76 protein-coding genes and 1 pseudogene (1 of these 77 cut by a window edge) are annotated in these 53290 nt (G+C 52.3%); 54 read left to right on the top strand and 23 right to left on the bottom strand.

The genetic code is table 11. The features are described from left to right. Positions 1–176, top strand: the final stretch of a protein-coding gene (gene tdk, locus C3451_RS08660; protein WP_032622434.1) for a thymidine kinase. The gene continues 439 nt to the left of window position 1, outside the view; the window shows 176 of its 615 coding nt (coding positions 440–615); its start codon lies beyond the left edge, outside the window; it ends in the stop codon at positions 174–176. Between the two features lie 69 nt (positions 177–245). Here tdk and adhE read toward each other — a convergent pair whose 3' ends face one another. Continuing rightward, the gene (adhE, locus tag C3451_RS08655; RefSeq protein ID WP_045622008.1) at positions 246–2927 is read right to left on the bottom strand and encodes a bifunctional acetaldehyde-CoA/alcohol dehydrogenase; all 2682 of its coding nucleotides are present in this window, start codon (positions 2925–2927) and stop codon (positions 246–248) included. A gap of 480 nt (positions 2928–3407) precedes the next feature. Here adhE and C3451_RS08650 point away from each other — a divergent pair, with 480 nt between their 5' ends. From C3451_RS08650 to C3451_RS08620, 7 genes are all read left to right on the top strand, one after another. Then, positions 3408–4055: a YchE family NAAT transporter gene (locus C3451_RS08650; protein ID WP_017384236.1), complete on the top strand. Its 648-nt coding sequence runs from the start codon at positions 3408–3410 to the stop codon at positions 4053–4055. Positions 4056–4824: 769 nt separating this feature from the next. Next, entirely contained in the window at positions 4825–6456 is a 1632-nt protein-coding gene (gene oppA, locus C3451_RS08645) for an oligopeptide ABC transporter substrate-binding protein OppA (RefSeq protein ID WP_023300277.1), read from the top strand. Between the two features lie 82 nt (positions 6457–6538). Further along, positions 6539–7459, top strand: coding sequence for an oligopeptide ABC transporter permease OppB (gene oppB, locus C3451_RS08640; RefSeq protein WP_003856738.1), 921 nt, complete (start codon positions 6539–6541; stop codon positions 7457–7459). A 12-nt stretch (positions 7460–7471) separates the two neighbouring features. Next, positions 7472–8380 (top strand): oligopeptide ABC transporter permease OppC, encoded by a 909-nt coding sequence (gene oppC, locus C3451_RS08635; RefSeq protein WP_015570372.1) that lies wholly within the window; start codon positions 7472–7474, stop codon positions 8378–8380. An 11-nt stretch (positions 8381–8391) separates the two neighbouring features. After that, a complete protein-coding gene (locus tag C3451_RS08630) occupies positions 8392–9405 on the top strand; it encodes an ABC transporter ATP-binding protein (protein ID WP_017384234.1) in 1014 nt (337 codons plus the stop codon). Beyond that, the gene (gene oppF / locus C3451_RS08625) at positions 9402–10406 is read left to right on the top strand and encodes a murein tripeptide/oligopeptide ABC transporter ATP-binding protein OppF (protein ID WP_022648351.1); all 1005 of its coding nucleotides are present in this window, start codon (positions 9402–9404) and stop codon (positions 10404–10406) included. The genes C3451_RS08630 and oppF overlap by 4 nt, the downstream gene beginning before the upstream one ends. A 46-nt stretch (positions 10407–10452) precedes the next feature. Beyond that, positions 10453–11289, top strand: coding sequence for an ion transporter (locus tag C3451_RS08620; RefSeq protein ID WP_003856745.1), 837 nt, complete (start codon positions 10453–10455; stop codon positions 11287–11289). A 31-nt stretch (positions 11290–11320) separates the two neighbouring features. Here C3451_RS08620 and C3451_RS08615 read toward each other — a convergent pair whose 3' ends face one another. Continuing rightward, positions 11321–11650 carry an HI1450 family dsDNA-mimic protein gene (locus C3451_RS08615; RefSeq protein WP_006810881.1) on the bottom strand — a complete coding sequence of 110 codons (330 nt, stop codon included), beginning with the start codon at positions 11648–11650 and terminating at the stop codon, positions 11321–11323. A gap of 33 nt (positions 11651–11683) precedes the next feature. After that, entirely contained in the window at positions 11684–13144 is a 1461-nt protein-coding gene (gene cls, locus C3451_RS08610) for a cardiolipin synthase (RefSeq protein WP_022648349.1), read from the bottom strand. A 143-nt stretch (positions 13145–13287) separates the two neighbouring features. Between cls and C3451_RS08605 the strand changes: the two genes are divergently transcribed. From C3451_RS08605 to leuE, 3 genes are all read left to right on the top strand, one after another. Further along, positions 13288–13461 carry a YciY family protein gene (locus C3451_RS08605; protein ID WP_017384232.1) on the top strand — a complete coding sequence of 58 codons (174 nt, stop codon included), beginning with the start codon at positions 13288–13290 and terminating at the stop codon, positions 13459–13461. Between the two features lie 258 nt (positions 13462–13719). Continuing rightward, positions 13720–14130 (top strand): Exc2 family lipoprotein, encoded by a 411-nt coding sequence (locus tag C3451_RS08600; RefSeq protein ID WP_045622005.1) that lies wholly within the window; start codon positions 13720–13722, stop codon positions 14128–14130. A gap of 67 nt (positions 14131–14197) precedes the next feature. Then, on the top strand, positions 14198–14833 hold the full coding sequence (gene leuE / locus C3451_RS08595; RefSeq protein WP_006810877.1) for a leucine efflux protein LeuE: 636 nt from the start codon (positions 14198–14200) through the stop codon (positions 14831–14833). A gap of 33 nt (positions 14834–14866) precedes the next feature. Here the strand turns inward: leuE and C3451_RS08590 are convergent, their stop codons facing one another. Then, positions 14867–15163 carry a YciI family protein gene (locus tag C3451_RS08590; protein WP_003856755.1) on the bottom strand — a complete coding sequence of 99 codons (297 nt, stop codon included), beginning with the start codon at positions 15161–15163 and terminating at the stop codon, positions 14867–14869. Positions 15164–15384: 221 nt separating this feature from the next. Here C3451_RS08590 and tonB point away from each other — a divergent pair, with 221 nt between their 5' ends. Next, positions 15385–16104, top strand: coding sequence for a TonB system transport protein TonB (gene tonB / locus C3451_RS08585; RefSeq protein WP_045622004.1), 720 nt, complete (start codon positions 15385–15387; stop codon positions 16102–16104). Between the two features lie 38 nt (positions 16105–16142). Here the strand turns inward: tonB and yciA are convergent, their stop codons facing one another. Both yciA and C3451_RS08575 read right to left on the bottom strand, forming a co-directional pair. After that, complete coding sequence (gene yciA / locus C3451_RS08580) at positions 16143–16538, bottom strand: acyl-CoA thioester hydrolase YciA (RefSeq protein WP_022648341.1); 396 nt, start codon at positions 16536–16538, stop codon at positions 16143–16145. A gap of 98 nt (positions 16539–16636) precedes the next feature. Continuing rightward, positions 16637–18823, bottom strand: a complete 2187-nt coding sequence (locus C3451_RS08575) for a TonB-dependent siderophore receptor (RefSeq protein ID WP_045622002.1) — start codon at positions 18821–18823, stop codon at positions 16637–16639. Between the two features lie 378 nt (positions 18824–19201). On the opposite strand from C3451_RS08575, the gene C3451_RS08570 reads away from it, so the two are divergent. Beyond that, positions 19202–20383, top strand: a complete 1182-nt coding sequence (locus tag C3451_RS08570) for a site-specific integrase (protein WP_045622028.1) — start codon at positions 19202–19204, stop codon at positions 20381–20383. On the opposite strand, the gene C3451_RS08565 is transcribed toward C3451_RS08570, so the two are convergent. From C3451_RS08565 to C3451_RS08505, 14 genes are all read right to left on the bottom strand, one after another. Next, a complete protein-coding gene (locus tag C3451_RS08565; protein ID WP_063850831.1) occupies positions 20364–20579 on the bottom strand; it encodes a hypothetical protein in 216 nt (71 codons plus the stop codon). The genes C3451_RS08570 and C3451_RS08565 overlap by 20 nt on opposite strands. Positions 20580–20715: 136 nt before the next feature. Beyond that, positions 20716–21063, bottom strand: a complete 348-nt coding sequence (locus C3451_RS08560) for a hypothetical protein (RefSeq protein WP_045622001.1) — start codon at positions 21061–21063, stop codon at positions 20716–20718. A gap of 10 nt (positions 21064–21073) precedes the next feature. Next, positions 21074–21313: a DUF4222 domain-containing protein gene (locus C3451_RS08555; RefSeq protein ID WP_045621999.1), complete on the bottom strand. Its 240-nt coding sequence runs from the start codon at positions 21311–21313 to the stop codon at positions 21074–21076. Beyond that, positions 21276–21788, bottom strand: coding sequence for a class I SAM-dependent methyltransferase (locus tag C3451_RS08550; RefSeq protein WP_063139219.1), 513 nt, complete (start codon positions 21786–21788; stop codon positions 21276–21278). Before C3451_RS08550 ends, C3451_RS08555 begins: the two co-directional genes overlap by 38 nt. Next, positions 21788–22006, bottom strand: a complete 219-nt coding sequence (locus tag C3451_RS08545) for a TraR/DksA family transcriptional regulator (protein ID WP_045621995.1) — start codon at positions 22004–22006, stop codon at positions 21788–21790. The genes C3451_RS08550 and C3451_RS08545 overlap by 1 nt, the downstream gene beginning before the upstream one ends. 91 nt (positions 22007–22097) lie before the next feature. Next, positions 22098–22709: a hypothetical protein gene (locus C3451_RS08540; RefSeq protein WP_045621994.1), complete on the bottom strand. Its 612-nt coding sequence runs from the start codon at positions 22707–22709 to the stop codon at positions 22098–22100. Then, on the bottom strand, positions 22706–22900 hold the full coding sequence (locus tag C3451_RS24510; protein WP_063139220.1) for a hypothetical protein: 195 nt from the start codon (positions 22898–22900) through the stop codon (positions 22706–22708). The genes C3451_RS08540 and C3451_RS24510 overlap by 4 nt, the downstream gene beginning before the upstream one ends. Positions 22901–22919: 19 nt before the next feature. Further along, the gene (locus C3451_RS08530; RefSeq protein ID WP_045621991.1) at positions 22920–23471 is read right to left on the bottom strand and encodes a phage N-6-adenine-methyltransferase; all 552 of its coding nucleotides are present in this window, start codon (positions 23469–23471) and stop codon (positions 22920–22922) included. After that, positions 23468–23635 (bottom strand): hypothetical protein, encoded by a 168-nt coding sequence (locus tag C3451_RS24315; RefSeq protein ID WP_165729879.1) that lies wholly within the window; start codon positions 23633–23635, stop codon positions 23468–23470. Before C3451_RS24315 ends, C3451_RS08530 begins: the two co-directional genes overlap by 4 nt. Next, complete coding sequence (locus tag C3451_RS08525; protein WP_063139221.1) at positions 23632–24060, bottom strand: hypothetical protein; 429 nt, start codon at positions 24058–24060, stop codon at positions 23632–23634. The genes C3451_RS24315 and C3451_RS08525 overlap by 4 nt, the downstream gene beginning before the upstream one ends. Continuing rightward, positions 24057–24674, bottom strand: coding sequence for a lambda exonuclease family protein (locus C3451_RS08520; protein ID WP_045621988.1), 618 nt, complete (start codon positions 24672–24674; stop codon positions 24057–24059). Before C3451_RS08520 ends, C3451_RS08525 begins: the two co-directional genes overlap by 4 nt. After that, positions 24671–25417: a phage recombination protein Bet gene (gene bet / locus C3451_RS08515; RefSeq protein WP_032647505.1), complete on the bottom strand. Its 747-nt coding sequence runs from the start codon at positions 25415–25417 to the stop codon at positions 24671–24673. The genes C3451_RS08520 and bet overlap by 4 nt, the downstream gene beginning before the upstream one ends. A gap of 18 nt (positions 25418–25435) precedes the next feature. Continuing rightward, on the bottom strand, positions 25436–25720 hold the full coding sequence (gamL, locus tag C3451_RS08510) for a host nuclease inhibitor GamL (protein ID WP_045346704.1): 285 nt from the start codon (positions 25718–25720) through the stop codon (positions 25436–25438). A 71-nt stretch (positions 25721–25791) separates the two neighbouring features. Then, positions 25792–25989, bottom strand: coding sequence for a DUF1482 family protein (locus C3451_RS08505; protein ID WP_045621987.1), 198 nt, complete (start codon positions 25987–25989; stop codon positions 25792–25794). Between the two features lie 404 nt (positions 25990–26393). On the opposite strand from C3451_RS08505, the gene C3451_RS08500 reads away from it, so the two are divergent. Continuing rightward, positions 26394–26603 (top strand): hypothetical protein, encoded by a 210-nt coding sequence (locus tag C3451_RS08500; RefSeq protein WP_023303584.1) that lies wholly within the window; start codon positions 26394–26396, stop codon positions 26601–26603. Here the strand turns inward: C3451_RS08500 and C3451_RS08495 are convergent. Further along, the gene (locus C3451_RS08495) at positions 26590–26910 is read right to left on the bottom strand and encodes a hypothetical protein (RefSeq protein WP_045621986.1); all 321 of its coding nucleotides are present in this window, start codon (positions 26908–26910) and stop codon (positions 26590–26592) included. The genes C3451_RS08500 and C3451_RS08495 overlap by 14 nt on opposite strands. A 299-nt stretch (positions 26911–27209) precedes the next feature. Between C3451_RS08495 and C3451_RS08490 the strand changes: the two genes are divergently transcribed. Then, the gene (locus C3451_RS08490; protein WP_045621984.1) at positions 27210–27407 is read left to right on the top strand and encodes a hypothetical protein; all 198 of its coding nucleotides are present in this window, start codon (positions 27210–27212) and stop codon (positions 27405–27407) included. Positions 27408–27445: 38 nt separating this feature from the next. Here C3451_RS08490 and C3451_RS08485 read toward each other — a convergent pair whose 3' ends face one another. Together C3451_RS08485 and C3451_RS08480 are read right to left on the bottom strand one after the other, a co-directional pair. Further along, positions 27446–27853: a hypothetical protein gene (locus C3451_RS08485; RefSeq protein ID WP_045621983.1), complete on the bottom strand. Its 408-nt coding sequence runs from the start codon at positions 27851–27853 to the stop codon at positions 27446–27448. Between the two features lie 240 nt (positions 27854–28093). Then, positions 28094–28804: a helix-turn-helix transcriptional regulator gene (locus tag C3451_RS08480; protein WP_045622027.1), complete on the bottom strand. Its 711-nt coding sequence runs from the start codon at positions 28802–28804 to the stop codon at positions 28094–28096. Between the two features lie 117 nt (positions 28805–28921). Here C3451_RS08480 and C3451_RS08475 point away from each other — a divergent pair, with 117 nt between their 5' ends. The 39 genes and pseudogenes from C3451_RS08475 to C3451_RS08280 form a co-directional block, all read left to right on the top strand. After that, positions 28922–29143: a helix-turn-helix domain-containing protein gene (locus C3451_RS08475; RefSeq protein ID WP_000608751.1), complete on the top strand. Its 222-nt coding sequence runs from the start codon at positions 28922–28924 to the stop codon at positions 29141–29143. A gap of 30 nt (positions 29144–29173) precedes the next feature. Beyond that, the gene (locus tag C3451_RS08470) at positions 29174–29716 is read left to right on the top strand and encodes a toxin YdaT domain-containing protein (RefSeq protein WP_045621982.1); all 543 of its coding nucleotides are present in this window, start codon (positions 29174–29176) and stop codon (positions 29714–29716) included. Between the two features lie 85 nt (positions 29717–29801). After that, entirely contained in the window at positions 29802–29969 is a 168-nt protein-coding gene (locus C3451_RS24310; protein ID WP_013095956.1) for a hypothetical protein, read from the top strand. After that, the gene (locus tag C3451_RS08465; protein ID WP_045343396.1) at positions 29956–31041 is read left to right on the top strand and encodes a replication protein; all 1086 of its coding nucleotides are present in this window, start codon (positions 29956–29958) and stop codon (positions 31039–31041) included. The genes C3451_RS24310 and C3451_RS08465 overlap by 14 nt, the downstream gene beginning before the upstream one ends. Then, complete coding sequence (locus C3451_RS08460; protein WP_045621981.1) at positions 31038–32411, top strand: replicative DNA helicase; 1374 nt, start codon at positions 31038–31040, stop codon at positions 32409–32411. Before C3451_RS08465 ends, C3451_RS08460 begins: the two co-directional genes overlap by 4 nt. A gap of 4 nt (positions 32412–32415) precedes the next feature. Beyond that, positions 32416–32715, top strand: coding sequence for a hypothetical protein (locus C3451_RS08455; protein ID WP_045622025.1), 300 nt, complete (start codon positions 32416–32418; stop codon positions 32713–32715). Then, on the top strand, positions 32712–33008 hold the full coding sequence (locus C3451_RS08450) for a DUF4406 domain-containing protein (RefSeq protein ID WP_023303592.1): 297 nt from the start codon (positions 32712–32714) through the stop codon (positions 33006–33008). The genes C3451_RS08455 and C3451_RS08450 overlap by 4 nt, the downstream gene beginning before the upstream one ends. Further along, positions 33005–33367: a hypothetical protein gene (locus C3451_RS08445; protein WP_052952373.1), complete on the top strand. Its 363-nt coding sequence runs from the start codon at positions 33005–33007 to the stop codon at positions 33365–33367. The genes C3451_RS08450 and C3451_RS08445 overlap by 4 nt, the downstream gene beginning before the upstream one ends. Beyond that, on the top strand, positions 33364–33780 hold the full coding sequence (locus C3451_RS08440) for an ead/Ea22-like family protein (protein ID WP_045621980.1): 417 nt from the start codon (positions 33364–33366) through the stop codon (positions 33778–33780). The genes C3451_RS08445 and C3451_RS08440 overlap by 4 nt, the downstream gene beginning before the upstream one ends. A 4-nt stretch (positions 33781–33784) precedes the next feature. Then, entirely contained in the window at positions 33785–34465 is a 681-nt protein-coding gene (locus C3451_RS08435; protein ID WP_052952372.1) for a hypothetical protein, read from the top strand. Continuing rightward, a complete protein-coding gene (locus C3451_RS08430; protein ID WP_124304287.1) occupies positions 34462–34704 on the top strand; it encodes a hypothetical protein in 243 nt (80 codons plus the stop codon). Before C3451_RS08435 ends, C3451_RS08430 begins: the two co-directional genes overlap by 4 nt. A 253-nt stretch (positions 34705–34957) precedes the next feature. After that, positions 34958–35407 (top strand): recombination protein NinB, encoded by a 450-nt coding sequence (locus tag C3451_RS08425; protein ID WP_017383065.1) that lies wholly within the window; start codon positions 34958–34960, stop codon positions 35405–35407. Beyond that, positions 35400–35570, top strand: coding sequence for a NinE family protein (locus C3451_RS08420; protein ID WP_045354778.1), 171 nt, complete (start codon positions 35400–35402; stop codon positions 35568–35570). The genes C3451_RS08425 and C3451_RS08420 overlap by 8 nt, the downstream gene beginning before the upstream one ends. Continuing rightward, on the top strand, positions 35563–36210 hold the full coding sequence (locus C3451_RS08415; protein ID WP_045621978.1) for a recombination protein NinG: 648 nt from the start codon (positions 35563–35565) through the stop codon (positions 36208–36210). The genes C3451_RS08420 and C3451_RS08415 overlap by 8 nt, the downstream gene beginning before the upstream one ends. Continuing rightward, complete coding sequence (locus tag C3451_RS08410) at positions 36207–36848, top strand: HNH endonuclease signature motif containing protein (protein ID WP_045621977.1); 642 nt, start codon at positions 36207–36209, stop codon at positions 36846–36848. Before C3451_RS08415 ends, C3451_RS08410 begins: the two co-directional genes overlap by 4 nt. Continuing rightward, positions 36845–36961 (top strand): hypothetical protein, encoded by a 117-nt coding sequence (locus C3451_RS24505; RefSeq protein ID WP_015705894.1) that lies wholly within the window; start codon positions 36845–36847, stop codon positions 36959–36961. The genes C3451_RS08410 and C3451_RS24505 overlap by 4 nt, the downstream gene beginning before the upstream one ends. Then, entirely contained in the window at positions 36958–37647 is a 690-nt protein-coding gene (locus C3451_RS08400; protein ID WP_045621976.1) for a bacteriophage antitermination protein Q, read from the top strand. Before C3451_RS24505 ends, C3451_RS08400 begins: the two co-directional genes overlap by 4 nt. Before the next feature lie 440 nt (positions 37648–38087). After that, complete coding sequence (locus C3451_RS08395; protein WP_017383027.1) at positions 38088–38408, top strand: hypothetical protein; 321 nt, start codon at positions 38088–38090, stop codon at positions 38406–38408. Positions 38409–38463: 55 nt separating this feature from the next. Then, positions 38464–38916, top strand: coding sequence for a lysozyme (locus C3451_RS08390; RefSeq protein ID WP_223862215.1), 453 nt, complete (start codon positions 38464–38466; stop codon positions 38914–38916). Beyond that, the gene (locus C3451_RS08385) at positions 38913–39374 is read left to right on the top strand and encodes a lysis protein (RefSeq protein WP_063153561.1); all 462 of its coding nucleotides are present in this window, start codon (positions 38913–38915) and stop codon (positions 39372–39374) included. Before C3451_RS08390 ends, C3451_RS08385 begins: the two co-directional genes overlap by 4 nt. 43 nt (positions 39375–39417) lie before the next feature. Further along, positions 39418–39657 (top strand): hypothetical protein, encoded by a 240-nt coding sequence (locus C3451_RS08380; RefSeq protein ID WP_045621975.1) that lies wholly within the window; start codon positions 39418–39420, stop codon positions 39655–39657. A gap of 558 nt (positions 39658–40215) precedes the next feature. Beyond that, positions 40216–40422 carry a hypothetical protein gene (locus tag C3451_RS08375; protein ID WP_045621973.1) on the top strand — a complete coding sequence of 69 codons (207 nt, stop codon included), beginning with the start codon at positions 40216–40218 and terminating at the stop codon, positions 40420–40422. A gap of 3 nt (positions 40423–40425) precedes the next feature. Next, entirely contained in the window at positions 40426–40941 is a 516-nt protein-coding gene (locus C3451_RS08370) for a hypothetical protein (protein WP_045621971.1), read from the top strand. Then, a complete protein-coding gene (locus C3451_RS08365) occupies positions 40941–42416 on the top strand; it encodes a terminase (RefSeq protein WP_045621970.1) in 1476 nt (491 codons plus the stop codon). The genes C3451_RS08370 and C3451_RS08365 overlap by 1 nt, the downstream gene beginning before the upstream one ends. Positions 42417–42444: 28 nt before the next feature. Then, on the top strand, positions 42445–43902 hold the full coding sequence (locus C3451_RS08360; RefSeq protein ID WP_045621969.1) for a phage portal protein: 1458 nt from the start codon (positions 42445–42447) through the stop codon (positions 43900–43902). Further along, a complete protein-coding gene (locus C3451_RS08355) occupies positions 43829–44830 on the top strand; it encodes a phage minor head protein (protein WP_045621968.1) in 1002 nt (333 codons plus the stop codon). Before C3451_RS08360 ends, C3451_RS08355 begins: the two co-directional genes overlap by 74 nt. 49 nt (positions 44831–44879) lie before the next feature. Beyond that, entirely contained in the window at positions 44880–45083 is a 204-nt protein-coding gene (locus C3451_RS08350) for a hypothetical protein (RefSeq protein WP_045621967.1), read from the top strand. 71 nt (positions 45084–45154) lie between these two features. Beyond that, positions 45155–46525 (top strand): hypothetical protein, encoded by a 1371-nt coding sequence (locus C3451_RS08345; RefSeq protein WP_063139422.1) that lies wholly within the window; start codon positions 45155–45157, stop codon positions 46523–46525. Continuing rightward, entirely contained in the window at positions 46525–46986 is a 462-nt protein-coding gene (locus C3451_RS08340; protein WP_023294167.1) for a hypothetical protein, read from the top strand. The genes C3451_RS08345 and C3451_RS08340 overlap by 1 nt, the downstream gene beginning before the upstream one ends. Then, positions 46983–48044: a major capsid protein gene (locus C3451_RS08335; RefSeq protein WP_223862210.1), complete on the top strand. Its 1062-nt coding sequence runs from the start codon at positions 46983–46985 to the stop codon at positions 48042–48044. Before C3451_RS08340 ends, C3451_RS08335 begins: the two co-directional genes overlap by 4 nt. 32 nt (positions 48045–48076) lie before the next feature. Beyond that, positions 48077–48373: a hypothetical protein gene (locus tag C3451_RS08330; protein WP_063844570.1), complete on the top strand. Its 297-nt coding sequence runs from the start codon at positions 48077–48079 to the stop codon at positions 48371–48373. Positions 48374–48375: 2 nt separating this feature from the next. Further along, positions 48376–48756 carry a hypothetical protein gene (locus C3451_RS08325; protein WP_045623593.1) on the top strand — a complete coding sequence of 127 codons (381 nt, stop codon included), beginning with the start codon at positions 48376–48378 and terminating at the stop codon, positions 48754–48756. Then, on the top strand, positions 48756–48929 hold the full coding sequence (locus C3451_RS08320) for a hypothetical protein (protein ID WP_063844569.1): 174 nt from the start codon (positions 48756–48758) through the stop codon (positions 48927–48929). Before C3451_RS08325 ends, C3451_RS08320 begins: the two co-directional genes overlap by 1 nt. Continuing rightward, positions 48929–49279 carry a hypothetical protein gene (locus C3451_RS08315; RefSeq protein ID WP_045623579.1) on the top strand — a complete coding sequence of 117 codons (351 nt, stop codon included), beginning with the start codon at positions 48929–48931 and terminating at the stop codon, positions 49277–49279. The genes C3451_RS08320 and C3451_RS08315 overlap by 1 nt, the downstream gene beginning before the upstream one ends. 166 nt (positions 49280–49445) lie before the next feature. Next, a complete protein-coding gene (locus C3451_RS08310; protein WP_045623581.1) occupies positions 49446–49814 on the top strand; it encodes a hypothetical protein in 369 nt (122 codons plus the stop codon). After that, complete coding sequence (locus C3451_RS08305) at positions 49811–50200, top strand: hypothetical protein (protein ID WP_045623583.1); 390 nt, start codon at positions 49811–49813, stop codon at positions 50198–50200. The genes C3451_RS08310 and C3451_RS08305 overlap by 4 nt, the downstream gene beginning before the upstream one ends. A 57-nt stretch (positions 50201–50257) precedes the next feature. After that, positions 50258–50998, top strand: coding sequence for an Ig-like domain-containing protein (locus tag C3451_RS08300; protein ID WP_045623585.1), 741 nt, complete (start codon positions 50258–50260; stop codon positions 50996–50998). A 59-nt stretch (positions 50999–51057) separates the two neighbouring features. Continuing rightward, the gene (locus C3451_RS08295) at positions 51058–51732 is read left to right on the top strand and encodes a DUF6246 family protein (RefSeq protein WP_045623587.1); all 675 of its coding nucleotides are present in this window, start codon (positions 51058–51060) and stop codon (positions 51730–51732) included. Between the two features lie 838 nt (positions 51733–52570). Continuing rightward, a pseudogene (locus tag C3451_RS08280) lies at positions 52571–53164 on the top strand (tape measure protein); the annotation flags it as partial. Positions 53165–53290 lie beyond the last annotated feature (126 nt).

Raw genomic sequence — 53290 nt, 5'->3', positions numbered from 1 at the left:
GTGGCCGCAAGGCAAGTATGGTTCTTCGCCTGGACCAGTCGGGTAAGCCTTATGCTGATGGCGAGCAGGTGGTGATAGGGGGCAATGAACGTTATGTCTCGGTCTGCCGCAAGCATTATAAAGAGGCGCTGGCTGTAGGCTCGCTGACGGCGTTACAGGGCGACAATCGCAAATAAAAAAAATGTCTTACGGATCCTCAGATATAAAAAAACCCGCCAGCGGCGGGTTTTTTTTCACACTGTCAATCAAGCATTTTTCTTCGCTTTCTTGTCAGCCTTTACAACTGCGGGGATGTCAACTTTTACGGCAGCGACATCGCTTTCAGTGAAGTTACGACCGTAATAGGTATCCAGCAGGATCTGTTTCAGTTCGGAAATCAGTGGGTAGCGCGGGTTAGCACCAGTACACTGGTCATCGAATGCATCTTCAGACAGCTTATCTACGTGAGCGAGGAAGTCAGCTTCCTGAACGCCTGCTTCGCGGATAGATTTAGGAATACCCAGTTCAGCCTTCAGGCTTTCCAGCCATGCCAGCAGTTTCTCGATCTTCGCTGCAGTACGGTCGCCCGGTGCGCTCAGACCCAGGTGGTCTGCGATTTCAGCGTAGCGACGACGAGCTTGCGGACGGTCGTACTGGCTGAATGCAGTCTGCTTGGTTGGGTTGTCGTTGGCGTTATAGCGGATAACGTTGCTGATCAACAGGGCGTTCGCCAGACCGTGAGGAATGTGGAACTGTGAACCCAGCTTGTGCGCCATGGAGTGACAGACACCCAGGAAGGCGTTAGCAAATGCAATGCCCGCGATGGTTGCCGCACTGTGTACACGTTCACGAGCTACAGGGTTTTTCGAACCTTCGTTGTAAGAAGCTGGCAAGTTTTCTTTCAGCAGTTTCAGTGCCTGTAAAGCCTGACCGTCAGAGAACTCAGAAGCCAGTACGGAAACGTAAGCTTCCAGGGCGTGAGTTACCGCATCCAGACCACCGAACGCACACAGTGATTTCGGCATTTCCATGACCAGGTTGGCGTCAACGATAGCCATATCTGGCGTCAGTGCGTAGTCAGCCAGCGGATATTTCTGACCCGTTGCGTCATCAGTCACAACAGCAAATGGCGTCACTTCTGAACCGGTACCGGAAGTGGTGGTGACGGCGATCATTTTCGCTTTCACGCCCATTTTCGGGAACTTGTAGATACGTTTACGGATATCCATAAAGCGCAGCGCCAGTTCTTCGAAGTGGGTTTCCGGATGCTCGTACATGACCCACATAATTTTCGCGGCGTCCATTGGGGAACCGCCACCCAGTGCGATGATCACATCAGGTTTGAAGGAGTTAGCCAGTTCAGCGCCTTTACGTACAACGCTCAGGGTTGGGTCAGCTTCAACTTCAAAGAAGACTTCAGTTTCGACGCCAGACGCTTTCAGAACAGAGGTGATTTGGTCTGCATAGCCATTGTTGAACAGGAAACGGTCAGTCACGATGAGCGCACGTTTGTGGCCATCAGTAATCACTTCGTCCAGCGCGATTGGCAGAGAGCCGCGGCGGAAGTAGATAGATTTCGGAAGTTTGTGCCACAACATGTTTTCAGCTCGCTTAGCAACGGTTTTCTTGTTGATCAGGTGTTTTGGACCAACGTTTTCAGAGATGGAGTTACCACCCCAGGAACCACAACCCAGAGTCAGGGAAGGTGCGAGTTTGAAGTTATACAGGTCACCGATACCACCCTGAGAAGCAGGGGTGTTGATCAGAATACGTGCCGTCTTCATCTTCTGACCGAAGTAAGCAACACGCTCTGGCTGGTTATCCTGGTCGGTGTACAGGCAAGAGGTGTGGCCGATACCGCCCATCGCCACCAGCTTCTCTGCTTTTTCTACCGCGTCATCGAAATCTTTCGCACGGTACATTGCCAGTGTCGGGGATAGTTTTTCGTGAGCAAACGGCTCACTTTCATCAACGACGTTCACTTCACCAATCAGAATCTTGGTGGTAGCAGGGACGCTAAAGCCGGCGAGTTCAGCGATTTTATACGCTGGCTGACCTACGATAGCTGCGTTCAGTGCACCATTTTTCAGAATCACGTCCTGAACGGCTTTCAGTTCTTTACCTTGCAACAGGTAGCCGCCGTGGCTGGCGAAACGTTCACGAACGGCGTCGTATACCGAATCAACCACGACAACTGACTGTTCAGATGCACAGATAACGCCGTTATCGAAGGTTTTTGACATCAGCACAGAGGCAACTGCACGCTTGATATCTGCCGTTTCGTCGATCACAACAGGGGTATTACCTGCGCCTACGCCGATGGCTGGTTTACCGGAGCTGTATGCTGCTTTAACCATACCAGGACCGCCGGTCGCCAGGATTAGGTTAATGTCCGGGTGATGCATCAGGGCGTTGGACAGTTCAACAGAAGGCTGGTCGATCCAACCGATCAGATCTTTTGGCGCACCCGCAGCAATGGCAGCCTGAAGCACGATATCCGCTGCTTTGTTGGTGGCGTCTTTCGCACGTGGATGCGGGGAGAAAATGATTGCGTTACGTGTTTTCAGACTGATAAGAGATTTGAAGATGGCGGTAGAGGTTGGGTTAGTGGTTGGAACGATACCGCAAATAATGCCGATGGGTTCAGCGATAGTGATGGTGCCAAAAGTGTCGTCTTCTGACAGCACACCGCAGGTTTTCTCATCTTTATAGGCGTTGTAGATATACTCTGAAGCAAAGTGGTTTTTGATCACTTTATCTTCAACGATACCCATACCGGATTCGGCAACGGCCATTTTAGCGAGAGGGATTCGAGCATCTGCAGCAGCCAGAGCGGCCGCGCGGAAGATTTTATCAACCTGTTCTTGGGTGAAATTGGCATATTCACGCTGGGCTTTTTTCACGCGCTCGACGAGGGCGTTCAGTTCAGCGATATTGGTAACAGCCATAATGCTCTCCTGATAATGTTTAAACTCTTTTAGTAAACCAGCGCTCGATACGTCTGACAGTATAGTCAGAGCCGATCCCACTTGCGTAACACACAGTAAAACAAAGGATTACTCACTGCTTCCGCTCACTAACTTACTAAAAGAGCCTTACCTTAGCATCATACCTTTTTGATAGGTGATCTCCCTGGCGGCGTAACCAAGATTACTCACTTCTGAGTACGAAAATTATGATCAAGATCAATTTTGTCCTAAGCTGATACCTTTCAGCAGGGTTATTTTGTGCTAATTATTCCAGTGTTAAATAATTAAGTAACTATTGGAAGTGGCGCTATCATTGATTATACAAATGTTTAACATCATGAATTGATAACGTTTTAGAACAGATTTCTGGTGAAGTGTGCGGCTAAAAAGCGTATCTTCAGCGCGGATTTATCATTACACGCTGTCTCTCCCTGACCATGCTCAATTGCGGAGCTTAATGTGATTCAAACGCTCTTTGATTTCCCTACATATTTCAAGTTTTTTATTGGCTTGTTTGCCCTGGTCAACCCGGTAGGGATTATCCCTGTCTTCATCAGTATGACCAGTTATCAGACAGCTGCCGCGCGAAATAAAACCAACCTGACGGCAAACCTGTCGGTGGCGATTATCTTGCTTACGTCTCTTTATCTGGGGGACGCCATTCTTCAGGTCTTCGGCATCTCGATTGATTCGTTCCGAATAGCAGGCGGGATCCTGGTGGTGACGATTGCCATGTCGATGATCAGCGGCAAGCTGGGGGAGGATAAACAGAACAAGCAGGAAAAATCAGAGACAGCTATCCGCGAGAGCATCGGCGTGGTGCCACTGGCACTGCCGCTGATGGCGGGCCCGGGGGCAATCAGCTCTACCATTGTATGGGGAACACGCTATCACAGCCTGATGCACCTGATTGGCTTCTCTGTCGCCATTGCCCTGTTCGCACTTTGCTGCTGGGGCGTATTTCGTATGGCACCATGGCTGGTTCGCTTGCTGGGACAAACGGGCATCAACGTGATTACCCGTATCATGGGTCTGTTATTAATGGCGTTAGGCATCGAATTTATCGTTACCGGTATAAAAAGTATATTCCCCGGATTAGTACACTGACTTTCGTTTGAAAGAGCGGAGCCAGCGGCTCCGTTTTTTTACGTGAATATCAGCAAATCATATAAATAAAGTTGAAATACGCACCAGCCATAATAAGTTCTACTAATAACCCTCTTTTGTTGATTTTCAAGAGGTTGTTTATTTTCAGTTTGCTTCTCTGCCCATAAATCCTTCAAACGCTCTGTTATTTTACTCACATGATACTCTGGGGCTTGCTGACAGATAACCGAAATGATATTAGTAATTTCGACGCTGACCCAGACGAATGTGCTAAATAATAACCAGATGTTAAATTTTCGTGAAAAATCGTTCGAATTTGTCATGTCATCGCACCAGTCACGAGAGAACTCTACAACTGAATGTTTTGTAAGGGTTTTACTTGTTTTTGGTGTGAAAGGTCGTCGGCGGCATAGCTACGCCTGACTCCGTAAAAGAGAAATGCTTAACAAATTTGCAAAATGTATTGGCGAGAGTTGGCACCATTTGGTACTTTCCGGCCTTATATTTTGCGGCATTAAACAAGTTGATGAGAACTATTTTCATATAGACCTCACTTAAGCTTTCCAGCACACCTCACTGACAGGGGAGAGGTGTAAAGAATCGACGCAAGATCGCCGTACGAGCGGTCAGTAATAATGAAGTCGATGATAGCAAGAAGTAAAAAAAGAACCTGACAGCAGCAAAAAAAACTCCTGCGCTGTACAGGCCCCAACAGGGGATTACACAACTGGCGAAGGCCAGTCATAATAATGAGTGGAGTATCAACACAATGTCCATCATCACAAAAAAAAGTCTGGTAGCGGCGGGGATTTTAACTGCGCTAATCGCGGGCAACGCTGCAATGGCTGCGGACGTTCCTGCTGGTGTTCAGCTGGCTGAGAAGCAAACGCTGGTACGTAATAACGGTGCGGAAGTGCAGTCTCTTGATCCGCACAAAATTGAAGGTGTTCCAGAGTCTAACGTTAACCGCGATCTGTTTGAAGGTCTGCTGGTGACTGACGTAGACGGCCACCCGGCTCCGGGCGTGGCGGAAAAATGGGACAACAAAGATTTTAAAGTCTGGACCTTCCATCTGCGTAAAGATGCCAAATGGTCTGACGGTACGCCGGTTACCGCCGAAGATTTCGTCTATAGCTGGCAGCGTCTGGCGGATCCGAATACCGCCTCCCCGTACGCGAGTTACCTCCAGTATGGCCATATCGCCAATATTGATGACATCATCACGGGTAAAAAGCCCGTAACCGACCTGGGCGTAAAAGCCATCGATGCCAACACTTTTGAAGTGACGTTGAGCGAACCTGTTCCGTACTTCTATAAGTTGCTGGTTCACCCGTCCGTTTCTCCGGTACCAAAATCCGCGGTAGAAAAATTTGGTGAAAAATGGACGCAGCCTGCGAATATCGTGACCAACGGTGCATATAAGCTGAAGGACTGGGTCGTTAACGAGCGTATGGTGCTGGAGCGCAACCCGCAGTATTGGGATAATGCCAAGACGGTTATCAATCAGGTCACCTACCTGCCAATCTCTTCTGAGGTAACGGACGTAAACCGCTACCGCAGCGGCGAAATCGACATGACCTATAACAACATGCCGATTGAACTTTTCCAGAAGCTGAAAAAAGAGATCCCGAAAGAAGTTCACGTCGATCCGTATCTGTGCACCTACTATTATGAAATTAACAACCAGAAAGCACCGTTCACCGACGTACGTGTTCGTACCGCACTGAAGCTGGCTCTGGATCGCGACATTATCGTGAATAAAGTGAAGAATCAGGGCGACCTGCCGGCTTACAGCTACACCCCGCCTTACACCGACGGTATGAAGCTTGTTGAACCTGAATGGTTCAAATGGTCCCAGGAAAAACGTAACGAAGAAGCGAAAAAGCTGCTGGCTGAAGCGGGCTATACCGCCGACAAGCCGCTGACGTTTAGTCTGCTGTACAACACCTCCGATCTGCATAAAAAACTGGCTATTGCCGTCGCGTCAATCTGGAAGAAAAATCTCGGCGTGAACGTGAAGCTGGAAAATCAGGAATGGAAAACCTTCCTCGATACGCGCCATCAGGGAACCTTTGACGTGGCACGTGCAGGATGGTGTGCGGACTATAACGAACCGACCTCATTCCTGAACACCATGCTCAGCGACAGTTCGAACAATACCGCACACTATAAGAGCCCGGCGTTTGATAAGCTGATTGGCGATACCCTGAAAGTGGCAGATGACGCCCAGCGCGCCGATCTGTACGCGAAATCAGAACAACAGCTCGATAAAGACTCTGCGATCGTTCCGGTTTACTACTACGTTAACGCCCGCCTGGTGAAACCATGGGTAGGGGGTTATACCGGTAAAGACCCGTTGGATAATATTTCCGTTAAGAATCTTTATATTATCAAGCATTAATGGCAATACGTGGGGCGAGCGAACTTGCCCCACTGTGTCTATTTTGTAACATTCATCAGGCACACGCCAGAAGGTACGGGCAATGTTGAAATTTATCCTGCGTCGCTGTCTTGAAGCGATTCCAACGTTATTTATTCTAATTACAATTTCCTTCTTTATGATGCGTCTTGCGCCGGGCAGTCCTTTTACCGGTGAACGCACGCTTCCGCCAGAAGTTATGGCCAACATCGAAGCGAAATATCATTTAAACGATCCTATCACCACGCAGTACTTCAACTATCTGAAGCAACTTGCACACGGTGATTTTGGTCCGTCATTCAAATATAAAGACTATTCCGTTAACGACCTGGTGGCGTCCAGCTTCCCGGTATCGGCTAAATTAGGGGCTGCTGCATTTATCCTGGCCGTTGTTCTCGGTGTCACTGCGGGCGTTATCGCCGCACTAAAACAAAATACCCGATGGGATTACGCCGTAATGGGGGTCGCAATGACCGGGGTGGTTATCCCCAGCTTCGTTGTCGCGCCGTTGCTGGTCATGATATTCGCGATAACCCTTAAATGGCTGCCCGGGGGCGGCTGGAATGGCGGGGCGCTGAAGTTCATGATATTGCCGATGGTGGCATTATCTCTGGCCTACATTGCCAGTATCGCCCGTATTACGCGTGGTTCAATGATTGAAGTCCTGCATTCGAACTTTATCCGTACCGCCCGAGCGAAAGGGTTGCCGATGCGCCGGATTATTTTCCGTCACGCTCTCAAGCCTGCACTGTTACCGGTGCTCTCCTATATGGGTCCTGCTTTCGTCGGCATTATTACGGGTTCAATGGTGATTGAAACCATTTATGGCCTGCCGGGCATCGGGCAGTTGTTTGTTAACGGGGCGCTTAACCGTGACTATTCGCTGGTGCTGAGCCTGACGATCCTCGTGGGCGCGCTGACCATTCTGTTTAATGCCGTTGTCGATGTGCTGTATGCCGTTATCGATCCGAAAATCCGTTACTAACTGGAGCACGCCATGATGTTGAGTAAGAAAAACAGCGAGGCGCTGGAAAACTTCAGTGAAAAGCTGGAGGTCGAAGGTCGTAGCCTTTGGCAGGACGCCCGCCGTCGTTTTATGCATAACCGTGCCGCCGTTGCCAGCCTGGTCGTGCTGGTGCTTATCGCGCTTTTCGTAACCCTTGCGCCAATGCTCTCTCAGTTCACCTATTTCGATACGGACTGGGGCATGATGTCCAGCGCGCCGGATATGGAATCCGGGCACTATTTCGGTACCGACTCCTCCGGGCGTGATTTGCTGGTGCGTGTGGCGATTGGCGGCCGTATCTCCCTGATGGTTGGCATCGCAGCGGCGCTGGTGGCGGTAATTGTCGGCACGCTTTACGGTTCGCTTTCCGGTTACCTCGGCGGGAAAGTGGACTCCGTGATGATGCGTATGCTTGAAATCCTGAACTCCTTCCCGTTCATGTTCTTCGTCATTCTGCTGGTGACCTTCTTTGGTCAAAATATCCTGCTGATTTTCGTGGCGATTGGGATGGTGTCCTGGCTGGATATGGCGCGTATTGTGCGCGGCCAGACGCTGAGCCTTAAACGTAAGGAGTTTATCGAAGCCGCACAGGTTGGTGGCGTTTCTACCGCCAATATTGTGGTGCGTCATATCGTTCCTAACGTGCTGGGCGTGGTGGTGGTATACGCCTCCCTGCTGGTGCCAAGTATGATCTTGTTTGAATCTTTCCTGAGCTTCCTGGGATTAGGTACGCAAGAGCCGTTGAGTAGCTGGGGCGCTCTGTTAAGTGACGGCGCAAACTCCATGGAAGTGTCACCGTGGTTACTGCTGTATCCGGCGGGCTTCCTGGTCGTCACCCTGTTCTGTTTCAACTTTATCGGCGATGGCCTGCGTGATGCCCTCGACCCGAAAGACCGTTAAGGAGCGCCGTCATGACCATTATTGAAACGGCAACCGCGCCACAGGCGCAACAGCGGACCAGCGCACTGCTGGACGTTAAAGACCTCCGCGTGACGTTTAAAACCCCCGACGGTGATGTGACTGCCGTTAACGATCTCAACTTCGACCTGCGTGCCGGTGAAACGCTGGGCATTGTGGGCGAATCCGGTTCCGGTAAATCCCAGACCGCATTCGCGCTGATGGGCCTGCTGGCATCAAACGGCGTGATAGGGGGTTCGGCGACTTTTAACGGGAAAGAGATCCTGAATTTGCCGGAACATGAGCTGAACAAGCTACGCGCCGAGCAGATTTCAATGATTTTCCAGGATCCGATGACCTCCCTGAACCCCTATATGCGGGTGGGTGAACAGCTGATGGAAGTGCTGATGCTCCACAAGGGGCTGGGCAAAGCCGAAGCGTTTGAAGAGTCCGTCAAAATGCTGGATGCGGTGAAAATGCCTGAAGCACGCAAGCGCATGCGCATGTATCCGCACGAGTTCTCCGGCGGTATGCGTCAGCGAGTCATGATCGCGATGGCATTGCTTTGCCGGCCAAAACTGCTGATCGCTGATGAACCAACCACCGCTCTCGACGTGACCGTCCAGGCGCAGATCATGACGCTGCTGAACGAGCTGAAGCGTGAGTTCAACACCGCCATCATCATGATCACCCACGATTTAGGCGTCGTTGCCGGGATCTGCGACAAAGTGTTAGTCATGTATGCAGGCCGCACGATGGAATACGGTAATGCCCGCGATGTGTTCTACCAGCCAGCCCACCCGTACTCTATCGGGCTGCTGAATGCCGTACCGCGCCTCGATGCGGAAGGGGAGTCGCTGCTGACTATCCCTGGCAACCCGCCAAACCTGCTGCGTTTGCCAAAAGGCTGCCCGTTCCAGCCACGCTGTCCGCATGCGATGGAAATCTGTAACAGCGCACCGCCGCTGGAAGCGTTTGCCCCAGGCCGTCTACGCGCCTGCTTTAAGCCGCTGGAGGAGCTGGTATGAACGCAATCGACGAAAAAAGAAATGTGCTGCTCGAAATCGCTGACCTGAAGGTCCATTTCGATATCAAAGACGGTAAACAGTGGTTCTGGCAGCCAGCCAAAACCCTGAAAGCGGTGGATGGCGTCACGCTACGCCTGTACGAAGGGGAGACCCTGGGCGTGGTGGGCGAATCCGGCTGCGGCAAGTCGACGTTTGCGCGTGCGATCATCGGCCTGGTGAAAGCCACCGACGGGAAAGTGGCCTGGCTTGGCAAAGATCTGCTGGGGATGAAGCCGGATGAATGGCGCAATGTGCGCAGTGATATCCAGATGATTTTCCAGGATCCTCTGGCGTCCCTGAACCCGCGTATGACCATTGGCGAAATCATTGCCGAGCCGCTGCGCACCTATCATCCGAAGATGCCGCGCCAGGAAGTTCGCGATCGGGTGAAAGCGATGATGCTGAAGGTGGGTCTGTTGCCTAACCTCATCAACCGCTACCCTCACGAGTTTTCCGGCGGTCAGTGCCAGCGTATCGGTATCGCACGCGCGTTGATCCTTGAACCGAAACTGATTATCTGTGATGAGCCGGTTTCGGCGCTGGACGTTTCCATCCAGGCCCAGGTGGTTAACCTGCTACAGAAACTACAACGGGAAATGGGGCTGTCGCTGATCTTCATCGCCCACGATCTGGCGGTGGTAAAACACATTTCAGACCGTGTGCTGGTCATGTATCTGGGCCACGCCGTGGAACTGGGCACGTATGATGAGGTGTACCATAATCCGCTGCACCCTTATACCAAAGCGCTGATGTCTGCGGTTCCCGTTCCGGATCCCGATCTGGAAAAAAATAAAACCATTCAGCTTCTGGAAGGTGAACTGCCTTCGCCAATCAACCCGCCTTCAGGCTGCGTATTCCGTACGCGATGCCCAATAGCCGGGCCGGAATGTGCAAAAACACGGCCGGTTCTGGAGGGCAGTTTCCGACATGCGGTTTCCTGCCTGAAAGTAGACCCGTTATAATCGCAAGGGCTGACATGATGTCAGCCCTTATTTTTTAGAGGTTAATGTGTCGCGATTATTCACGTCGGCCCGTCAGCGGCTTTATCACCTTTTATTTGATCCAGAAACGGTTTCCGGTCGCCGTTTCGAGGGTCTGTGTGGCTTATTTGCGCTGATTAGCGTCATTATTATCTTTATCGAATCCGGTGCCGGAACGCAGTACCACATGACGTATGAGGAGTGGCACGTTTTTGTCTGGCTGGAATTGATCGTCACGCTGGTGTTTACCGCAGAGTATGTGCTGAGGGTCATTAGCTGGCCAAATCCAGCGAAATACGTTTTCAGCTTCTGGGGATTTATTGATTTAGCCACTATCCTGCCGCTGTATGTCATGTGGCTGTGGCCTGAGATCAGCCTGAATTATGTGTTTGCCTGGCGCGCAATGCGGGCGATTCGTGTGTTACGAATTCTGAAGCTGCTGCGCTTTATGCCGTCGCTGAGGGTTTTTTGGGTCGCCATTGTCAGCGCCCGCCACCAGCTTATTCTCTTCTATTCGTTTATTGCTATCGTGATGATCGTTTTTGGCTCCCTGATGTATTTAATCGAAGGGCCAAAATACGGGTTTACCACGCTTAATGCGTCGGTTTACTGGGCTATCGTCACGGTGACCACCGTGGGCTATGGCGATATTACACCGCATACGCCGCTCGGACGTATTGTGGCATCGGTTCTTATCCTGATCGGTTATTCGGTGATAGCGATACCGACGGGGCTAATTACCACCCATATGAGCAGCGCCTTCCAGAACAGCAAGCAGCAACGCAAATGTCCGAATTGTCAGCAGGGAAATCATGAACCCGGGGCGCGGTTTTGTCACCGCTGTGGAAATGCCTTGCCGGATTAAATAAAAAAGGCTGCGCGGGCAGCCTTTTTTATTATTCGCGCCAGAGAATATGGCACAGCTTATGGTCTTTCTCGCGGCACAGCAGGACGCGGGCAAAGATGTCGTTAATTTCTCCGCCGTCTTCATCTGCCAGGCCAATTACCACCTCAGCGAAGAAGTCCGGGTTGAGATCAAAATCGACGTGTTCGGCCCAGTCTTCAGACGGATCGAACAGCTCAGCACCGCCACGCTCTTCAAATTGCAGGTTGAAAAGAATGACGTCAGCAGGGTCGAGATTATCGACTGCCAGCTCGAGAAAAATATCGTAGGCCTGTTCGAGCGTTTCGTCTTCGGTCAGGCGATTGTTCAGATCCATTTCCATGATGACTACCTGTTAAACATCGTTGGGCACGTTTTACAGCAACGGACTAAAGAAGTAAAACAGTCGTTCGGCAATTCGCTGCCACAGCGGACGTTTCGCCCACAGTCTGGCGTCCAGCAGGCGTGAGCGGGAGATATAATCATCCTGAACCGCCGCCAGATCGCCGCCGAAACCGGCGTCATCAATGACCAGCGTAATTTCAAAATTCAGCCACAGACTGCGCATATCGAGGTTGACGGTACCCACCAGGCTCAGCTCTCCGTCTACCAGCACGCTCTTGGTGTGTAACAGACCGCCTTCGAACTGATAGATTTTAACGCCCGCGGCCAGCAGCTCACTAAAGAACGCGCGACTTGCCCACCCGACCAGCAGCGAATCGTTCTTGCGCGGCATAATAATGCTCACATCCACTCCGCGCTGTGCCGCTGTACAGATGGCGTGCAGAAGGTCGTCGCTGGGGACGAAATAGGGCGTGGTCATGATCAGATATTCCCGCGCTGAGTACGCGGCGGTAAGCAGTGCCTGATGGATCAGATCTTCCGGGAAGCCAGGACCGGAGGCGATAGTGTGGATAGTGTGCCCGCTGGCTTCCTCAAACGGCATGATATTGCCATCCGGCGGCGGGGGAAGAATGCGTTTACCGGTTTCAATTTCCCAGTCGCACGAATAGACGATGCCCATCGAGGTTGCCACTGGACCTTCCATGCGAGCCATCAAATCGATCCATTGCCCCACGCCGGAATCCTGTTTAAAGAAGCGGGGGTCGACCATGTTCATGCTGCCGGTGTAGGCGATATAGTTATCGATCAGGACCATTTTCCGGTGCTGACGAAGATCCATGCGGCGCAGAAAGACGCGCATAAGATTCACTTTCAGCGCCTCGACCACCTCGATACCGGCGTTGCGCATCATGCCTGCCCACGGGCTACGGAAAAAGGCCACGCTGCCGGCGGAGTCCAGCATCAGGCGGCAGTGGATACCGCGACGTGCAGCGGCCATCAGCGATTCGGCGACCTGGTCCGCCATGCCGCCCGGCTGCCAGATATAAAACACCATCTCGATATTATGCCGGGCGAGCTGGATATCACGGATCAGCGCCTGCATCACGTCATCGGAAGAGGTCATCAGTTGCAGCTGATTGCCTTTTACCCCAGCAATGCCCTGGCGGCGTTCGCACAGCTTGAACAAAGATGCGGCCACGCTGCTGTTCTCTTCGGCGAAGATATGCTTGCAGGCTTTAAGGTCGGCAAGCCATTTTGCCGTGGAGGGCCACATGGCACGGGCGCGTTCGGCCCGGCGTTTACCCAGATGAAGTTCACCGAAAGAGAGATAGGCGATGATGCCCACCAGCGGCAGAATGTAGATAATCAGAAGCCAGGCCATGGCGGAAGGTACCGCTCTGCGTTTCATCAGAATGCGCAACGTCACCCCGGCAATTAACAGCCAGTATCCTAAAATGACCAGCCAACTCACCACGGTGTAGAAGGTTGTCATAAATAAAAAATCCTTTTGAAAGCGTATTGTTATGAGTTTACGCATCAGGATTCATCTGGCAAATAAAAACGGCAGATAAAAGCGCTGGTTTGCCGCCTGCTTAGGCATATAATGGCATCTCTGTTAGAGAAAGAGTTGTAGACATGAAGCGCAGTAGAACTGAAGTAGGGCGCTGGCGCATGTTGCGACAGGTGAGTCGTCGTAAGGCTCGTTGGCTGGAAGCACAATCCCGCCGCAATATGCGTATCCACGCCATCAGAAAATGTGGCCTGAACAGACACCGTAACGCGCTGCTGTTCGCGGTCCAGGATATCTGAAAAGCATGAGGGGCACCGTAAAGGTGCCCATTAAACATCCAGACTATCAATCTTTGCAGTCTCCTCCCGTCTGCTTTCCACGATATACTACGTCCCCATAACGTCATGATATTAAAAGATGAATCCTTATCTCTGGATTTTTATTGCACTTTTGGCGCTGGATGCGCTCAGGGAAGGTTTAGGACTTTCGTCATTTTCCTCATTGGCAGATTATGTTTTTGCGTGGGGAATACATTGGCTTTATTAAAGGAAAAAAGGATGAACGTAAAAGTGATGGCAGCACTCTTCGGGATTGCAGTATTAAGCGGATGTGCCAGTAGCAAAACCTCACCCGAACGGCACGCGTTTTATTTCGTGTCGCATCAGTCCAGCTTTACTGGCGGCAATTACACCTCCAGCGTGCAGAAAAATTATCACCTGAACGTAGCGCAGTTCCGCGAGCTTTATGCCCGGGGCAAAGCTGACCGTGCGGAAGGGCGGACTCAGGCTGAAGCCAGTGAATACGCGCAAAGCATTCGCGATCAGCTGAAAGAAAATGCGAAGTCGCAGGAATTGTACGCAGGCAACGCGAAGGATAAATGGTCTTCGGACATGGACAGTAAAGACGCCATATTATTTGGTAACGAACTGGCCGCGACTTATCTTGATGGTTTTAACGGCGTACAATAGCGCAACTGATTCAGGGGATACCGTAATTACCGGTATCCCCGCTGTTTTTGAGCAAAAGGAGTGAGACGTGTTTGCGGAGTTTGGTGTACTGAATTTCTGGACCTATGTTGTCGGCGCATTTTTTATCGTGCTGGTTCCAGGACCGAACACCTTGTTTGTGCTGAAAACAGGGATTGGCCACGGCGTTAAGAAAGGCTATCTGGCAGCCACCGGTGTGTTTATTGGTGATGCCGTGCTGATGTTTCTGGCCTGGGCGGGCGTTGCCGCGTTGATCCAGACCACTCCGGTATTATTTAATATTGTCCGCTATCTTGGGGCGTTTTATCTGCTGTGGCTCGGCGGAAAAATGCTCTGGTCCGTTATGACACGTCAAAAAAATGCGCACGAAAGTAGCGCCGAACCGGCAAGCGCGATCCTTAAGCGTTCGCTGGTGCTGAGCCTGACGAACCCGAAAGCGATTCTCTTTTACGTATCGTTCTTCGTGCAGTTCATTGATGTCAATGCGAAGAATACCGGCACGTCGTTCCTGATCCTCGCCACAACGCTTGAGCTAATCAGCTTCATGTACATGAGCTTCCTGATTTTCTCAGGCGCGTTTGTCACGCGTTACCTGAAAACCAAAAAGAAACTGGCGAAGCTGGGGAATGGGTTGATAGGCCTGCTGTTTGTTGGATTTGCGGCGAGGCTGGCGTCGCTGCACTGAATGAAGAAAAGGCTCCTGAGGGAGCCTTTCGTTTCAGAACACTTTTTTATACGGGCGAACCGTGACTTTCTCGTACACGCCGGCTGCGACGTACGGGTCTGCTTCTGCCCAGGCCTGCGCGGCTTCCAGAGATTCAAACTCGGCAATCACCGTGGAGCCGGTAAAACCCGCTGCTCCCGGATCGTTGCTGTCAACGGCAGGCATCGGGCCTGCGGTCAGCAACCGACCTTCATCCTGTAGCAGCTGTAAACGCGCCAGATGGGCAGGGCGAACGGAAAGACGTTTTTCCAGAGAATCAGGTACATCTTCAGCGTAAATCACATAAAGCACGGCAAAGCTCCTTAACCGGTAAAAGTGACATTTACGTTATGTGAAAGCACAAATGACTGCAATGTAAAGATAATAACAATGTTAAAACCCTGATCTGGATGCCCCTTTTTTGCCCTCTTATACGCTTAAATTGCGCCAGGACAAAGTGTCTTATTGAATATGATTGCTATTTGCATTTAAAATCGAGGTTCGGTTTTTTAACGTTGATGATTATGACTTCGATGACCCTTGATTTACCTCGCCGCTTTCCATGGCCGACGCTGCTTTCCGTCGTTATTCACGGTGCTGTCGTGGCGGGTCTGCTCTATACCTCGGTTCATCAGGTTATTGAAATGCCAGCGCCAGCGCAGCCAATTTCTGTGACCATGGTATCGCCCGCGGATCTTGAACCGCCGCAGGTTGCGCCGCCGCCACAGCCCGTTGTTGAACCCGAGCCGGAACCCGAGCCGATTCCTGAACCGCCAAAAGAAGCGCCGGTGGTGATCCATAAGCCAGAGCCGAAACCTAAGCCGAAGCCAAAACCCAAGCCGGTCAAAAAGGTGGAAGAGCGTCCGAAACGCGAAGTGCGTCCGGTTGAGCCACGCACCACGCAGCCGGTTGAAAATGCCGCCCCGTCACGTCCGCTGATGAGTAACACCACGACCGCGACAAAACCGACGGTAACGGCGCCAGCGGGCCCGCGCGCGCTGAGCCGTAACCAGCCGCAGTATCCGGCACGTGCTCAGGCGTTACGTATTGAAGGGCGTGTACGGGTAAAATTTGACGTTACGGCTGATGGACGTGTGGATAACGTGGAAATCCTGTCCGCACAGCCGGCGAATATGTTTGAACGCGAAGTTAAATCGGCCATGCGCAGGTGGCGTTATGAAGCCGGTAAACCCGGCAATGGGTTGATTGTAAATATTGTCTTCCGCCTGAACGGCGGGGCACAGATGGAATAAAAGAAGCCTCCGCAAGGAGGCTTTTTTTTACGTGAGGATCAGCTCCGTGGGAGCTGGCGGGGCTTACCGTCGCTATCCACTGCCACGTAGATGAACAGGGCCTCCGTCGCCTTATAGCGCTGACCAATCGGTTCAGAAGAGACTTTTTTCACCCATACTTCAATGTTAATGGAGATAGACGTATTGCCGCGTTTTACGCAGCGTGCGTAACAGCACACCACGTCCCCCACCGCGACAGGGCGCAGGAAGGTCATGCCATCGACCCGGACGGTTACCACGCGCCCGTGTGCAATCTCTTTTGCCAGGATTGCACCGCCCATATCCATCTGCGACATTAACCAGCCGCCAAAAATATCGCCATTGGCATTCGTATCCGCAGGCATTGCCAGTGTGCGTAAAACCAGTTCGCCCTGTGGGGCGTCATTTGTTGTCATTGTTTTTAAACTCGTAACTGAAGACTTCAGGCGGGATGCTACTATGATTTCTGGCTGGAGAGAATAGGGTTAGCGCCCGCAGCGCGGGCGCCTGAAGGTCAGAAGGACATGGTTACGCCAGCGTAATAGGCGCGGCCCGGTTCGTTATAGGTAGATGCACCGTCATTTTCACGGTAAATCTGCTTGTCAAAGAGGTTGCTGATGCCGGCGTTCAGGCGCAGGTTTTTGGTCAGCTGATAGTTACTGCCGATACCCACGATGGAATACGCGCCGATCTCTCTGTTGGACATCGCATTTTCCTCTTTGCGGATTTCAGCGTTTTCTCTGGGCTTCTGGCGGCCGTACATCGTCCAGCTTACGTTGGCTGAAAGCTTGCTGTTAACCTCCCAGTCCAGCATGGTGTTGACGGTATATTTGGGGATAATCGACAACGGATTACCGGTGTCTTTACTTTCAGACTGAATCATATACGTCGCATTAGTACGCCAGGTTAGCGTGTCGCGAATAACAGGGACGGTGAGGTTGCCTTCCAGCCCTTCAACAACGGCCTTACCGCCGTTCTCCCATTGCAGGATATTTGCGCCGCTGCTTGTCTGCCCCAGCACGTCCGTTCCTGAAACGATCTTGTTTTTGTAATCATTGCGGAACCAGGTAATTCCGGCCTCGTAGCCTTCTAGGGCAAAGGCCAGGCCGATCTCTTTGTTCACGCTTATTTCCGGATCCAGATCCGGGTTACCTAACAGATAACAGCTTCCTTCGGAAACGTTATTCGGGCAGCCATTGCCGCGGGTGGAAAGCAGATAGCCTTCGCTGGATTGATACAAGTTTGGCGCTTTAAATACCCGAGCGATACCCGCTTTAACCTTGAACATGTCACCCAAATCCTGAGAGAGGTTCAGGCTCGGACTCCAGTTGCTGCCAAATTGATTGTGATAATCAAAGCGGAGCCCTGGGATCAGGTTGGTGCCCTGACGCGCTTCAATATTGTCCTCAAGATAGATGCCGGTGAGGTCAGCGCTGTTTTTGCTGTTGCGCTCAGAAGCCGTGCCGGGAACGCCGTTAATCACTTCTCCCGACACATTTGTCGACTGCATTGAGGCCGGATCGTTCAGTTCATCACGGTTCCATTCTGCACCCACGGTTAGCGTCTGTTCTACCAGCCAGAAGAAAGGAATGTTCAGTTCACCCGTTGAACGGTATGACTCCAGCCGGCTGGTATCGTATTTATCGCTATTGATCATCCCTTCAACTTTGCCCGTAGAGCCTTCTTCCAGTCGGGTGTTGTTGGTCTTTTCATAATAAACCCCGAACTTTGACTGACCCCAGTCCCAGATGCCGTTGTGCGTAATGCCATAAGACTGGCGGTACATTCGGTTGGTTTCGTGTCCATACAGGGACGACACCAGACCGTCAGGGCTGACGTTGCTGTTGCTGTATTGAGTATCACCCGCGTAGATATTGCCCTGGCGGCTGTAGCTGTAGTCGAAATCGATAATCTGCTGTGGCGTGAGTTTCCAGGAGAGCAGGGCATTAATGTCCTTGTTACGTACGCCCTCTCGCCCGGCGGCGTAAGAGCCGTTTTGCGCGGTGTTGATGTCCTGAGCATCTGCGTCGGTTTTGTTGATGTTCCCGTACAGGCGCATCGTTAACGCATCGCCCGCGAGGGGGCCGCTCAGATCAAAATTAGCGCGTTTCGTCGCCCCCTCTTTATCATTTTCAGGCTGGTTAGTGTACAGGGAGAGGGAGCCGTGCCAGTCGTTGGACGGGCGTTTGGTAATGATGTTGACGACGCCGCCGGCAGCCCCCGAACCATAGCGGGCGGCAGCTGGTCCCCGGAGCACTTCAATACGCTCAACCATCTCTGGCGGAACCCAGTTGGTGTCCCCGCGGGTGTCGCGCTCCCCGCGCCAGCTGTAGCGCACCGAGTTACGTGACGTCACCGGCACACCGTCAATCAGAATCAGCGTGTTCTCTGGCCCCATACCGCGGATGTCGATCTGACGGTTGTTACCACGACTGCCTGTCGCGCTGTTTCCGGTGAGGTTAACCCCGGGCATTTTGCGAATAATTTCCGAAAGATCGTTAACCGGTGGATCCTTTTCTATGTCCTTTGCCGTGATGATGGAAACCCCCGGCTGTTGCTTTAGGGCCTCTTCAGCGGTTGCCTGAACGACCATTGTTTCACCATCGGCGAGAGGATCTTCCGCTGCGTGCGCGCTCTGGTATAGCGTTGAAAGAATGGCGAGTGTAAGTGTAGCCGGGGCAAATCTTATTATGTTATTCATCAACTCATTTCCATTTGTTAAAAATGCGATGAAGAATATTAATGATAGTGATTCTCATTACAATAAAGCGACAGCAATCTCCATAAAATCTTCATGATTCAGACATTTTCGCAGGAAGGTTGTGGAGAAAAGGGAAGGCGGGAAAAGAGGCCAGACCGCGTGACGATCTGGCCAGAAGGATCAGTGCTTGTCATCCTGAGGAATAATACTTTGAAGCGTTCTGTTTTATCGTGTTTTATTTTGCTTGAAAATATCCACGTCAAAACCGCGCTGTTGCTCACTTCTTTGTTTATAACGCTTTAACGTGTTTTATTTTGTATGGTTGCAATTTATGTGTTTTGTGTACACTGCTGAGTACACGGCTCAGGGGTGTACATGATGCTCACAGATACAAAACTTCGCAAAGCGCTCGGAAAGCGCAGAGAGAGTGTGGAAGTTCTCTCAGATTCGAATGGGCTTAACGTCAGGTTAAGCATAACTGGTGGCGTGACTTTCTTCTACCGTTATCGCTGGCAGGGTAAGCCCGTGCAACTCAGTATAGGTGATTATCCCACCTACTCATTAGCTCAGGCCAGAGACCGCAGGCAGCAGTTCCGCGCCTGGCTTAGTGAAGGTTACGACCCGCGGCAGAAGGTGCTGGTGGAGAAAGCGGAAAGGATAGAGGCCCTAACGGTTGATCAGGCATATGACTACTGGGTGAAACATTACTGCATCCCGGAAGGCCTGATAAAAATCGACGCCAACACCAGAAGCTTCCACAAGCACATTAGCCCGCGTATCGGCAGAGTTATGGTTGATCAAACGGTCAAAGCTAACTGGCTCGATGTTTTCGATGAGATGGGGCGTTTGGTTATTACCGGCGAGATGCTTTCATTAATGAAGCGCGCATTCCGGTTCTGTCATAACCGAGGGGTGATTAAAAACAACCCACTCGAATCACTGCGCAGGTCTGACGTTGGGATTGCGGCAAAGATGAAGGAGAGGCGACTTTCCGATGAAGAGATAAAAGTTGTGTGGGATGCTCTGTTTGCTCTCCCTCCGTCGCAGCAACTGGTTATCAGGTTTATGATCCTGACTGGTTGCAGGGCTGCAGAGATAAGGAAATCGCGATGGGACTGGTACAACTTTAATGAAAAGACCTGGACAGTGCCTGCTGAGGATTACAAAACAGGGAAGACGATCAGGAGGGCATTGCCTGAAGTGGCAATCAGACTTCTTCAGGAGCATAAAAGAGGGTCGGTGACATCGCACGTTTTAACTCCGGCTCAGTTCCGAGACAAAGAAGATATTCCACCTACCCAAGCTCTGGTCTCGACCTATTCCATGCAGGTGATTAGAAAGACAGGCATGAAACAGTGGTCTCTACATGACCTGAGACGAACTGTGGCCACCAGGTTGTCAGAACTTGGCGCGCCACCGCATGTGATTGAAAAGCTGCTCGGTCATCAGATGGGTGGTGTGATGGCCAGATACAACCTGCACGACTATATGGATGACCAGCGCGAGTGGTTGGGTATCTGGCAGAATCACCTGCAGAGCATTATTGGGTATCAACTTTAGTGGCATTAACCTGCATTTCCCACGAAACAATCTCTGACTCTCTCCAGCGCTTAGGGTTGCCAGGGATTGTCGGTTTCGGGAAGGGACAGGTGAATGCAGCTGGCATGCGTTCCGGCGTACTCCAGAAATAAAGGGTGCTCCTGGATATCTTGTAGCGAGCCAGCACGTCACTGGTAAGCAGGATGCTATCATTCATGTTTATTCTCCAGGCAAAAAGAAGCCCGGCGCGGGGCCGGGCAAAATGGTGGATAACGGAGCAGTGCTTTCGCACCCAATAGCCAGCTCATAACTGGCTATCAGTTGCGTCAGGCGAATCTGATTGTTTGGCGCTGCTAGTCGTCGCCTCGCAGTTTTTTAATCAGGTTGTATGCATCCGGAGCGCGCCATCTTTCACCAACGCACTCACGGTTCATAACTTCCACCAGATCATCCCACTGCTCAATAATCCCCTTGAAAGTAGGCACTCGGTTGGCGATAGTTGGGAAGTGATCGCGAATCTCCGGAATTGCTTCCAATAACCTCATGCAGCGCAACATGTCTGATGGGTCGTGCGGCGCACCGAAATGGCTTCCATAAATTGGCTTATCCAACCCCAATGCAATGGATGCCATGGTCGCACTGCTCACACCCACATCGCCTGTTGCTTGCCACTGCAAAACCTTCATTGCCAAATCTGACATAATTTTCTCCTCACGCCGCACGCATAGCGCGCAGCGATTTAATGTGCTCGCTCGTCTCCAGTTCGGCGCGTATCTGCGCCGCCTCACGGTGATCGAGGTGCTCAAAGTCATTGGTGAATCGGTCGATTGAAGCGGTGTTGATCCGGCCCTGTCGCCAGTAGCGGACTATTTGAGAAGTGCAACTGTGGATGATGACGGGCCAACCGTGCTGGTCAACGTAAATCTGACCCCGTTGAATTAGCTGGAACATGTGCACCACCTTTGACGAAAATCACCCAGTGGGTTTTGTCAGCCTTGCCGGTGCGCTGCCAGATGATCGGCTTCTCATCGGTAAGCGCCAGGATATTGCTTACCGGGATCTGTGTTTCGTTCCATTTGAAGATGAGTACGCCGTGTGGCCACAACACACGAAATGCTTCTGCGAAGCCGGCACGCAGATCATCGCGCCATGTTTCTTTGTTAAGTCGACCATACTTTTTCCCCATCCATGCGTTATCACCGACACGCTCGAGGTGCGGCGGATCGAACACGACGACAGGGAAAGTGTTATCGGCAAAGGGGAGGGCGCGGAAATCAGCAATAAGGTCTGGACTAATTACTAGTTGGCGACCGTCACAAAGCTCATGCTGCTCGGCGCGGATGTCACTGAAAACCGCGCGCTCGTCCTGCTTGTCGAACCAGAACATGCGCGACCCGCAGCACATGTCTAAAATTGCCTGCTGCATTACAGCCCCCTTTGCTTTTTCTTCAATTCGATAACACCCTGGCATTCCGCGCACGTCTGGCGGCCGGGAACGGCAGCGCGTCGCGGCTCGGGAGTTGGTTCGTCGCATTCTTCACAATGTTCAGCTGATACGGCGTTGCGGTTGATCCGGTGAGCGGAAAGGGCAGCGTTACGCTGAAGCTCTTCAATCTCTGCTGCGGTATCGATAATGTCGGCCATGGTCAATGCTCCCGGAACTGTCGGTTAATTCGGTTGAAGGTGAACGCCAGCAATAAAAAAGGCCGCTTTAGCGACCTGGTGATTAGTGCCTTCATGCGGCGCGCTCCGCCATTATTTCGGCCTTTTGCTCGTCGTTGAGCATGTCGTCAGAGACGATTGCCACACGGTTGCTGGCGCTCCACGATACTGGAGCACTTTCTTTCAGCGCCTTATTCAGCGCCTCAGCAGCATCGCGCACAGCTTGCGGCAAACAGTAATAGTCATCGCCATCAGGCATGATCTCTTCGCAGTGCTGCTCAAGGTCGAACTCCGGCGGGTAGTTAGGTTCGCAGATCATTAACTGCAACTCGCTCGGCAGCAGGGAGTGCTCATAGCAATAGTCGGCCAGCGATTCAGCATCGAAAAAGTACTGGTCATCATCAAAGATAACGAGCGGCTCTCCGGCCCATACCGCGCGTTCATAGGTGGCGAACTTCGCCTGGCGGCTTTCGCGGTGGCATTCTTCGCAATAGCCATGAGTGCTATGAATAGGATGCTCATCAGGTTTGTTTTTACACTTGCGATGAGTAGCGCCACACCAACGCGCCTGGTGTTCATCTTTACCCCAGAAACGGCCGTGGCGGTCCACCCAGCCGGTTATAGTCTGGATGCTGGCCGCTTCATCGCTGTCCATCATCACGATTTTTTCAGTTTTCATATTCATTGCTCGGCTCCAAACCGCCCGTTAAGGCGGCCAGTTTTGACGACGAACTCCAGGAGGCTAACTCCCAGAGCTTCAATTTTCTTGTGATGCTTGTTGATGATGGGAGGCACCGTTTCGTTCCAGTTAGGCTTTGGCTTCTTGCGCATGGCTTGCTGGATTTCCTCGGTGCAGCGGCGGCAGGCGGCGCGGATGGCGTTTTCTTTGCTGGCGTCATGCGGCCTCCCGACGGGCGAGAAGTTTCGCCCCGAAAGCCATCAGCTCATCCCGGTCCACAGTTGCGAAGTGGCAGTGTGTACGCGGGTACGGTCGCCAGATGATGAGCATGCTACCTTTGTTATTTCCGCTGACTGGCTTGCCGGTGACCGGGTTGATAAATGCCAGCCGCCCGGCGGTGATGAAGCGAACCTCGCTGGCGGTCTGGATAGCCTCTTTGAACCAGCCAACCAAGGTGTCAGCCGGTACCAGCATGACCGTGCCGATCTGATTGGAGCTCTCGGCGGCAGCCTTCTTAACGAACGGCGTGATATCGCTGTACGGAGGGTTCAGCCAGATGTAGCCTGGAACATTTAGGTAATCAGCCCACGGCGTTTCCAGCGTGTTCTGCTCGGCGGTGATGAACTTCCGGCACAGTGCGTTATGCGGCGCCGCGGCGGCATCCAGTTGGAAGCAGAACTCAGTATCAAGGTAGGCGAAAAGGGCTGGTGGAGTGCGCCAGAGGTCGCGCTGATCCGCTGGGGTATTACTTCCGGTGTAATCGGTCATGATTCCTCCCGCTCCGGATCGTTTACATCCCAGCCATTACGCTCATTATTGGTTTGCAGCCGCTTATCTCCGACCTCTTCAATGCTGCGGCCGGTAATCTCTGCGACTTCAGCGTTTGAGTGTCGCCACAGCAGCGCCAGCTCTTCGAGTGACCACGCTTTCATAGCACTGACTCCATTTCGTCGATGTAGAGGCCCTGAGCAATCAGTCGGCTACGGCGGGCGGCACGTTCAATGCATTCCTGCCGTCTACCTTCCTGAGATTGCTCAATGGCGCGCCGGGTGAACAGCCGCGATTTGCCTTGAGGCGTGATGACCTTTGGCTTCGTTACCAGGTCGAATGCTCGGTCGCAGATGCCGTCCTCGTTAAGCCATTTTTTTGACTCAACGATCTGCGCTATCTGTCCGGAGCCGCGGGTAATCCCGTTGGCAACCCGGTTAAACTCGATGAGCGTTACGCCGAACTTCTCGGCGATTTCGCTGCCGGATACCGGACGGCCCCGCGTCTGAATCATCCAGATAACGCGCTCACGGAGGCCAGAGAATTGCCCGGTTCGCCCGGGCCTGCGGTAGAAGGGTGTACGTTTCATGCTGCACGCTCTGTGATTTTCTGAATTTCCGATTCCAGATCTGCAAGGAAGCTCTTAACCTCAGATTCAATTTCGCGCGCCAGCTCTTCATCGAAATGAATGCGCTTCTTGAAATAGGCGAGGTCAGGCGGCAGACGATCATCGAAACTAACGAAATCACACCATTTCCGCCCGGTGCACATCATCTGCGCGTGCATTTGCAGCATGTACTGGCGCTTTGGCTCGCCAGTTTTCAGCGTTTCAAGATGGGTCCAGGTGTTGGGGCATTTGATTTCGATAAGCCCGTCGTCGTTTACAAGTCCGTCCGGGCTGGCTGCGAATCCGGGTATGGTTGGGTGATCGATGAGTCCAACTTCAGTGATTTCCGCATCGAACTCATTCAGCGCGTACATTTCGCGAGCCACTGGCTCCAGTTCAGTGCCACGCATCATCGCGGCATTCGAATACCCTTCCTCCAGCTTCCCGGTCAGCCGTTGGCAAATCAACTCGGCAATGTAGTTCTGGCGGCTGGAGGAGTAGCCCGACTTAGTCCGGGCCATGACATCAGCCAGGCGACTGGCAGTGACCTTGCCGCAGCGCGCAGCAAACCATTCAGGGGTGCGTTGCTCCATCATTCAGCCTCCGCATCTGCGACATTGACAGGTTCGGCGTTGTCGACGGCAAGACTCATGTCATACATGCGTCGCTTCTCAACTGCGCCGATCACCTGCTTCTCTTCAGCGCTCAGCGCCACCCAGAACTCCTGATACTTAACGGTTCCAAGGCGCGCGGCTGACTCACCTTTTGCGATCAGATCCGGGCGACGGCTATCTGATTCATGGCCCGCATGAACCTCTGCCGTTGTTCCTTCAATCACTCGCTCTGCCTCGTCCTGGTCGAAGATGCCAGCGAAACCAAAGGCCAGACGTGCGCACTGGATCAGCGTCTTGTGGCGAAGCATGCGGGTAGGGTGGGACTGCCATGGCTGTGTGTTGCGTTTGCACTCGCCCATGTACTCGGTGACGATTGTCGGGTGCTTGCGATCTTTGCGGTAAATCTTGCAGGTGCACGCGCCTTCCTCTTTGTCGTAAGAGAATTCCATGCCATCGAACTGAGGATGTTCGTTGATAATGCGAGCCCATCCATCAACGCCAACGACCGGGACAATCCCGCCTTTATCTGGGAATGCGTAAATCTCTTTGGTCCATGGGTTCAGGCCGTACTGGTTGGCGACGATCAGTAGGGCTGTAAACTGCTCGTCCGTGACGTTGCCACCTTTGAACGCTGTATTCTTCAGTGTATTCATCAGGTCTGTGCCGGCATCCATGCCGAGTCGTGCGGCCAGTTTCCCGGCCATGGTGGAAAGTGCAGTGCTCATTGTTAATCCCCTCAAAAATTAAAACGGGCAGCCGGTACGGTGTTCCCAGTCGTATTCCGCCTGGGCGTAAGCAACTGCCGAAATGAAATCGTTGTAGGCCTCGCCAGCTTTATCGCTGCGAAGTCCTTCGTATGGGCTGGAGTCAATCGGGACCGTGAAGTGGAAGAGTCCGGAGGGCTCTTTTGGCATCATGTCGATGATTTGCTGCGCCCGGTCGTCGATCCACTTCTCTTTCTCGTCGGTGAGCTGCTGCTCAGCCCAACGCCGATCTTCGATGCGGTCGTATGTGAGGTATGCGTTCATGGCTGAACTCCTGAAATTTGGATGTGCAGATCCCGCCCGCAGAAGCCAGGCTGATCGGTTGAATAGGGTGGTTAGTGCTGCGCGATGGATTTCGCCGGGAACTCGCCGTTGCGGAGGATGCTTTCTACCGGCCAGCACTCAGCTGACACTTTCTGCTCTGTAGCTGCCTGGCTGCATTCCTGCGGGCTGTCGTAAACGCCGAGAATGACGTCCTGGTAATCACCGTTGGTCATTGCCACGGTCAGGACGAGCGCGAATAAAGTTTCCATCAGTGAAGAGTCCTCCCGATGGCGACGGCGTAAAGGCGCTTTGCTTCTTCCCACGCCGGAGCATTGCGATGGAGTACCGCGAACGACGCGAGCCGTTGGGCCTCTCTGATCTGCTGCTGGTTTACCATGATTTCCTCTTGGCCTTATCGCGGCGAACGGAACGGTTAATACAAGACTTCAACGCATTTATTCAGTGTTTCAATGGGCGGTGGATGGCCGCCGGTTGTCATAACTTGAGTCACTCGTAAATAACTCCAGGTATGAAAAAGGCCGCCTACCTGGCAGCCTCAACTTGAATGAGTGCCGGGATGTTTAGCCACGCCCGGCGCGTGATTTCCTTCACTTTCCACAGTCAAAGGAATGCCGTAGACTGGATATTCCACAGTCAATAAAAGGATTTCTTTATGTCCATGAATGTATTTGCAGGAAAGAGAACTGAGGAATCAGTGGCATATGATTTAGCGCTGGCGCTTGCAGTAAAAGACCCATCCGCCAACACGCCAGAAGCTTTAATTGAGCGCATTGCTGATTTGCTTCCTGCCTGTCGTGAAGCAGCAAAGGAAAAGTACAAAGCAGAAGCACCTACGCCTTTTGGGATCGCTATAAAACGATAACTGATGCCAGGGCAGTCTCCAGTGCTGCCTTTATCAAATTCTGCCGATACCAGTGGTCATCTGATGCCCCTTTAACCGCTTCTTCAGCAGCAGCATAAGCTGCTTCAGCTGCTAAAATTACGCCATTGTTGCTTTTAAACATCGCTACTTCATCGTTTTTTATATCCATCACCATCACCTCAAATAAGTGGAGTAGATTTGCCGTCAGCCCCTCGCAAAGAGCTGCTGGTAAAGCTTCCCCGATGTTCGGGAACTGAGCAGCAAACCATTCCGGTGCGGAGTCCTCTTCGTGTGCTATACCCGCCACGCGTTACACACCTGCCTCAATCCCATTGGGCGCCATTTCAATTTGCCAGGAGCGCTCCGGGTGATTTGCTGCTTGACTGAATTCTTAATGAGCAGGCGACTTGCTGTCCGCCGCTGGCTAACTTCGCTCAGCTGTCGATGTTTCGTTTCGATGGAGTAATTAAACATCATGTGGATTTGTAGGTCAACACCTTGTGGATTTATTTTGTTGATTTAATTATTTACCGTTGATTTTTATGTTGATTTATTTTTTGGTGGCATAAGTGATATGCTGAAAAAAACATCAAAAAGGAGTGGGTAATGGACTTGGATGAAGAAAGAGTGAACATGATGGTTCACGCCATGGGGCGGGCGGTCATGGAGTTGTCACTGGCAGATTTACCTATGACCCAGCAAAACATCATCGACAAGCTGGAACGGTACCGGAAGGAAACGGGAAACGTGATAGGTAAGGGTGTGAACAGGGATGCAGCTGAGATAGTGCGGAAGGGTAAATAAAAACCCGGCGCGGTGGCCGGACTGCTGTGACTATAAAATTATTTCCTTTCAATGAGAGGCATGAGTTCTTTTAAGAATGCCAATGCCTCATTAAAATCTACAATGTCATAGTCTCCATATTCATCAGTCGTTATGCTGGAATTAAGGGATTTTTGATACTTGTCGCACAAGGTGCGGATCGTTTTTCTATCCCTTTCATATGCAACGTCTGCCAGGGTGTCAAATTCTTGTTGTGATATTTCTAAATACTCACCAGATGGATAGATGTTTTGCTCCATATGCCTCTGGTGTTCACGCAACTTATGGCGAATATTATCCGCAACTGCGTTAAATTCCTTACGGCGCTCACCTAAAATTGCGTATCTGTAACTTATGAATCCGCTTGCAGGAATTGCAATAAATGATACTGTTGTTGCTATAATTGAAAGAACCCTGTCAATCGTCATGAGGTTTCCATATGGAGAGCGTAAGCACATTAACTTGGATTGCTCTCGGTTTGTCCTGCACAAATCTTGCCGTGATACTCATCCAACTTTGGTTTTTGAGGCGGATTTAGCGCCAAATTTTCATCACCAAACCGTCTTTTCAGGCCACCATAAGCACGATCGCAACAACCGAGAGCAAAGTAACCACGCCTACTATCAGATATTCTCTTATCACCCAAACACCTCATCAGGCCACTAAAATTATCGGCGATATCGCAATACCGAGTACCAGAACACAAAACCGATTATCTCGACATCTGCCTCATCGGCCTCTTCGTCGTCATAATCACGATTAATGCTTCTGATTAGAATTTTTCCGCCTGGTTTGCGATAAAGTTGCTTGATGCGCTTCAGATCTCCCTGGTTGATGGCGTAGAGTTCGCCGTCAATAATCCGCTTGTTGCCTGTATCTACTGCTACCGTTGCGCCGTCGGGAATAACGGGCTCCATGCTGTCACCAGAAGCGGGAAAGCAAAGCACTCCAGAACCATCACTATTGGCTCCAACTCGACGGAGCGTTGCTTTTGAAAAGCGCAATTTAAAACCGTTGTGATCCTCATCGTGTACTCGTCCATCACCACACGCAAACTCGATATCCTTCAGAAACGGTACTTCCACCTCATCGTCAGGTAGGGGGGTATTTTTGTCCCAAGCGTCGACAGTTCCCCACTCAGACTCTGGCGGGATGTTGCTCTCCAGAGCCTTCTTTGGAGAACCCTCTCCATTTAATAACCAGTCAAGAGAATAACCGAATTTTTCAGATATTTGTTGCGCCGCCTCACGACTTAACGCGTCTCTTTTTATCCAGTTGTTGACGGTCTGTGGGCTAGTCGACAAAGCCTCAGCCAAATCCCGCTGCTTCAAGCCTTCCCTTGCCAGTAAAAATTTAATTCTTTCAGAAATGCTGCTCATAAAACCCTCCGCTCCATGCATGGTAAACAACATGTGGATTTTTTCCATCACCATAATGTTGATTTAATCCACGCCATGAATTAACATGGTGTTGATTACACATGAGCGGAGCAAAACATGATCAACAAAAAATCCAACGCCAGCACCCCGCTTGAGAAAGCCATTAATGCAGTGGGCGGCTCTCAAAAGGTGCTTGCTGAAAAGGTCGGCGTAACGCCTCAGGCCATCAATATGCTTAAAAAGCGAGGTGGCAGCCTTCCAGTAACAAAAATGCGTAAATACGAAGAAGTAACCGGACTTCCTCGCGAAGTTCTATATCCAGGTATCTTTGCCGCCTAACCGGCGGCTCTAACCACGAAAGGGAAAGCAATGCATTCACTTGCGTATCAACACAATACCGGAATACACCCGGGAGCGGTGATAAACCGCGCTCAAGCTAAGGCGGTGCCAGACCACGAAAAGATCCGCGATGCGGTCCGGGCATGGTCGTCGGCGCTGGACAATCAGGACGTCGTTTCTGCGCTGATCATCAACGAATACCGGGAGCAGGGCGGGACCGCCATCAGCTTCCCGGAAGACATCAGCCGGGCGCGCCAGAAGTTGTTCCGCTTCCTGGATAACCGTTTCGACTCCGAACAGTACCGCGAGAACGTGCGCCAGCTGACACCGGCAATCATGGCGGTACTTCCACTGGAATTTCGCAACCGCCTGGTTCCACAGAACGACACGATGTCGCTGATCGCATCCGCGATGAAAGAGTGTGCCGAAGCTAAACAGGCCGTGCTCCTGGACGCTCCAGAGCATCAGAAGCTGAAAGAGGTAAGCGAAGGTATAGCGTCGCTGTTCCGACTCATGCCGGAGCAGGTAGGGCCGCTGATGACGATGGTTACGTCGATGCTGGGGGTCATGTGAGAGGCACCAGAAAAGAAAAAGCCCTTGAAGCGGTCACTTCAAAGGCCCTTATCACACTGTGTTACGCCAAGTAACGGGAGTAAGTATGTCAAAAACTCGCAAAAAGTACCAGGAAAAAGAGGAACGTCGCCATCCAGATTCACCAGATGGCCTGGTTGTCGCTGCCTCAAAAAACCGGGCGTTCGCTGAGCGCTTCGTTGGCATGGCAAGACTGGCACTGATTCAGGCAGGGGTGAAGCATGGGCGTCGTTAAGCATTTAGCAGACTACAGGCCGCCGCTGGAGGTCGTGGAGCATCGTGTGGCGCAACTGGAAGATGGGTTCACTCGCGTCGCGAATGAGCTTCTTGATGCCGTTATGGCTTCAGGTTTGAGCGAAACTGAGATGTGCATTGTGCTGGCCGTCTGGCGCAAGACATACGGCTTCAATAAAAAAATGGATTGGGTCAGCAACGAGCAACTGGAGCAGATGGTTGGTAAGCACCACACGCATTGCTCTACGGCAAAAAATCTGCTGATCAGCAAGAAGGTATTTATTCAGGAAGGCCGCAAAGTTGGCATGAATACCAATGTTTCCGACTGGAAAACGAAGGTTAACGGATTCTGCAAAACATTAGCTAAACCTGCTAAGAAAACCTTAGCGGAAGTTGCTAACAGAACTAAGCAGAAGGTGCTAACCACAAAAGACAATAATCAAAATACAGAAAGACAAGATCCCCCTAAATCCCCCAAGGGGGAAAACTCACTCGCTCAGGAAGTGATGGATTACTTCAACGAGCTAACTGGTAGTCGTTGTGCTGCGCTGGCACCTTTTGAGAAAGCTCTCTCCACAGTGAAGAGCAAAGACCAGTGCTACACCGCTGAAGAGCTGAAGCTGGTTATCCGCTGGGCCCATGTGAATTGGGGTCACAGCTTCAAGCCAGAGAACCTGTGCCGTATGACCCGCTTTGATGGATACCTGTCAGACGCCCTGATATGGGCAGATGGTCATGGAAGCAACCCGAAAGCCTGTCCGCACGAAGAGATCATCAAGCTCTGGAATGAAAAATTCCCTTCGAAGGCCGTTTCACTGCATGAGTGGAACCGCCGCCGTCCGGCCTATCGAGACCTGGAAGCTGTGTGGAACGGCAAAACCACCCAGGGCAACTGGCGAGAACTGAAGCACATGGGAATGGCCTTCGAGCTGATTAGCAAGTCTTCCCTGTTCGGCACCAGAGGCGATCAGCCATGGCTGACTCTCGACTGGATACTGAATCCGAAGAACTGGGGATCTGTCTACGAGCAGGCCATCAACGAGCACCGTGAGCGCAAGGGAGTCAAAGCATGAGCCGTTTTATTGATTTATACGTTGAGCAGGCCGTCATTGGCGGAATAATGCTTGCAGCAGGTCGCGCAGATGGCGTGGACATGGCTACCGATGCGATTGAGGGGCTTACTGAGGACCACTTCACAGCAACGCCCCATAAAGTGGCTCTGCGGTCATATAAGCGACTCAACGAATCCGGTTCGAAGATAGACCTGCTTACGCTGACCAGCGATCTTGAACAACTCGGGGTGCTTGAGAGTGCGGGTGGGTTCGCTTACCTGGCTGAATGCAGCAAAAACACTCCCTCTTTCGCAAACCTGGCAGCCTACTGCGAAAAGCTTCGTGAAATGTACCTTGGTCGCCGTATGACCCTGGCGTTACAGGTCGGGATCCAGAAGCTTTCTGAACCAACGACCGAGGGTATTGCTGACATCATTGGCAACATTCAGGCCGACATCTCTGGAATTGAGCACAGCGCTGACTACGGAACTGAACACATCACCACTGGCATCGACATGTCGCTGGAAACAATCCAGGCGATCATCAATGGCGACATCTGGAAATACAAAACAGAGCTGGGTATGTCGACCATCGATAGCGCTTTCGGAGGATTCAACAATACGGATTTTATCGTCGTTGGCGGACGTCCTGGCATGGGGAAAACCATGTTTAGCACCACAGTGACAGAAACCGTAGGCCTGAAAAACAAAAAGCCGGTGCTGTTCTTCAGTCTCGAAATGCCAGTGGAACAAATCTCTGAGCGAGTCGCTTTCCACCGGGCGCGGGTAAGCAAAGAAGATCTGCTGAGCAAAGTTAGCGGGAAAATGGACGAGGCATGGGGGAAGGTTAGTCACTGCATGAAGGAGTTCATCGACTCTCCAATCTACATCAATGACAAGCCATCCCTAAGCGTTCACCAGGTGCGTGCTGAAGCGCGCAGAATGAGCAAGAAGCTGGGCGGACTGGGCGTGGTCATCGTCGATTATCTTCAGAAAATGCGGATGTCAGACCCGGAGAACATGAACCGCAGTGTAGGGGAGATCGCCACTGGACTGAAAAACCTGGCGAAAGAATTGCGTTGCCCGGTCATCGCTCTGGCCCAGCTGAACCGAAACCTTGAACAGCGCGCTAATAAGCGTCCCGTTGCGGCAGACCTGCGAGAGTCTGGCGTCATTGAGCAGGAAGCAGATGTGATCTTCATGGTTTACCGGGATGAGAAGTACAACGAAAACACCGAACTGAAAGGCATCACCGAAATCATCTGTGTGAAGTCCCGCCATGCGCCGGGGGCAGAAAAGACCTACCACTTCAGCAGCCGCTACTCCGGCCTGGACCCGGTAGATTTCACCTACAGCGGCCAGATGCAACAGGAGGCTGACTATGAGTGCTAAGACGATGAAAGGCAAACAGGCAATTCTGCGTTATCTCGAAACGCACCGGACCTTCACCGCGAAGGATGTGGCCACAGAGTGCGGCATGACCATCAACTGCATCACGAAGAACGCTATCGATCTGGAGCGGGCCCGCAAGATTGTCCGGGTGAGCAAGGTCTGGCGAACGGTGACTTATCGCCTGTCGACTCCGGAAGAGCAGGACGGCACCGCGCGCAGCTGCACCAACGGAATATTTCAGGAGTGCCGGAACAGTCCTGCGATGAAGCGAGTATTGATGGTTTGGGGGAGGGTAGGGGTATGAAAATTTACATCGCAGGACCAATGACGGGTTACGAAAACTACAACCGTCCGATGTTTAACGCAGTAGCACAGCAGATGTTATCAGGAGGTCATGTGGCATTAAATCCGGCCACGCTCCCGGATGGTTTATCTCAGCGTGAGTATATGGACATCTGCCTGGCGATGCTTCGCTGCGCCGACGCCATTCACATGCTGCATGGGTGGCAAGAGTCGGAAGGTGCCGTCGCTGAGCATGCCATGGCTAAAAAGCTGGGAATTAAAATTTCTTACCAATTTGAAGGAGCTGCCGCATGAAACCAACATACGAAGAACTTGAATCCAGATGCGCAGAGCTGGCTGCGGAGAATACGGGGCTGAAGTCTTCCGTAGCTGAAGTGCGACGCCAGGCATTCAATGCTCGAAGAAACTCACATAACTGCGGACCTTTTCAGTATTCAGATTTATGCGATTCAATCATTGACGAAACCAAGGTTGAAACCCCGGCCACCGACGCTTTCCTGGCTGAAGTGCGGGCCGCCGCAGTAGATGAAGTTTGCCTGAAAATTAGCAACGCAATTATTAATTGCTATCAGGACGAACAAATTGGGCTTGATGCAGCAGCAACTATCTGCGGTGACTTCGCATCAGGGCTTCGCAAAGGAGTGCAGTCATGAGCAACGTCGACAAACTTATGGAAAAGCTGAAATCGGCTGCGCTAAAGCTTAACTGCGAGCAATGGCAAACACGCAATGGCTTTAGCGGCGTTGAGGTGATTGTTAAAGGCAGTGTGGAAAAGGGGCATGGTTGTGTGAGTTATCAGCCGGTCGCTTCTGAACTGGTTGATACCAAAACGGCAAAGGCAATCGCTTTATTTTGTCCGGCCAACATTTTGGCGCTGCTGGATGAGCTGGAAGCCAAGGAAAAGCGGATTGCTGAGCTGGAGGCGCGGGAAGTTGTACTTCCACAGCGCTATAGCATGTTGCATCGCGTCGATTTCGATGAGCCGTATCACACGGAAATGGTTTACAAGCAGCATCAGGTGCTTGAGGCACTGCACGACGCTGGCATTTGCATCAAGGTGGAGTAGGGATATGGCTGAACTAACCAAAGAATGGCTCCTGAAGACCATAACGGAGCTTGAAGAAGAGCGCGATGCGACGCCAGGAGCTGTAAACGAAGATGCGGCCATGGCGCTTGCGGCGATGAAGCTAGCGCTGGCATCGCTCGACGCGGAGCCTGTTGGGTTCATCGCAAGGCACAAAGAAACTGGCAAATTTGGTAGCTATCTGCATCCAAAGGCGGATTGGTTTAAGAATGATGATTACGAAGTCTTGAGCGCCTACACAGCCCCTCCAGCGCCGGTATCTGTGCCTGATGCAATGACACCAAAACAAGCATCACGCGCATATTGCGGAGAAGTACGCGGATGCCGAGATGGCTGGAACGCCTGCCGCGCCGCCATGCTTCAGGGTGCCGAACATGTAACGACGGCTTACAAGTTGCCTGATGATTTTATTTGCATGCTTACTGGTAGAGCTAAATATCTTCGAGAAAAAGGAGAGATCAAATCACCTGAGCTTTTGGAGCGAGCTGCTGCCGCGCTTCAGGGGGAAAGCGTTAATACCTCCTCCATTCCTAATGGATGGAAACTTGTTCCGATTGACCCAACAAAAGATATGTTGCGTGCGGGGCAATCGGTGGTTGGGTTCTGGCTGAATACAGTGCATTGCTACTCGAAAATGCTCGCCGCAGCACCGCAGCAGGAGGCATGATGTACGACAATTACACCATCAACCGCTGCGACGCCATGGAGTGGCTTGCAGAGCATTACCCAACCTTCCCGGACAGGATGCCAGATGTGCCGCTTAAGGCCGACTGGTGTAGCGCCAGCCTGTTCAGAGGGTGGAGTTTCGTTATCTTGCTCAATGGTTCACTGGTCTTTGCTGACTGCCTGTCACCTCCCATCCGGGCAGAAGACATGGCTGGCTTCAAACTGCCTGAGTTGACATAGCTACCATACAAGCGATATGGGAATCCCCATATCGAGAGCCATGGCCTCTTCGGAGGCCTTTTTCTCGCATTGATAATTCAGAATCAACCAGCCATAATATCAGTGCCGTCGGAGTTGAACGCCCGACGGTAAGACTTCTGCGCATTTGATGGGGACATTAAATGCGACCACAATCTGAACTCCTCACCTTGTCACAGATGCAGAAATGCACCTGCGATTTTCTGCATTCTGCGTTACCTCTCGGAGGTGGCGTATGAAGCAGCACTACTGCATCGTTAACGACACCGTTAAAGACAACCTCATCGCATACATTCGCACCCTGCCAGTGAACCCTCGCGCGCCGATGGTGGTCGAGGCCCGGGAAGAAACCCGCACTGATAAGCAGAATCGTTTGATGTGGCCGCTGCTGAAGGACCTGTCTGACCAGGTTGTCTGGCACGGCGAAAAGCTGACCCGCGAGGAATGGAAGGACCTCATCACCGTTCTGGTGAATCAGACTCAGGACCAGGAGCAGAAATCCGCGCCGGGCATCAACGGCGGCCGTGTGTATTTCGGCGTCCGCACATCCAAATCCAGCAAGCGCTACATGGTCGACGTCATCGAGGCGATTTACTGGTTCGGTACCGACCGTGGCGTGAAGTTCTCCGAGGCATCCAGTAAGCGCATTGCCTGGGCGCAAGAGTGGAGGGCTTCCCGTGGGTAGTCCTCTCGCACGTGTCATCACCAATGAAATTTTCCGCGTTCCGGCGCGCCGCCAGCGTAAGCCAGCGGTTAAGCCGTCGGATATCCCGACACTGAAAGGCTACACCGCCCGCCTGGTGGATCAGAAATGGCTGCGTCTCGCGGCACGGAGGAATCATGCGTAAACCATCACGCCGTAAGTGCAAAGTATGCGGCGAATACTTCGTGCCGAAATTCCACGATATCCGGATCCGATGGTGCTGCCCGGAGCACGGCGCAATCCTCGCGATGGAAGAGCGCGAAAAGGAGAAGGTTAAGGCCGCGGCCAAGCGCATCAAGGAGCAGAAAGAGGCAGAGAAGGCCGGGCGCAAACGCCGCAAGGCCAAGCGCGAGTCACTCAAGTCTAAATCCCAGTGGGATAAAGAGGCTCAATCAGCTTTCAATCGCTACATCCGGGTCCGCGATGAAGGTAAGCCATGTGTCAGTTGCGGCAATCCACTCATCGGCAAAAGCAATTACCTGACTGGCAGCGCCATTGACGCCAGCCATTACCGTTCACGCGGCGCTGCCTCACACCTCAAATTCAACGTGTTTAACGTCCACTCCGCTTGCACCCGCTGTAACCGGCAGTTGAGCGGTAATGCTGTCGAGTACCGGATCCGCCTGGTTGATCGCATTGGCCTTAAGCGCGTAGAGCGGCTCGAAGCTGACAATGCCCCACGCCGGTTTGACGTTACCTACCTGAAGCGCGTGAAAGCAATTTTTTCCCGCAGGGCCAATGCACTGATGAAGCGCCGTCAAAAATTACAGGAGAGTGCAGCATGAAATGCAAAGTTGAAGGTTGTGAGCGTGAATGCAAACACTACCCAGGAAAGGGTATCTGTCAAATGCACTACTTCCGAATGATGCGCTACGGGACCTACGAACTCACAAAAAACGGTAAAGGGAAATTCAGGCATAAAAATGCGAAGGGATATCAAATGCTCAAAATTCCTGATCACCCACTATCAATGGCGAATGGTTGCGTTTATGAGCACCGAAAAGTTGTTTACGACCGCTATGGAGAAACACTTCCACCATGCGAAAAATGCGGAAAGAAGGTCACATGGAAAACCGCGCATATTGATCACATTGATGAGGTTGTTGATAACAATGCGGACTCAAATCTTAGGGTGCTTTGCCGAGCGTGTAATGTCATGCGATCTCGAGTGCATATCCCTGAGCACACAAAAAAAGGACGCACAGCCATAACTTTCAATGGCGAAACGAAAACCGCCACAGAATGGTCAAGGGACCCTCGCGTTTCAGTATCAGAAACATCCATCAAGCGTCGACTAAAAAATGGAATGAATGTAGAGGATGCGCTTTTTTCTCCCAAAGTAACCCACAGGCATACCAGGCCAAGAGGAAGAACACCTCTGTATGGTGAATATCGCGGACCAAAGCAGAAGGAGTCAGCATGAACCACGCCGATTTCCTGCGGTACCAGGCTGAAAGCGTTAAGCGCGCCAACCTACCGCCAGTAGCAAAGCACAGCCAGACCAAAACCAACCAGCCACAGAAGGAAGCCGCATGAACAGTCAGCAACTGGAATACGTACGTCAGCAGCTTATTGTGGCGACCGCAGATCTGAGTGGGGCTACGAAAGGGCAGCTGGTAGCTTTCGCCGAGAATGCGCAGTTCACCGCGACGGCGCGCAGCCGGGGACGAAAGAAAGTCACTGACCCGGTCACCGGCCGGAAAGTTAACCCGGACGGCCCAGCGATGAGTGGCAGTCAGTCCCGCGCCAAGGGCTCGTCTATCGCGCTGGTGAGCCCGTTGGAGTTCGGCACTGCGTCATGGCGCCGCGCTGTGTTGTCGATGGAAGAGCACCAGAAAGCGTGGCTGCTGTGGAACTACAGCGAGAACGTTAGCTTTGAGCACCAGGTGGCGATCACCCAGTGGGCGTGGGCAGAGTTCCGGGAACAGCTCGGCGCGAAGAAGGTGGCCGACAAGACGATGGACCGCCTGAAGAAGCTAATCTGGCTGGCGGCGCAGGACGTCAAAGCAGAGCTGGCTGGCCGTGAGACGTACGAATATCAGGCGCTGGCGGAACTGGCGGGCGTTGCGAAATCCACCTGGACAGAAACATATCTGCCTCACTGGCTGGCTATGCGTAACAGCTTTAAGCGACTCGATAGCGGTGCGCTTATCTCAGTAACGCGATCACGTTCACAACAAAAGGCGACAAATTTGGATGTAAGTCTTGCAAAACCGAACTGAAACGCATATATTTCATGTAAATCTGATATCGTCGCCATAGCTTTGATTGTCGACACGAAGAATTCAAGCCCGAGGTTAACGCCTTGGGCTTTTTAGTTTCTACACAACAGGAAAGAGCATTTGTAGGGTTCGACTCCCTGCCGTGGGGTTGCGCCACATGATGCGAGTCATGAGTGCTCTGTCCGTTGTGGTGAATGTCCTGATGGCGTCGTAAAGCGATAGCCGTGAATGCCGGATAGCAGCGCCGGCCACCACAAACCAAACCCACTACCTGGGACCCTTCGGCCATAGAGCCGACATTGCCTTACCCTCATCTTCCTGGCTTGTCGCCAGGTTTTTTATTCCAGGCCGCAGACAATCAATTCCAGATGCCACGTAGCTAACGTGTCTGACGGCCTTTCCCCTACTACCACACAGCACCCCGGAACCGGAGGTGTGGAATGCAACGTATGAACCCAACAGATGGACACAATCTGCCTTACTGGTGGTCAACTCTTCTGGGGTTATTTTCCGTTCTCAGTTTACAGGACTACGTCTTTATTCTCGGCGCGCTGGTCTCTGCATACTTCACGATTAAGACCTATTACGCGAAACGGAAAGAAGAGCGTGAACGGCTGGAAGAAGAAAAGAAACGTACACAGTTACTGGCTAAATACCTTGCTGAGGTAAGCGAGAAACCCCACTCCGAACGTCCGGCATCTGCCGAGGTTGTAACGGAGGCAATGCGGAGAATGTCCAGTGGCGAACTTGAAGCTGAGTAAGAAGAGTGGCGCGGCCGGGATCGTTTGTTCAGTGGCGACAATTATCGCAATCGTGATGAATGCGGGCCATGTCAGGACTAACGAGCGCGGGCTGGAGTTAATCGGCAACGCTGAGTCTTGCCGACGTGATCCGTATGTGTGCCCGGCAGGTGTGCTGACTGACGGTATGGGTAATACGCATGGCGTAAAACTCGGCACCGTTAAGTCTGATCAGCAGATCGCAGCCGAGTGGGAGCGCAATATCCTTGATGCTGAATCCTGCGTTAACCGCTACGGGAATGGCAGAAAGCTATCTGACGATACTTTCTCGGCAGCTGTATCGGTAACGTTTCGTGCTGGCTGCGGAAACATGCGCACCTCCACGATGTTCTCTCTTCTCAGAGGTGGGTATATCACCGCGGCATGTAACCAGTTCCCTCGCTGGGTATGGGGAGGCGGCAAGGTTCTGCCTGGTCTGGTAACTCGAGCAGGGAAAGAAAAGGCGCTCTGCCTGGATGGTGTGAAATGAGCCGCCTTACCGCCATCACCGCCGTAGTGGTTGTCTTCCTGCTGGTCTCCATGGCCTGGGCGATTAACCACTACCGCGACAACGCCATCACCTACAAAGACCAGCGCGATAAAGCCATCAAGAATCTCAACCTGGCTAACGCCACCATCAAAGACATGCAGGTGCGCCAGCGCGATGTCGCTGCGCTGGATGCCAAATACACGAAGGATTTAGCTGATGCGAAAAAGCAGCTTGATGATCTGCAGCGTTGTGTTCGCGATGGCAAGTGTGGGTTGCGCATCAACGCAAAATGTCCCGCGAACGGAGCGACCAGCACCGGCGGCATGGGCGATGCTTCCGGCCCCAGACTTACTGACTCCGCTGAACGGGATTATTTCACCCTCAGAGAGCGAATCGTCACAGTGACGAAGCAGGTCGGCTATCTGCAGGACTACATCAAAGAACAGTGTCTCAAGTAGTCATATGCAGTAAAATTGGTTCTCATCACAAGAGGGCTGGATTATGGAAATTACTGAAATTAAGTGGTCAGAAGCGTCAAGGGAATTGCTTATGTCCCAACTTGATTACATGGCTGAGGTTAGAGGCTCACGCAAGGGTGATGATCCTACGCCAATTTCGGTTGGACCTTTCACGGGTTCATACGCTGAATTGCAATCTTTCTTCCAGAGCAACCCAACAGAAGAAGAAATGCACGCCTTCGCCATGGTAGATGGTTACTCAACAAGAAAAACATTCTCGTAAACAGGTCGCTTAGGCGGCCTTTTTTATTTCCATTACAGAAGCTCTTCATTGAGGGGCTTCGATAATGATCTATGTAACCCCGCAAGGATGGTGATCACATCTTGCTGACGGGTAAGCCGTAAGTGGCTAAGCACTTCTGAGAAGCAGGGCAACCGCTGCGTCAGTTGAACATGGTACAATTAATGAGTTGGCAGGATATTAAATTGAGGCGGGGTTTCTATGTGGATAGTGCAAAAAAAATCTAGCGATGACGGTCTTGATGTTGAGATCAGTGCCATTTCCGATGATAACGATCACGGTAAGAAAAGTTGGGGCTGGCATAACCCAGATGAAAAGTGTGTAGTGCTCAGAACCTCGAGTTTATATCAAAAAATGCCTGTCGCAGATAGCATCTTAGAATCGGCGATATCGGAAGCTCAAAAGATATGTGACGAAAAGAACTCGAAGATTTAATGGAAGTAAATCTTAAAGCCGCCTCCTGGCGGTTTTTTGTTGCCATAACCATGGGTAGGCTCATCGTAATGGCAATACCCCAACAAACGGATAAAGAGGCTCTCAATGTCCGAAATCTACCAAATCACGCTAACCACCCAAACAGGCGAAACCTTCACGGGCAAGATGTCACGACGTCAGCCTGAGCTGGTTAACGGCTTTGTGCCGCTGGCGACGGAAACGGGACAGTGGCTGTATTTCGCTCCTGCAGATGTAAAGCGCGTGGAGTTCACGCCAGTACCGGAAGAGCAGACCGAACAAACGACGGAGTAACCAATGAGCAAACCAGATTGGGAGGCCATTGAATCGGCTTACCGGGCTGGTTCATTGTCAGTAAGGGCCATCGGCGAAAAGCATGGCGTTAACCACGCCACCATCCTGAAGAGAGCGAACAAAGAAGGATGGCAGCGCGACCTGACAGAAAAGGTCAGGGCGGCAACCAAGGCCAAGGTAACCAAGTCGGTAACCAAAGACAGTAACCAGTCACCAGTGGTTACTGATGAGCAGATTATTGACCAGGCATCCGATGAGGCGGCCGCTGTAGTCATGGCTCATCGTGAAAGTTTAGCGGCATGGCGCGGCATCACCAATAAGCTCCGCGACTTCCTCGAAGATGCAGATATCACGGAAGAAAATCACGCCTCAATGTCTCGTTCGATCACTGCCGGTGTCGATGCTCAAATCAAAGTGATAAACGCTGAGCGCAAGGCGTATAACCTCGACACCGAGGAAGGTAATAAGACGGTTGATGACCTGTCTAACCTGATGGATTCACTGTCTCAGGGGGCGTAATGAAACCTGAGCACATCAAGCTGCTGTCCGATAAAGACTGGCGGCTGAATAACCTTTACTGGATCACCGACAAAGAGGGCAAGCCCACGCGCTTCAGGATGACGCCTGAGCAGCGGGAATACTTTGAGGGGATCCACACCCGCAACATCATTCTGAAAGCTCGCCAGCTCGGTTTCACAACTGAAGTGTGCATCATCCAGCTCGACGCAGCCCTGTTCGAGTCGGCTAAATGCGCGCTGATCGCCCATACGCTGAATGACGCAAAGCGCCTGTTCCGTGAAAAGGTGAAGTACGCATACGATAAGCTTCCGGCAGAGATAAAGGCGGCCAACCCGGCCAGCAATGATTCTTCCGGCGAGCTCGTCTTCAAGAAGGGCGGCTCACTATACGTCAGCACTTCATTTCGTGGCGGTACGCTGCGTTACCTGCACGTTTCCGAGTTCGGGAAGATATGCGCCAAGTATCCTGACAAAGCCCGTGAGATCGTCACTGGTGCGTTTGAGGCGGTATCGACTGGATGCTTCGCTACTATCGAGAGCACAGCAGAGGGCCGGGCGGGTTACTTCTTCGATTACTGCCAGACGGCAGAGAAGGCTCTACTACAGGGCAAGCCACTTTCACCGCTCGACTGGAAGTTTTTCTTCTTCTCCTGGTGGAAGAATCCGCAGTACGCCATCGACCCGGTAGAGCCACTACCGCAGCGCCTGATTGAATACTTCGCTGAAATGGCGGCGAAGCACGGCGTAGTCGTTAACGAACGCCAGAAAGCCTGGTACTACGCCAAAGAGAAAACGCTCGGCGAGGACATGAAGCGCGAATACCCGACCATTCCGGCCGAGGCTTTCCAGCAGTCTGTCGAGGGCGCGTATTACGCCAAACAGTTCCGCTGGCTCTACACCAACAAGCGAATCGGCCAAATCCCGGATAACTCACACCTGCCGGTTCATACGTTCTGGGATATCGGTGTGGGTGACTCCACGGCGATATGGTTCGTTCGTGAGGTTGGCGAAGAGTTCCACATCATCGACTACTACGAAAACTCCGGCGAGGGGCTGAGGCACTACATGAAGGTGCTGAAAGACCGAGGCTATGAGTACGGCGAGCACTGGGGGCCGCACGACATCGAGAACCGCGAGTTCGGCGCTGATGCCAAATCGCGCAAAGAACTCGCGCAGGAAGGCTATGAAATCGACGGCCAGGTGTACTCGATGACATTCAATGTTGTTCCGAAAACGGGTGTTGATACCGGCATTGAGTCGGTGCGTGAAATCCTCCCGTCCTGTGTATTCGATGAGGAGAAATGCGCCGAGGGCATATCCCACCTGGAGGGCTATCGCAAGGAGTGGGACGACAAGCGCGGCTGCTGGAAAGATAAACCGCTTCATGACTTCACATCACACGGTGCTGACGGCTTCCGCTACTTTGCTGTAGCGAAAAATAACCAAAAACAGGTTGGTGCAATCTTCTTCACATAAGGACAACTCAGTGAGTAACACTACAGAAATGCAAGTCCTCGCTGGGCTCATTGTGAACAGCCTTAACGAGGTTGGGCGCGCGCGCCAGTTGTATGCATCAGGGCTTGGGAAGTCCGGTAACACGAAGCGTCACCATCTGTGGTGCGAATTTGGTTACCCGGAGCGACTCGACTTCGACCACTTCTACAACATGTATGAGCGTAACGGCGCGGCGTTCGGCGCGGTGCATAAGTTGCTCGATGCATGCTGGACTGATACCCCGGTGATCGTCGACGGCGATGAGACGAAGAAGTCTAAGAAGTCGACGCCGTGGGAAAAGAAAGTCACCAAGCTCATGAAGAAGCATTGGGCGAAAGTGAAGGATGCAGATCGGCGCAACCTGGTCGGGCATTACTCAGCACTTATCCTCCAGTTTGCAGACAGCAAGGAGTGGTGGGAGCCTGTCGATCGCAGCGTGATGCGAAATTCTCGCGAGCGCGGCCTGGTCAAGATGATCCCCGCATGGGAAGCGCAGGTTAAACCCGGTGAGCTTGAACAGGACCAGAAATCGCCAGACTATGGCATGCCGAAGTTCTACTATTTCCAGGAACAGCAGGTCGGAGATAACGGCAATATTTCCGGTCCGATGCGGTCGATTAAGATCCACCCTGAGCGCATCATCATGTTTTGCGAGGGCTCAGAGGACGAGACTTCGCTGGCGGGAATTCCCTTCCTGAGAGCTGGTTATAACGACCTACTCGACATGGCCAAGACCTCTGGCGGTAGCGCCGAGGGCTTCCTGAAAAATGCCAGCAGGCAACTCGGCATAAACATGTCGAAGGATACAAACCTCAAGACCATCATCGACGAGGCGAAGAAAGCCGGATATGCAGGTCTGGCAGAGGCACTGAACGCCGCAATCCAGAAGTTGAACTCAGGCACAGATTCCGCGTTGGTTACACAGGACGGCGAGGCTAAGGTGCTTTCTGTGGCCGCTGCCGACCCAAGCCCTACCTGGATGGTCTCGGCGAACCAATTCTCTTCATCTGTGCAGATACCTTTCACCATCATATTTGGTCAGCAGACAGGCCGCCTAGCCTCGGATCAAGATAAGAACGATTTTGCCAAGCGGTGCAATGGTCGTCGGTCAGGGTTCCAGTCAGGTCGGGTAACAGCGGTGATTGAGCGCCTGTGGACCGTTGAAGTTATCGAGCCGCCGAAGTCTGGTGAAATAACGCTAACCTGGTCTGATCTACTCGCGCCAAGCGAGAAAGAGAAAATTGCCAACATGAAGGAAATGGCTGCGGTCGCGAAGGATACCCAGCAAGCCTATGGCACACCTGCTGTTGATGAGAACGAAGTCAGGGAGGCGGGAGAACTTGAGCCGCGTGAAGATGTTAAGCCGCCTGATCCAAATAAAAAGGTAACGACCGATGATCCTCTTTCCGATGACACCGGAGCAAAAGACGAAAGTCGGGACACCGGTAGTTCCGCGCAGCAAGGTTGACCCGACGCGCTCGGCAAAGCAGGTTACCGCGATGTACCGGGATATAGAGGAGCGGTATCTCGGCATCAAGCGCGCGCTAAAAGCACTGTTTGACCAGCGGCTGACCGGGCGAGATCGTGAGGTAAACCGCCATAACTGGCACTTCCTGTGCCACGACCATGGCGAGGATATGCGGCTCTACCAGGTCAACGCTGGCAAGTTCATCTACGACATGTCAGCACAGGAACTGGCTGATCTGCTGGAAGCGGTGCAAGGCATTCTCGACGATTACCTGCTGGAAGGTGGCGAGCAAAACCTCTGGGCGATGGATTACGTCGTTGCAGAAGCGCAGCGCGGCACGCTGGAGGCCTTCAACAACCTTTCGCAGCAGTCGCAGGTGTACGCCAGCCAGACGACGTTACAGCAACTTTTAAGCAGCCCCGGTCACCTTAATCAGGTGGCGGCTGCCAGGCTGACAACGTTTAGTGACTGGAAGGTTATCAGCGACACAGCCCGCGGCGATTTAACCAACATCATCACCGATGCGGTAGCGCGCGGTGTAAATCCACGCGAGACGGCCAGCGTCATCAGTAAGCGTCTTGACGTATCGATGTCGAAGGCCAAGACCATCGCTCAGACTGAGCAGGTCGGCGCGCTGCGGCAGGCGCAATGGAACGAAACCGACTGGGCTGCTGACCGGCTTGGGCTGAACACTGGCCTGCTGTGGCTGTCAGCGCTCAAGCCCACAACGCGCACCTGGCACGCCAGCCGTCACGGCAAGGTCTACACCACCGAAGAGGTGCGGGACTTCTACGCCGAGAACGGCAACCGGTACAACTGCTATTGCAGCCAGATTCCGGTGCTTCTCAACGACGACGGCAGCATATTCAACGAAGGGCTGGCGGATAAGTTGGCGAAAGAGCGAAAAATCTGGAATAAGACTCAATGATTATGAAAAACAGCCGATAAGGTATAGGGACATTTTCAAGGAGAATACTATGGAAAAATATATCGTAACTTATCGCGCTTTTGGACATAACAACGTTCAATTGGGAGAAGGGCATACAGCTGTTGAGTATGCGGAAGGAAGTTTTACTGCGGTAGGTTTTTTGAAAGATGTTGAAGACGAGGCGCTAACTGATGCCCAGAGTCGCCATCAAAACGCAATCAGAATTATCATTAACTCTGTATTTAAGCTCTAGCCCATATAGTTGAACTAAACCCTCCTCCGGAGGGTTTTTTATTGCCTGAAATCCACCAATGAGGACGCAACGTGAAGCTATCCAGCATCCACGTTAAATCCCTCGCCATCAACGCCTCCAACATCTCAACGACCACCATCAACGGCCAGGAACACTACGTCATTCGTGGTGCGGTTCCGATCGTCGATGACATCGTGATGAATGGCGGCCTGTACCCGGCGGAGGAGATTAACAACAGCTACCAGACGATGGAGCGCAAGTTAATGCCGATCGGCCACCCGATGGTGAACGGCAAATACGTCAGCGCCAACGATCCGCAGGCGGTCAACGATTACTACGCCGGGGCATGGGCTCAGAACGTCAGCAAGGCCAACGATAAGGTCGTGATGGACGTTTACGTCAATAAGGCTGTAGCAGATACCAAGCCTGACGGTAAGCGCCTTATCCAACGCCTGGACGACATGATTTCCGGCAATAACGCCGATCCGATTCATGTCTCCACCGGACTGCTGCTGAACAAAGAGCAAAAGGCAGGGGAATCGAAACAGAAGAAATACTCCTGGGTCGCTCACAACATGCAGTTCGACCACATCGCGATCCTGCTCGACGAGCCCGGAGCCGGGACGCCTGATGAAGGTGTCGGCATGTTCGTTAACGCTGACGGGCAAGAGGCTGATGTTGAATCGACGAGCCTCATCGATGCAGCCAACAGCATGAAAGTCGGCTGGTGGAACAAAGTGAAGTTCTTCATCAGCAACGCTTCAGAGATGTCCTTCCACGACATCTACCAGGCACTGCGCATGTCCATAAAGCAGGACGACAAAAAGTGGCGCTACGTCGTCAGTGTCTGGCCTGACCATTTTGTTTACGAAGAGGATGGCGAGAACGTCAAACCGAAGCTCTTCGACCAGAAATACCTCATCTCTGACAAAGTCGTAACGCTTGTCGGCGATCCAGTAGAAGTCGTGCGCAAACCAACTGAGTACGAAGTCAAAACCAACGGAGAAACAAACCCGATGAAAGAGAAGATGATCGCCGCGCTCAATGCCGCAGGCGTTAAAACCGAGGGGCTGACCGACGATCAGGTCTGGGATGCCTACAACCAGCAGATGAAGAAGAAAGATGGCGGCGGCGACCTGGGCCAGGCTCAGATCAACTCTGATGTGATTACTGCCGCTGTTAATGCGGCGCTCACCCCGCTGAACGAAAAGCTGAGCAAGCTTGAAACCCAGCTGCAGGCGAACGCAGAAAGCGACCTGAAAACCAAGCGCGATGCGGTTAAAGCGAAATTCTCGTTCATGACTGAAGCGGCGATCAACTCGCTGGCTGGCGACGCGCTGAACGACTTGTACTCACAGTGCCAGACCAGCACCGGTCTTAACCCTGCATTCCAGGGGAATGGCGCTCAGAGTGAAATCCTTAACATGGAGGCACCTGAATAATGGCTCTCGCACCTCGTTTCCATACCGTAATCGCGGGCCCGGCCCGTAAGAATGACCCGCAGGTCATTGAAGCAATCATGGCGGCGGCCGTGAAGCCCGGCTCACTGGTAATGCTCGACAGCACCGGGAAACTGGCGGTTCACAATGTCGCTGGTGGTGCAGGCGTTGCTCTGGCTCTTCAGCACAACTATATCGGCGGTGGTGACATTCGCGACTCGGTTCCTGCAGGTGATACCGGCGCGGCCATCATGTGCGAAGACGATGTGGATTACCACATGCTGGTCAAGGCAGGCGAAGTGCTGCTGGAAAACGAAGGCCTGGTTTCTGCCGGTGACGGCACGCTTGCCAAGGCAACCACGCCAGCCACCGACCAGGTCCTCTTTTATTCACGCGAAAAAATCACCGTTGGCGCTGAAGCTCAGCTCGTGAAAGTTCGCAAATCAGGGAAAGCAACCGCATGAGCATGAGCATGATCGTATTCAACAAAAAGCTGATCACCGAACACAACCAGGTGAAGCAGGCATGGAATCAGCTGCTGATGCAGCGTGAATCCTTCAACATCAACCAGAACACCATTTCCGCCCAGTACGGCGGCGCGCTGGAAGTTAACCAGGCCGCGCTGATTTCCAAAGACTATTGGCGCGAAGTGGACAACATCACCACCCGAGTCTTCCGTAATGACGAAGGAAACGGCCTGCTGGATGATTTGCTCGGTCTCGGTACGCCGATCTCTATCGGCAAGACAGCGGCGCTGTACCGCGTTTCCAGTGATGCCGGTAAGGTTCATCGCTCACTGACGGGCCACGTGCCGGAAGAGCTGGATAAAGTCCTTTACGATGAGGCTGGTGACCCGGTCCCAATCTTCAACACCGGCTACGGCCGCGAATGGCGTGAGTGGAACGGCATGCAGTCAGAAAACCTTGACGCAATGGCAGATGACCAGGAAGCGCACGTTGCAGCCATCCGCGAGGATATGGCCGACTACATGCTTTCAGGTGACGCGAAAGTGAAGGTGAAGGGTTATGTCGGCGCAGGCATTACCAACCACGCCAACACCAACCAGGTGGATCTGAGTGCATCCGGTCTGAATATTGACCTGACCACCTCCACTCCTGACGAAACTGTCGCGTTCTTCACCGGCCCGTTCGCGAAACTGCTGGACGATAACTATGTGCAGGAAAAGGTAAAAGCATGGGCATCTCCGGATATCATGCGCAACCTGAACCGACCGTACTCCGATGCTGCCGGATTCAAAGAAGGCACTGTGCTGGAATACATCCTGCGCTATGGCCGCATCGAGTCGTTCAACCAGACCTTTAAGCTGACCGGTAACCACTTCATTGCCTACGTACGCAATTCGCAGTACATCAAGACGCGCATCGCCGCGCCGGTGGGTACCTTCATGATCCCGCGTCAGAATCCGTTCGACAACTACAACTCCCTGGTCTGGAGTGCTGTCGGTCTGCAGATTAAGCGCGATTTCAACGGTCGTTCTAAAGTGTTCAACGCACAGGGTTAAGGGGCTTCGGCCCCTTTTCTTCGGGAGAGAGCATGAAAAAGTTAAAAGTCGAGAAGACTGGCTGCTGGGGAACGATTAACGGCGTATTCCAGCAACTGCCGGTGGGCCATGAGTTCGTTGCGGTTGGTGTTCCGCCTGCTTTCGCTGGCCGCGTATCGGTCGTTGGTGAAGTTGAAGAGCAGGAGCTTGAAGTTGCCACACCTGGTGCTGACGATAAACCTGCAGAGCAGGCAGAGCAGGCAGAGCAGGCAGAGCAGGCAGAGCAGGCAGAGCAGGCAGAGCAGGCAGAGCAGGCAGACACCACCGCTAAATCGAAAAAGGCGAAATAACCATGGCTGACCCAATCACAGCGGCAGACGTGCAGGCGTTCCTCGGTGAATTGGGTTACTCCATCCCGGGCGCGCTGCTGGAGCCGATTCTCTGCGTGGTGAACAAGATTATTCCGTGCCTCGATGGTGCGGGTTATGACGACTGCACCGCGAAGCTGATCCTGATGTACGCCGCCGCGCTTATGGCTACTTCGTCCGGCGCGCGCCGCATCAAATCGCAGGGTGCGCCGTCTGGTGCATCCCGTTCGTTTGATTATAGCGACGACAGCATTACCTGGCTGCGTGATTCGCTGGCCCGGATTGATACCAGCGGTTGCACCGGTGAGTTACCGATCAGCGCAGGTAATGGCGTCGGCCTGTTCATGGTGGTAGGGGGGTGCTGATGACGTACAAATCAGTGAAGCACGGTCTACCGCGCTCGTTCACCCGCGTATGGGTGATGACCGACACCGGGCGGGAGACTACCGGCTACGTTAAATCGGATGGTGAGTGGCATATCAACTGTGACCGCATCCGGGCGACTGGCGCGAAGGTGCTGCGCTGGAAGGAGGGCTGATGTCATCGGTAGCGAACTGGTCATACACCGCCACGGCGACAATCTGGCGCAAACTGGAAGGCAATGACGAATACGGCGACCCAATGGGATATGCCGTACCTGAGCAAATCATGGTGGATTACGAAGGTGGTCTGTCAAAGCGTATCGGTAGTCTCGGCGCGGAAATCGTCGTGAAGAATACCGTGTGGACGGAGTTCGCGCTGGCGACCGCCGGTGATTACCTGCTCATTGGCGTTTCGACCGAAGCCGACCCGGTTGTAGCCGGTGCTGACGAGGTGCGGCAGGTTATCCGCTATGCCGACACGTTCGAGCGCCTGGCGGATGATTATGCGATACTGACAGGCGTATGATTTCAACGGAGGTGCTCTGATGTGGATTAGCTTGGCAGTTATAATTCTCGGCGTTGCAACTATCGCGATTTCCTCCAGAAGCATTTACGAGATGTGGCGATGGCTACGCGAAAATCATAAAAATTAAGGTCGCCACGGCGGCCTTTTTTATTGCCTGGAGAAAGCCATGGGCATCAAATTGCGAGGTGTCCAGCGTACTGTGCGCAACACTAACCGCATCATCAACGATATTCAGGGGCGAAAAATTGTGCGTGCCCTTCAGTCTGCGATGCTAATTGGCGGTGCTAGAGCTGCCCTCTACACTCCAATCGATACATCGGCGCTGATTAACAGTCAGTTCAGGGAAATCATAACCAACGGCGCAATTGTTACCGGGCGCGTGGGGTATTCGACGAACTACGCCGTTTATGTTCACGATCCGGCCAACCCTCAGCAATTTAGACGCTCCACAGCTAAGAAAGAGTTCCTTACGCTTGGATTCGAAGAAGAACGAAGCGCTATTGATGCTGCTGTTGCCAAGGAGCTTTCCCTATGAAGCCAATGATGCACGAGCGGGTTAGAAACCTGTTTGTTAACGCAGGGCTAACGTCTGGATTTACTGTCCAGCAATTGATGTACGACGACCCAGGGAAATTATCCGAGGCGTTAATGGTATTCAGGCCTAACGGCGGCACAAACATCCGCAACGAGCTTGGCTCTGAATATCACGTGATAGTCGATGTTATTGGCGCTAAAGGCGTAGGTGCCAAAGACAAAGCCTTAAACGCCGTTCAGCGCATCACTGATTACGTCCAGGCTAATCCTATTAGCGATAGCTGTGTGGGACATATCGAAAATATGGGGGGCATCCCGCCACCGGTATTAACCGAAGAGGGAAGGATAGTTTTCCGACTTCAATTCGCTTGCCTCTACGGGGAGTAAGCACAATCAGCAGGCTGCCGTTCGGCGGCCTTTTTCATTTCAAAGAGGTAAGTAATTATGCAAGGCTGCTCTACTGACAACAGTAAGCTATTTGGTCGTGCCGTTGTGTTAGAGGTGGCCTTGGGCTGCCCTGACGCAGTTCCACCGGAAAGCGAGCGTCAATCCCTCATGGCAGGCACTTCAAAGGGTTTCGACTTCAGCCCTAACACGGTCACCAGCGACGCTGATGATACGAAGGGATACGTTGAAAATATCGTAACTAACTCGGATTTCACCATCAGCTTTGAAGGTGAGGTGCGTAAACGCGACAAGTTGGATCAATTTGGCGTTGGCAAGTTCATCAAATACTACAACGATGAAGTTAAAGCGGGGCGCCAGCCAACCATTTGGGTGTTTATGGATTATGGTCCGGTGCAATTTCAGGGGTACATGGTTATTACCGCACTTAGCTCTGATGGCGGCAGTAATGACATTGTAACGCTTTCCACAGAGTTCAAAGTGGCAGACTCGGACACTATAGATGTTCAGGAAACGCCTGATGATGTGGCTGTTGCAAGCGTCAGCGTTACCCCCGCGACAAGCAGCGGTGCTGTTGGATCAACCGTTCAGCTTACCGCGAACGTTCTCCCTTCTGACGCTACAGATAAAACCGGTACCTGGACATCGTCTGACCCCACCAAGGCCACAGTTAGCTCTACAGGACTTGTGACGCGAGTTGCAACCGGCAGCGCCACGATGACCTTCACCACTAATGACGGTGCAAAAACCGGAACCAGTGCAATCACAGTAACGGCGTAATTACCATTTCAGGGGCTCCCTGATGGTGGCCCCGAAAATGGTAATTGCAGAGTAAACCCATGACACCACTTAAAGAAATTGGCGAATTACTTATTAGTGTTGGCCCGGATGATTTCTTTTTCCGGCCGTCATTCATCAATATGACCAGAATTGGCGCGCCAGCAGAAATAGTTCAGACATTTTATGACCTTCATCATGACGAAGTGACTGCGCTTATTCAGTCGGCTATTGATGCGTACGGCTACATACCGCCCTGGCTCATCACACACCTAAAAAGCTCGACATATGGACGCAAAGCATTAATTGCTGCGTCCAGCGTGCTGTCGTCATGCTGCGACAAAGATGTCACTTCACTTACAGGTGAATTAAGGGTCTCCAGGGTCGCAGGGAAGGCATTCAAACTTCGACGCGGCTTAATGGACGAGTTCGACATGTTGGTCATTGCCCAGTCGCTGATCACCCACGGGATTATTGGGAAAGCGAAAGTAAGACACCTTCAGCGCCATGAAAGCGGAGAGGCAACATCTGAGTTTAGAGCCTTCGAGTACATCAGCGCAGCACGTAACCACTTTGGCATGAGCCGGGCGGAAGCGGAGCAGTTATCGATGACGGAATTTCAGCTCTTAATTGCCGCCAAATACCCCGACCAGAAAGGCTTTACAAAAGACGAGTACGACGCGGTTGCTGATGAATATCTGGCGAAGAAGGCGCGACGCCTGGCTAAATCAGGATAGCATCCGATTTCTCACCTGAGATCAATAAATCAGCGTTTGCCGTTGCGATTACCACAAGCCCTGATAGGATTAGTCCGAATAACTCAAAAGGGATGGGGATATGAAGAAGATTGCGCTGTTGTTACTATTAAGCGGATTATTTAGCTCCGCATATGCAGAAGACTGCATTGGATCAGATGGTTACAGTGTTTGCACGAGTACTAGCGAGGCGGCTAACGGAGATACGACAATCTCATCTTACGATACTGAAGGTAATAATTATTCAGTAACATCTGGATCAAGGAATCATTCGGATGGTTCGACAGAGGTGTTTTCTAGTGACTCAGAGGGAAATCAATATTCAGTGAAAAGCTGGTGCGATTCCTCAGGCTGCCATAGTTCCGACAGCGATGGAAATACGTGCACAATAACAAATTCTGGCGAAACAATTGGTTGCTGAGGTTGCTATGTGGAAAAAAACAATATCAGTGATCGTTGTCATCCTTATCGCTTTTTCAATTTTTGTATACACAAGCATTTCGTTTTTTGCTGTGCAGCCAATTGGTGCGATCCCTGAAGGTGCTACGTTTATAATGTGGAAGAAGGGGAAAATGAGTACATTCGAAAGCCCTGACGGATTATGCATCAAAGTAACCGGCGGGGTAAGTCTGATGTGTCGTAGCATGATGCTTAGAACAGCTACGGATGAAGGGGCCGTGCTCTTTAAAATGCCATATATTAAGTCTATATACTTAAAGTCGACTGGCGGTAAAGAGTTCGACAGATAGTCAGATGTAGCCCGACACGACAGAGAAGAAGCCCGCCGCGAGCGGGTTTTTTATTGCCTGGAGAAAAAGAAATGGCTGGCACCGTTAGCGCAGGAACAATCGTTTACGAAGTGGATATGGACACCGCCGGGATCCTTCAGGGACGCCGGGATATTGATGCCGCGTTGAATGGGCTTAACGGTAGCATGGGTCGTCTTGAGGCGGGATTAAACCGCACTGAGCGATCCCTGTCTTCGATTGAAGGCACTATGTCCAGCTTAACTGGCGTCGCGAAAGCGCTCATAGCAGCTCTTTCTGTCCAGCAGGTTGGCGCATATGCCCAGGCATGGCAGGACCTGAGTAATAAACTGGCAAACGCAGTCAGGGATTCCGTACCGCCGTTTGAAACACTGGCTGATGTCACAGAGCGTGTTTTCGACATCTCGCAAAAGACCCGCTCTGGTCTTGATGCCACCGCCACGCTATATGCACGACTGGAGCGCTCAACGAGTAGCTACGGCGTAAGTGTAGAGGACATCACCAGGCTGACAACCATTATTAACCAAGGTTTTGTGGTGTCAGGGGCAACAGCCGAGGAGGCGAGCAACGCAATCATTCAGCTTGCTCAGGGGCTGGCGTCCGGCGCTTTAAGAGGTGATGAATTTAACTCTGTGAACGAGCAGGGTGAATCGCCACGGGTTTAACAGACACCTCAGAGTCATTTAAGATGGCTTAAAGAGAGGTGCCCATGAGCGGTAAGCGTTATCCCGAAGAGTTTAAAACTGAAGCAGTCAAACAGGTTGTTGATCGCG

The sequence above is a fragment of the Enterobacter sp. 301B genome (genome assembly GCF_003850715.1).
Taxonomy (GTDB): Bacteria; Pseudomonadota; Gammaproteobacteria; order Enterobacterales; family Enterobacteriaceae; genus Enterobacter; species Enterobacter intestinihominis.
This window is presented reverse-complemented; position numbering and strand designations above follow the sequence as displayed.

Bases quoted from the DNA above. Each gene is read 5' to 3' on its own strand.
- C3451_RS08335 (WP_223862210.1), top strand. From the start codon at position 46,983: ATGAGCATGAGCATGATCGTATTCAACAAAAAGCTGATCACCGAACAC.
- C3451_RS08395 (WP_017383027.1), top strand. From the start codon at position 38,088: ATGCAACGTATGAACCCAACAGATGGACACAATCTGCCTTACTGGTGG.
- C3451_RS08295 (WP_045623587.1), top strand. From the start codon at position 51,058: ATGACACCACTTAAAGAAATTGGCGAATTACTTATTAGTGTTGGCCCG.
- C3451_RS08605 (WP_017384232.1), top strand. From the start codon at position 13,288: ATGAAGCGCAGTAGAACTGAAGTAGGGCGCTGGCGCATGTTGCGACAG.
- C3451_RS08370 (WP_045621971.1), top strand. From the start codon at position 40,426: ATGAGCAAACCAGATTGGGAGGCCATTGAATCGGCTTACCGGGCTGGT.
- C3451_RS08350 (WP_045621967.1), top strand. From the start codon at position 44,880: ATGGAAAAATATATCGTAACTTATCGCGCTTTTGGACATAACAACGTT.
- C3451_RS08410 (WP_045621977.1), top strand. From the start codon at position 36,207: ATGAAATGCAAAGTTGAAGGTTGTGAGCGTGAATGCAAACACTACCCA.
- gamL (WP_045346704.1), bottom strand. From the start codon at position 25,720: ATGAACGCATACCTCACATACGACCGCATCGAAGATCGGCGTTGGGCT.
- C3451_RS08480 (WP_045622027.1), bottom strand. From the start codon at position 28,804: ATGAGCAGCATTTCTGAAAGAATTAAATTTTTACTGGCAAGGGAAGGC.
- C3451_RS24315 (WP_165729879.1), bottom strand. From the start codon at position 23,635: ATGAAAGCGTGGTCACTCGAAGAGCTGGCGCTGCTGTGGCGACACTCA.
- C3451_RS08555 (WP_045621999.1), bottom strand. From the start codon at position 21,313: ATGTTCCAGCTAATTCAACGGGGTCAGATTTACGTTGACCAGCACGGT.
- C3451_RS08380 (WP_045621975.1), top strand. From the start codon at position 39,418: ATGGAAATTACTGAAATTAAGTGGTCAGAAGCGTCAAGGGAATTGCTT.
- C3451_RS08540 (WP_045621994.1), bottom strand. From the start codon at position 22,709: ATGAATATGAAAACTGAAAAAATCGTGATGATGGACAGCGATGAAGCG.
- C3451_RS08450 (WP_023303592.1), top strand. From the start codon at position 32,712: ATGAAAATTTACATCGCAGGACCAATGACGGGTTACGAAAACTACAAC.
- C3451_RS08310 (WP_045623581.1), top strand. From the start codon at position 49,446: ATGGGCATCAAATTGCGAGGTGTCCAGCGTACTGTGCGCAACACTAAC.
- C3451_RS08560 (WP_045622001.1), bottom strand. From the start codon at position 21,063: ATGTCAGATTTGGCAATGAAGGTTTTGCAGTGGCAAGCAACAGGCGAT.
- C3451_RS08455 (WP_045622025.1), top strand. From the start codon at position 32,416: ATGAAAGGCAAACAGGCAATTCTGCGTTATCTCGAAACGCACCGGACC.
- C3451_RS08520 (WP_045621988.1), bottom strand. From the start codon at position 24,674: ATGATGGAGCAACGCACCCCTGAATGGTTTGCTGCGCGCTGCGGCAAG.
- C3451_RS08340 (WP_023294167.1), top strand. From the start codon at position 46,525: ATGGCTCTCGCACCTCGTTTCCATACCGTAATCGCGGGCCCGGCCCGT.
- C3451_RS08470 (WP_045621982.1), top strand. From the start codon at position 29,174: ATGCATTCACTTGCGTATCAACACAATACCGGAATACACCCGGGAGCG.
- C3451_RS08425 (WP_017383065.1), top strand. From the start codon at position 34,958: ATGAAGCAGCACTACTGCATCGTTAACGACACCGTTAAAGACAACCTC.
- C3451_RS08630 (WP_017384234.1), top strand. From the start codon at position 8,392: ATGACCATTATTGAAACGGCAACCGCGCCACAGGCGCAACAGCGGACC.
- C3451_RS08330 (WP_063844570.1), top strand. From the start codon at position 48,077: ATGAAAAAGTTAAAAGTCGAGAAGACTGGCTGCTGGGGAACGATTAAC.
- C3451_RS08375 (WP_045621973.1), top strand. From the start codon at position 40,216: ATGTCCGAAATCTACCAAATCACGCTAACCACCCAAACAGGCGAAACC.
- C3451_RS08320 (WP_063844569.1), top strand. From the start codon at position 48,756: ATGACGTACAAATCAGTGAAGCACGGTCTACCGCGCTCGTTCACCCGC.
- C3451_RS08530 (WP_045621991.1), bottom strand. From the start codon at position 23,471: ATGACCGATTACACCGGAAGTAATACCCCAGCGGATCAGCGCGACCTC.
- C3451_RS08460 (WP_045621981.1), top strand. From the start codon at position 31,038: ATGAGCCGTTTTATTGATTTATACGTTGAGCAGGCCGTCATTGGCGGA.
- C3451_RS08435 (WP_052952372.1), top strand. From the start codon at position 33,785: ATGGCTGAACTAACCAAAGAATGGCTCCTGAAGACCATAACGGAGCTT.
- C3451_RS08525 (WP_063139221.1), bottom strand. From the start codon at position 24,060: ATGAAACGTACACCCTTCTACCGCAGGCCCGGGCGAACCGGGCAATTC.
- C3451_RS08545 (WP_045621995.1), bottom strand. From the start codon at position 22,006: ATGGCCGACATTATCGATACCGCAGCAGAGATTGAAGAGCTTCAGCGT.
- C3451_RS08430 (WP_124304287.1), top strand. From the start codon at position 34,462: ATGATGTACGACAATTACACCATCAACCGCTGCGACGCCATGGAGTGG.
- C3451_RS08600 (WP_045622005.1), top strand. From the start codon at position 13,720: ATGAACGTAAAAGTGATGGCAGCACTCTTCGGGATTGCAGTATTAAGC.
- C3451_RS08305 (WP_045623583.1), top strand. From the start codon at position 49,811: ATGAAGCCAATGATGCACGAGCGGGTTAGAAACCTGTTTGTTAACGCA.
- C3451_RS08500 (WP_023303584.1), top strand. From the start codon at position 26,394: ATGTCCATGAATGTATTTGCAGGAAAGAGAACTGAGGAATCAGTGGCA.
- C3451_RS08565 (WP_063850831.1), bottom strand. From the start codon at position 20,579: ATGAATGATAGCATCCTGCTTACCAGTGACGTGCTGGCTCGCTACAAG.
- C3451_RS08570 (WP_045622028.1), top strand. From the start codon at position 19,202: ATGCTCACAGATACAAAACTTCGCAAAGCGCTCGGAAAGCGCAGAGAG.
- C3451_RS08355 (WP_045621968.1), top strand. From the start codon at position 43,829: ATGATCCTCTTTCCGATGACACCGGAGCAAAAGACGAAAGTCGGGACA.
- adhE (WP_045622008.1), bottom strand. From the start codon at position 2,927: ATGGCTGTTACCAATATCGCTGAACTGAACGCCCTCGTCGAGCGCGTG.
- C3451_RS08365 (WP_045621970.1), top strand. From the start codon at position 40,941: ATGAAACCTGAGCACATCAAGCTGCTGTCCGATAAAGACTGGCGGCTG.
- oppA (WP_023300277.1), top strand. From the start codon at position 4,825: ATGTCCATCATCACAAAAAAAAGTCTGGTAGCGGCGGGGATTTTAACT.
- C3451_RS08300 (WP_045623585.1), top strand. From the start codon at position 50,258: ATGCAAGGCTGCTCTACTGACAACAGTAAGCTATTTGGTCGTGCCGTT.
- C3451_RS08465 (WP_045343396.1), top strand. From the start codon at position 29,956: ATGGGCGTCGTTAAGCATTTAGCAGACTACAGGCCGCCGCTGGAGGTC.
- C3451_RS08550 (WP_063139219.1), bottom strand. From the start codon at position 21,788: ATGCAGCAGGCAATTTTAGACATGTGCTGCGGGTCGCGCATGTTCTGG.
- C3451_RS08575 (WP_045622002.1), bottom strand. From the start codon at position 18,823: ATGAATAACATAATAAGATTTGCCCCGGCTACACTTACACTCGCCATT.
- C3451_RS08400 (WP_045621976.1), top strand. From the start codon at position 36,958: ATGAACAGTCAGCAACTGGAATACGTACGTCAGCAGCTTATTGTGGCG.
- C3451_RS08490 (WP_045621984.1), top strand. From the start codon at position 27,210: ATGGACTTGGATGAAGAAAGAGTGAACATGATGGTTCACGCCATGGGG.
- C3451_RS08315 (WP_045623579.1), top strand. From the start codon at position 48,929: ATGTCATCGGTAGCGAACTGGTCATACACCGCCACGGCGACAATCTGG.
- C3451_RS08385 (WP_063153561.1), top strand. From the start codon at position 38,913: ATGAGCCGCCTTACCGCCATCACCGCCGTAGTGGTTGTCTTCCTGCTG.
- C3451_RS08440 (WP_045621980.1), top strand. From the start codon at position 33,364: ATGAGCAACGTCGACAAACTTATGGAAAAGCTGAAATCGGCTGCGCTA.
- C3451_RS08505 (WP_045621987.1), bottom strand. From the start codon at position 25,989: ATGGAAACTTTATTCGCGCTCGTCCTGACCGTGGCAATGACCAACGGT.
- oppC (WP_015570372.1), top strand. From the start codon at position 7,472: ATGATGTTGAGTAAGAAAAACAGCGAGGCGCTGGAAAACTTCAGTGAA.
- C3451_RS08415 (WP_045621978.1), top strand. From the start codon at position 35,563: ATGCGTAAACCATCACGCCGTAAGTGCAAAGTATGCGGCGAATACTTC.
- cls (WP_022648349.1), bottom strand. From the start codon at position 13,144: ATGACAACCTTCTACACCGTGGTGAGTTGGCTGGTCATTTTAGGATAC.
- tonB (WP_045622004.1), top strand. From the start codon at position 15,385: ATGACCCTTGATTTACCTCGCCGCTTTCCATGGCCGACGCTGCTTTCC.
- C3451_RS24505 (WP_015705894.1), top strand. From the start codon at position 36,845: ATGAACCACGCCGATTTCCTGCGGTACCAGGCTGAAAGCGTTAAGCGC.
- C3451_RS08445 (WP_052952373.1), top strand. From the start codon at position 33,005: ATGAAACCAACATACGAAGAACTTGAATCCAGATGCGCAGAGCTGGCT.
- C3451_RS08360 (WP_045621969.1), top strand. From the start codon at position 42,445: ATGCAAGTCCTCGCTGGGCTCATTGTGAACAGCCTTAACGAGGTTGGG.
- yciA (WP_022648341.1), bottom strand. From the start codon at position 16,538: ATGACAACAAATGACGCCCCACAGGGCGAACTGGTTTTACGCACACTG.
- C3451_RS08390 (WP_223862215.1), top strand. From the start codon at position 38,464: ATGAATGCGGGCCATGTCAGGACTAACGAGCGCGGGCTGGAGTTAATC.
- C3451_RS08485 (WP_045621983.1), bottom strand. From the start codon at position 27,853: ATGACGATTGACAGGGTTCTTTCAATTATAGCAACAACAGTATCATTT.
- oppB (WP_003856738.1), top strand. From the start codon at position 6,539: ATGTTGAAATTTATCCTGCGTCGCTGTCTTGAAGCGATTCCAACGTTA.
- C3451_RS24310 (WP_013095956.1), top strand. From the start codon at position 29,802: ATGTCAAAAACTCGCAAAAAGTACCAGGAAAAAGAGGAACGTCGCCAT.
- C3451_RS08325 (WP_045623593.1), top strand. From the start codon at position 48,376: ATGGCTGACCCAATCACAGCGGCAGACGTGCAGGCGTTCCTCGGTGAA.
- oppF (WP_022648351.1), top strand. From the start codon at position 9,402: ATGAACGCAATCGACGAAAAAAGAAATGTGCTGCTCGAAATCGCTGAC.
- bet (WP_032647505.1), bottom strand. From the start codon at position 25,417: ATGAGCACTGCACTTTCCACCATGGCCGGGAAACTGGCCGCACGACTC.
- C3451_RS08615 (WP_006810881.1), bottom strand. From the start codon at position 11,650: ATGGAAATGGATCTGAACAATCGCCTGACCGAAGACGAAACGCTCGAA.
- C3451_RS08475 (WP_000608751.1), top strand. From the start codon at position 28,922: ATGATCAACAAAAAATCCAACGCCAGCACCCCGCTTGAGAAAGCCATT.